The organism is Lactonifactor longoviformis DSM 17459 (assembly GCF_900129135.1).
Lineage (GTDB): Bacteria > Bacillota > Clostridia > Lachnospirales > Lachnospiraceae > Lactonifactor > Lactonifactor longoviformis.
The window spans coordinates 1-57,671 of record NZ_FQVI01000001.1 but is presented as its reverse complement, the minus strand read 5'-3'; the positions used below and the strand labels follow the sequence as shown (position 1 = coordinate 57,671).

40 protein-coding genes (1 of these 40 running past the window's edge) are annotated in these 57,671 nt (G+C 47.8%); 34 read left to right on the top strand and 6 right to left on the bottom strand.

Annotated features, from left to right (window positions below):
• From BUA56_RS00200 to BUA56_RS00175, 6 genes are all read left to right on the top strand, one after another.
• A protein-coding gene (locus BUA56_RS00200; RefSeq protein ID WP_072848111.1) for a nucleoside kinase crosses the window boundary here: on the top strand, window positions 1-814 show its 3' end. 854 nt of this gene lie to the left of the window's left edge; the window shows 814 of its 1,668 coding nt (coding positions 855-1,668); its start codon lies beyond the left edge, outside the window; it ends in the stop codon at window positions 812-814.
• Window positions 815-1,043: 229 nt separating this feature from the next.
• On the top strand, window positions 1,044-3,188 hold the full coding sequence (locus tag BUA56_RS00195) for a hybrid sensor histidine kinase/response regulator (protein WP_072848110.1): 2,145 nt from the start codon (window positions 1,044-1,046) through the stop codon (window positions 3,186-3,188).
• Window positions 3,185-4,516, top strand: coding sequence for an ABC transporter substrate-binding protein (locus BUA56_RS00190; protein WP_072848109.1), 1,332 nt, complete (start codon window positions 3,185-3,187; stop codon window positions 4,514-4,516). The genes BUA56_RS00195 and BUA56_RS00190 overlap by 4 nt, the downstream gene beginning before the upstream one ends.
• A complete protein-coding gene (locus BUA56_RS00185) occupies window positions 4,517-6,067 on the top strand; it encodes a sensor domain-containing diguanylate cyclase (RefSeq protein WP_072848108.1) in 1,551 nt (516 codons plus the stop codon).
• Window positions 6,068-6,080: 13 nt separating this feature from the next.
• A complete protein-coding gene (locus BUA56_RS00180) occupies window positions 6,081-8,792 on the top strand; it encodes a bifunctional diguanylate cyclase/phosphodiesterase (RefSeq protein WP_072848727.1) in 2,712 nt (903 codons plus the stop codon).
• 81 nt (window positions 8,793-8,873) lie between these two features.
• Complete coding sequence (locus tag BUA56_RS00175; RefSeq protein WP_072848107.1) at window positions 8,874-10,352, top strand: GntR family transcriptional regulator; 1,479 nt, start codon at window positions 8,874-8,876, stop codon at window positions 10,350-10,352.
• Window positions 10,353-10,378: 26 nt separating this feature from the next.
• Here the strand turns inward: BUA56_RS00175 and BUA56_RS00170 are convergent, their stop codons facing one another.
• The gene (locus tag BUA56_RS00170; RefSeq protein ID WP_072848106.1) at window positions 10,379-11,041 is read right to left on the bottom strand and encodes a YesL family protein; all 663 of its coding nucleotides are present in this window, start codon (window positions 11,039-11,041) and stop codon (window positions 10,379-10,381) included.
• A 4-nt stretch (window positions 11,042-11,045) separates the two neighbouring features.
• Window positions 11,046-12,329, bottom strand: a complete 1,284-nt coding sequence (locus BUA56_RS00165; protein ID WP_072848105.1) for an HlyC/CorC family transporter — start codon at window positions 12,327-12,329, stop codon at window positions 11,046-11,048.
• Window positions 12,330-12,615: 286 nt separating this feature from the next.
• Here BUA56_RS00165 and BUA56_RS00160 point away from each other — a divergent pair, with 286 nt between their 5' ends.
• The 16 genes from BUA56_RS00160 (at window position 12,616) to BUA56_RS00085 (ending at window position 32,516) form a co-directional block, all read left to right on the top strand.
• Complete coding sequence (locus tag BUA56_RS00160) at window positions 12,616-14,724, top strand: LPXTG cell wall anchor domain-containing protein (protein ID WP_072848104.1); 2,109 nt, start codon at window positions 12,616-12,618, stop codon at window positions 14,722-14,724.
• Between the two features lie 58 nt (window positions 14,725-14,782).
• Window positions 14,783-15,157, top strand: coding sequence for a TIGR04086 family membrane protein (locus BUA56_RS00155; protein ID WP_072848103.1), 375 nt, complete (start codon window positions 14,783-14,785; stop codon window positions 15,155-15,157).
• An 86-nt stretch (window positions 15,158-15,243) separates the two neighbouring features.
• Window positions 15,244-15,387, top strand: coding sequence for a six-cysteine ranthipeptide SCIFF (scfA, locus tag BUA56_RS00150; RefSeq protein ID WP_072848102.1), 144 nt, complete (start codon window positions 15,244-15,246; stop codon window positions 15,385-15,387).
• A gap of 113 nt (window positions 15,388-15,500) precedes the next feature.
• Entirely contained in the window at window positions 15,501-16,856 is a 1,356-nt protein-coding gene (gene scfB, locus BUA56_RS00145) for a thioether cross-link-forming SCIFF peptide maturase (protein WP_072848101.1), read from the top strand.
• Window positions 16,857-16,883: 27 nt separating this feature from the next.
• Complete coding sequence (locus BUA56_RS00140) at window positions 16,884-19,031, top strand: protein translocase subunit SecDF (RefSeq protein ID WP_072848100.1); 2,148 nt, start codon at window positions 16,884-16,886, stop codon at window positions 19,029-19,031.
• 59 nt (window positions 19,032-19,090) lie between these two features.
• The gene (gene recJ, locus BUA56_RS00135) at window positions 19,091-20,806 is read left to right on the top strand and encodes a single-stranded-DNA-specific exonuclease RecJ (RefSeq protein WP_072848099.1); all 1,716 of its coding nucleotides are present in this window, start codon (window positions 19,091-19,093) and stop codon (window positions 20,804-20,806) included.
• Window positions 20,807-20,921: 115 nt separating this feature from the next.
• Window positions 20,922-21,446 carry an adenine phosphoribosyltransferase gene (locus BUA56_RS00130; protein WP_072848098.1) on the top strand — a complete coding sequence of 175 codons (525 nt, stop codon included), beginning with the start codon at window positions 20,922-20,924 and terminating at the stop codon, window positions 21,444-21,446.
• A gap of 20 nt (window positions 21,447-21,466) precedes the next feature.
• Window positions 21,467-23,770 (top strand): RelA/SpoT family protein, encoded by a 2,304-nt coding sequence (locus BUA56_RS00125; RefSeq protein WP_072848097.1) that lies wholly within the window; start codon window positions 21,467-21,469, stop codon window positions 23,768-23,770.
• A gap of 8 nt (window positions 23,771-23,778) precedes the next feature.
• Window positions 23,779-24,411: an MBL fold metallo-hydrolase gene (locus tag BUA56_RS00120; protein ID WP_072848095.1), complete on the top strand. Its 633-nt coding sequence runs from the start codon at window positions 23,779-23,781 to the stop codon at window positions 24,409-24,411.
• Window positions 24,412-24,426: 15 nt separating this feature from the next.
• Window positions 24,427-25,914, top strand: a complete 1,488-nt coding sequence (hemZ, locus tag BUA56_RS00115) for a coproporphyrinogen dehydrogenase HemZ (protein ID WP_072848093.1) — start codon at window positions 24,427-24,429, stop codon at window positions 25,912-25,914.
• Window positions 25,911-26,468 carry an HD-GYP domain-containing protein gene (locus BUA56_RS00110; protein ID WP_072848091.1) on the top strand — a complete coding sequence of 186 codons (558 nt, stop codon included), beginning with the start codon at window positions 25,911-25,913 and terminating at the stop codon, window positions 26,466-26,468. The genes hemZ and BUA56_RS00110 overlap by 4 nt, the downstream gene beginning before the upstream one ends.
• Window positions 26,469-26,491: 23 nt before the next feature.
• Window positions 26,492-27,748 carry a histidine--tRNA ligase gene (gene hisS / locus BUA56_RS00105; protein ID WP_072848089.1) on the top strand — a complete coding sequence of 419 codons (1,257 nt, stop codon included), beginning with the start codon at window positions 26,492-26,494 and terminating at the stop codon, window positions 27,746-27,748.
• 14 nt (window positions 27,749-27,762) lie between these two features.
• Window positions 27,763-29,565: an aspartate--tRNA ligase gene (gene aspS / locus BUA56_RS00100; RefSeq protein ID WP_072848087.1), complete on the top strand. Its 1,803-nt coding sequence runs from the start codon at window positions 27,763-27,765 to the stop codon at window positions 29,563-29,565.
• A 14-nt stretch (window positions 29,566-29,579) separates the two neighbouring features.
• Window positions 29,580-30,440 (top strand): dTDP-4-dehydrorhamnose reductase, encoded by an 861-nt coding sequence (gene rfbD / locus BUA56_RS00095; protein ID WP_072848086.1) that lies wholly within the window; start codon window positions 29,580-29,582, stop codon window positions 30,438-30,440.
• 27 nt (window positions 30,441-30,467) lie between these two features.
• Window positions 30,468-31,742, top strand: a complete 1,275-nt coding sequence (locus BUA56_RS00090; protein ID WP_242946698.1) for a dicarboxylate/amino acid:cation symporter — start codon at window positions 30,468-30,470, stop codon at window positions 31,740-31,742.
• A 15-nt stretch (window positions 31,743-31,757) separates the two neighbouring features.
• Window positions 31,758-32,516 carry a sulfite exporter TauE/SafE family protein gene (locus BUA56_RS00085; protein WP_072848082.1) on the top strand — a complete coding sequence of 253 codons (759 nt, stop codon included), beginning with the start codon at window positions 31,758-31,760 and terminating at the stop codon, window positions 32,514-32,516.
• Window positions 32,517-32,861: 345 nt separating this feature from the next.
• Here BUA56_RS00085 and BUA56_RS00080 read toward each other — a convergent pair whose 3' ends face one another.
• Window positions 32,862-33,965, bottom strand: coding sequence for a hypothetical protein (locus tag BUA56_RS00080; protein ID WP_072848080.1), 1,104 nt, complete (start codon window positions 33,963-33,965; stop codon window positions 32,862-32,864).
• A gap of 289 nt (window positions 33,966-34,254) precedes the next feature.
• Here BUA56_RS00080 and BUA56_RS00075 point away from each other — a divergent pair, with 289 nt between their 5' ends.
• From BUA56_RS00075 to BUA56_RS00060, 4 genes are read left to right on the top strand one after another with little or no spacing between them, the layout of a single operon-like run.
• Window positions 34,255-35,601, top strand: coding sequence for an efflux RND transporter periplasmic adaptor subunit (locus BUA56_RS00075; RefSeq protein ID WP_072848078.1), 1,347 nt, complete (start codon window positions 34,255-34,257; stop codon window positions 35,599-35,601).
• Entirely contained in the window at window positions 35,598-36,278 is a 681-nt protein-coding gene (locus BUA56_RS00070; RefSeq protein WP_072848076.1) for an ABC transporter ATP-binding protein, read from the top strand. The genes BUA56_RS00075 and BUA56_RS00070 overlap by 4 nt, the downstream gene beginning before the upstream one ends.
• Complete coding sequence (locus tag BUA56_RS00065; protein WP_072848074.1) at window positions 36,275-38,041, top strand: efflux RND transporter periplasmic adaptor subunit; 1,767 nt, start codon at window positions 36,275-36,277, stop codon at window positions 38,039-38,041. The genes BUA56_RS00070 and BUA56_RS00065 overlap by 4 nt, the downstream gene beginning before the upstream one ends.
• 13 nt (window positions 38,042-38,054) lie before the next feature.
• On the top strand, window positions 38,055-39,308 hold the full coding sequence (locus tag BUA56_RS00060; RefSeq protein ID WP_072848072.1) for an ABC transporter permease: 1,254 nt from the start codon (window positions 38,055-38,057) through the stop codon (window positions 39,306-39,308).
• A gap of 49 nt (window positions 39,309-39,357) precedes the next feature.
• Here BUA56_RS00060 and BUA56_RS00055 read toward each other — a convergent pair whose 3' ends face one another.
• Window positions 39,358-39,993, bottom strand: a complete 636-nt coding sequence (locus BUA56_RS00055) for a lactate utilization protein (protein WP_072848070.1) — start codon at window positions 39,991-39,993, stop codon at window positions 39,358-39,360.
• Between the two features lie 187 nt (window positions 39,994-40,180).
• On the opposite strand from BUA56_RS00055, the gene BUA56_RS00050 reads away from it, so the two are divergent.
• From BUA56_RS00050 to BUA56_RS00020, 7 genes are all read left to right on the top strand, one after another.
• Window positions 40,181-41,056 (top strand): DegV family protein, encoded by an 876-nt coding sequence (locus tag BUA56_RS00050; protein WP_072848068.1) that lies wholly within the window; start codon window positions 40,181-40,183, stop codon window positions 41,054-41,056.
• A 10-nt stretch (window positions 41,057-41,066) separates the two neighbouring features.
• A complete protein-coding gene (gene argS, locus BUA56_RS00045; protein ID WP_072848066.1) occupies window positions 41,067-42,833 on the top strand; it encodes an arginine--tRNA ligase in 1,767 nt (588 codons plus the stop codon).
• Window positions 42,834-43,100: 267 nt separating this feature from the next.
• The gene (locus BUA56_RS00040; RefSeq protein WP_072848064.1) at window positions 43,101-44,957 is read left to right on the top strand and encodes a protein kinase domain-containing protein; all 1,857 of its coding nucleotides are present in this window, start codon (window positions 43,101-43,103) and stop codon (window positions 44,955-44,957) included.
• Window positions 44,954-46,051 (top strand): hypothetical protein, encoded by a 1,098-nt coding sequence (locus tag BUA56_RS00035; RefSeq protein WP_072848063.1) that lies wholly within the window; start codon window positions 44,954-44,956, stop codon window positions 46,049-46,051. The genes BUA56_RS00040 and BUA56_RS00035 overlap by 4 nt, the downstream gene beginning before the upstream one ends.
• A 150-nt stretch (window positions 46,052-46,201) precedes the next feature.
• Window positions 46,202-47,737 (top strand): CPBP family intramembrane glutamic endopeptidase, encoded by a 1,536-nt coding sequence (locus BUA56_RS23955; RefSeq protein WP_072848061.1) that lies wholly within the window; start codon window positions 46,202-46,204, stop codon window positions 47,735-47,737.
• A 295-nt stretch (window positions 47,738-48,032) separates the two neighbouring features.
• Window positions 48,033-52,583, top strand: a complete 4,551-nt coding sequence (gene gltB / locus BUA56_RS00025; protein WP_072848060.1) for a glutamate synthase large subunit — start codon at window positions 48,033-48,035, stop codon at window positions 52,581-52,583.
• A gap of 13 nt (window positions 52,584-52,596) precedes the next feature.
• On the top strand, window positions 52,597-54,090 hold the full coding sequence (locus tag BUA56_RS00020; RefSeq protein WP_072848058.1) for a glutamate synthase subunit beta: 1,494 nt from the start codon (window positions 52,597-52,599) through the stop codon (window positions 54,088-54,090).
• Window positions 54,091-54,150: 60 nt separating this feature from the next.
• Here the strand turns inward: BUA56_RS00020 and BUA56_RS00015 are convergent, their stop codons facing one another.
• Window positions 54,151-55,002 (bottom strand): helix-turn-helix transcriptional regulator, encoded by an 852-nt coding sequence (locus BUA56_RS00015; RefSeq protein WP_072848057.1) that lies wholly within the window; start codon window positions 55,000-55,002, stop codon window positions 54,151-54,153.
• 176 nt (window positions 55,003-55,178) lie between these two features.
• On the opposite strand from BUA56_RS00015, the gene gnpA reads away from it, so the two are divergent.
• Window positions 55,179-57,344, top strand: a complete 2,166-nt coding sequence (gene gnpA / locus BUA56_RS00010; RefSeq protein WP_072848055.1) for a 1,3-beta-galactosyl-N-acetylhexosamine phosphorylase — start codon at window positions 55,179-55,181, stop codon at window positions 57,342-57,344.
• 131 nt (window positions 57,345-57,475) lie between these two features.
• Here gnpA and BUA56_RS00005 read toward each other — a convergent pair.
• The coding region (locus BUA56_RS00005; RefSeq protein ID WP_072848054.1) for a transposase at window positions 57,476-57,671 on the bottom strand (196 nt) is incomplete at its 5' end.

Genomic DNA, 57,671 nt, shown 5'->3' with positions numbered 1-57,671 from the left:
AGGGATGAAGCGTAAGAAGTTTATTATGATAGCCGGCCCGTCTTCTTCTGGAAAAACTACGTTTTCACACAGACTCTCCATTCAGCTGTCTGCGCATGGACTGAAGCCTCATCAGATCTCGGTAGATAATTATTTTGTCAACAGAGAGGATACGCCTGTGGACAGTGAGGGAAACAAAAATTACGAGTGTCTGGAAGCCCTGGATGTAAAGCAGTTCAATGAAGATATGTGCAATCTTCTGGAGGGCAGGTGCGTGGAGCTGCCTACCTACAATTTTGTTACCGGCCAGAGGGAATACAGAGGGGATACCATGCAGCTGGGTCCGGAGGACGTTCTGGTCATAGAGGGGATTCACTGCCTGAACGATAAACTCAGCAGTTCCCTTCCCTCGGACAGTAAATATAAGATTTACATCAGTGCTCTGACCCAGCTGAATATTGATGAGCATAACCGGATCCCCACCACAGACGGACGGCTGATCAGGCGTATTGTGAGAGATGCCAGAACCAGAGGAACCTCAGCCAAAAATACCATAGCCATGTGGCCCTCAGTGAGAAGAGGGGAGAGCGAGAATATCTTCCCCTACCAGGAATCTGCAGATGTTATGTTTAACTCTGCCCTCATCTATGAGCTGGCGATTCTGAAGCTTTATGCAGAGCCTATTCTGTTTGGCATAGAGCGGGATGCGCCGGAATATGTGGAGGCCAAGAGACTTCTGAAGTTTCTGGACTACTTTGTGGGTGTGCCAAGTGAAGATATCCCTCATAATTCCATTCTCAGAGAATTTGTGGGCGGGGGATGCTTCCGCCTGTGACGCTTTCATATTTAACGGATAACCGGCAGCAATCTTTCTCTCCTTTTCAGGGGCGGAAGACTGCTGCCGGTATTTTTGTATTGTTGAATTGTACAGATAAGAATGGTATAATAATTTGGTATAGGTTCCAAGAATGAAAGCCTGCCTGTTCTGCGGGCAGTTTATTATGAAGAGGATCTCTTGCCGGCCTGCAGAAACAGGAGGCAAAGGGATATGGAGAGGATAGGGAATGAAAAAGGCCAGACAAAAAGGCGGTGTCAAATGGCGGGCGCTTGTCCTTGTTTTTGTAACATGCTTTGCTTTCTTAACCGTGGGGTATTGGTTGTATCAGAAGAGTATCGAGCAGGCAGTCTATGCCACTACCGTATCTTTTATGGAGCAGATTGCAGATCATGACCGCCTGAATATTGTCAATCAGATGAACATCAGATGGGAGTATCTGAACTCAATTACTGAGCGGATCCGGCTTAACAGGGAGAACAGCCTGGAAGATGTGCTGTACGAGCTGAATGTGGAATCACAGGCAACCGCTTTTCATGAGATGTATCTTGTGAGTGAGGACGGACAGGTCTACAGCAGTGCTTACATAGAAACCGATCTGCAGGAAATGCCATGGCGGGAAGAGTATGAGAAGGCTGGCGGCAAATTTGTCACAAGATACAGTGAGAGCAGCCGGGAGCGCTGGGGGGAATACCTGATTTATGGAATGAATCTGGATACTCCCATATCCTGCGGAATGAAAACAGTCTCAGGCATAGTCGGCCTAGTGCCTATTACTGAGATTACCAGTCAAATGCGCCTGGAAAGCTTTGACGGACAGGGAGTTGCGCTTGTGATGCGGCCTACAGGGGAGATCATAACAGCCAGTCAGAATTATGACAGCGGTTCAGGGGAACATAACTTTTTTAAGGAGCTGGAGGGAGCCGTTTTCCAAAGAGGCAATTCTCTAGCTGCATGCAAAAAGGCCCTGGAAATGAGTGAAAAACAGTTTGTGAAATATCATTTGGACGGGGAGGGATTTTATTCTCTTTTTCTGCCGTTAAATTATCAGGACAGCAACGACTGGTATCTGGTGGTGCGGGTTTCTGCCAGAGTGACGGATAAGCAGGTACAGGCATTGTTTCTGCGCTCCCTTCCATTTTTTCTGGTTTTAGGGGTGCTGATTCTTGTCGTGACGTATTATGTTTACCGCAGCGGGGCTGAGGCCCGGGTTGCCCGGGCGTCGGAACATGCAAAATCAGCGTTTCTAGCCAATATGAGCCATGAGATCAGAACTCCTTTGAACGGGATTGTAGGACTTCATTATCTGATGCGGCAGCATATAGATGATAAGGAAAAACTGAACGGATATCTGACAAAGGCAGAGATTTCGGCAGAATTTCTGAAAGGTGTAATCACGGATGTGCTGGATATGTCAAAGATAGAGAGCGGACAGTTGGAAATTTTCCAAAAGGAGCTGAATTTATCCGCACTGGTCCGGGAGATTATGGAATTGCTCAACACCCAGGCAGAAGATAAAGGGGTATTTCTGCAGACGGACTGCAGTGAATTGAGAGAACCCTATGTGCTTGGAGACGCACTGCGGATTAAACAGGTGCTGATGAACCTCCTTGGAAACGCACTGAAATTTACTCCGAAGGGGGGACGGATCTCTTTGACAGTCCGGCAGGCGGCGGCAGATGGTGTGGCGGATACTACCTTTACCGTAAGTGATACCGGATGCGGAATGTCACCCGAATTTCTGGAACGTATCTGGCTTCCCTTTGAACAGGAGAGACGTATGGCCTCCCAGAACGGTACCGGCCTGGGCACTACTCTGAGCAAGACCCTTGTGGAGAAAATGGGGGGATCCATACAGGTGGAGAGCCATCCTGGAGAGGGAAGTACATTCACCGTGTCAATCCCGCTGCCCATTGTGCAGGCGTCAAAGATTCCGGAAAGGCCGGCAGTCTCCGAGACAGAGACTGTGTGGGGCCTCGAGGGAAAAAGAGTTTTAGTGGCAGAGGATAATGAGATAAATCGTATGATCGTGGTCTCTGTTCTGGAGGAGCAGGGCTGTGAAGTGTGGGAAGCTGCGGATGGCAGCGAGGCAGTATCCGCATTTGAGAGCAGTACTCTTTTCTTCTTTGATTTCGTGCTGATGGATGTGCAGATGCCGGTAACTGACGGGTACGAGGCAACCAGACAGATAAGGAGTCTGCCGCGGGGGGACAGTACTTCTGTACCAATTATCGCGGTAACAGCCAATGCCTTTCGGGAAGATGCAGAGAAGGCTCTGAAGGCGGGGATGGATGATGTGGTGACAAAGCCTCTGGACATTTCTCTGCTGTTGGAAAAAATTAAAAATCTGAAGAATCAGGGGGATGAGAAATGAAAAAAATGAAAACCGCTTTTTTTCTGCCTGCAATTGTGCTGTGTCTGAGTCTGACCGGATGTGAAGCAAAACAGGAAGATACCATAAAGCATATTACCCTAACGTTAAAGACGACGCCCATAGGCCTGGGAACTGTTTCCGGACTGGGCGAGATAGAAGTTTATGATCTGTTAGTAGCGGCCGGGGAAAAATTTGCCGGGCAGTATGAAAAATATGACGTTGACTTTGCAGTCAGCAGGTATGATTATCTGGACGAAAAAGAACAGCTGGCTGATAAATACGGAACTGATGAGGCTGCGGATATTTTTTATTCCGGATCCTGGAATACACCGGCTTATGCGGCGGACGGCTGGCTGGTTCCATTGGATGATATGATCGATGAAAAGCTGCGCGGTGATATAGAGGAAGCTATCTGGGAACAGAATTCTATTGATGGGCATGTCTATATAATGCCATTCCAGCAGCTGCAGAATACCCTGCTGGTAAATAAGGAAATGATGGAAGCTGCAGGGCTGGAGGAATACATTCCACAGGACAATACAGTGGCCCACTGGTCTACCTCAGAATTCAATACAATACTCTATACCCTGAGGGATTCCATACAGCAGGATAATACTTTTACCTTCATGATGTACGCAGCCAACAACCAGGGGGATAATCATATTATGACTCTGCTCCAATCTTTTGGAGGAACCCTGTATGATGAGGATGGAAGGTTCTCTGTAAACACCCAGGAGGGAATTGAAGCTCTTACATGGATCAAAGAGCTGGATGAACAGGGGATTACCCCTAAGGGGGCTGAAAATATGGAGCTGCTGGACTGCGTGAATCTGTTTTACAACGGACAGCTGGGGATCTGTGTGGGAAACCTGACGAATCTGTGGGATGCCTGGAATAAGGGGCTGGAGGTATTTATTGCTAATTTTCCCAGCATGGACGGAAAGGGGTACTGCACCAGCAGTACTAACGGCTTCTGTGTATTTGACAATGGAGATGAGGACAAAATACAGGCGGCGAAGGACTTTATCCGGTTTATCTACACAGATGAAGAATTGATGAAGTATACTCTGGGGACATTGCCGGTAAACCGTTCTGTCATGGAAGAATACGCGGAGGAGATTCCTTTGCTGCAGACTTACGGTGATAACATGTCAAACTCCATAGATAATATACGCAATAATCGGGAATGGCAGAGTGTTAGGGATGTGTTTTATCTGAATATTCAGGAATTGCTCCTGGGTACTATGACGCCGGAAGAGACTGCGGCTGCCATTGATGAGAGCTGCAATGCTGCTCAGAGCAAGTATCTGCAGGAAAGGTTAGAATAAATGAAAAAAGAACATTTGAATCATGGGAATAACTGGCATATTTCTTTTGCGCCTGTTTTGCGGTACAGTGCGGCTTTCTGTCTGCTCACACTGCTTATCGTTATGCTGGGAGGAGCTGTTCTGTCTTTCAGCGGAATGAGAGAGGATGCAGAGGCTTCTCTTGCCGGCGTTCATGCGCAGATATCCCAGCGAGTTACCGAATCTATTACACTTCTGGAAGCCCTGGCTGGTTTGCCGGAATTCTACGATCCCAAGATACCGCCTATCGAAAAGGTGAAAAAGCTGGATCAGATGTCCCCCCGCTTTGGCTATCTGATGATCTGTTATGTTGACGCAGATATCACCGTTTACTCTGACGGGGAGGAGCCTGCCAGTTTGGCCAGCAGGGATTATATGCAAAGGCTGTATTCTACCGGAAAGAGACAGGTTACAGACAGCTTTGCCGCAGGCGCAGATGGTGTGACTTTGAATTATACAGTTGCAGTGCCCCTCTGTGATGAAGCGAAAAATATAACCGGCAGCCTCTTCTGTGCCATCTACTTTGATGAAATGGTGGAAATCCTGGAGAAATCCTCCAAAATCAACAGCTCTGATGCCACACTGATTGGCACCCGGGGGCAGGTAATGTCATCTACTGCAGGACTGCCCTATGGAGAGTCCATTATGAATGAGCTGAAGAGCAGGCGCCTGATAGGAACAACTTCAGATCAGCTCCAGGAGAAACTGCTGGATGAGGTTCCCGGCGGATACTGGAGCATTGGGAATGGTTCTATTACCTATACGGCATATCAGCGCGTGGAGAATACCGGGTGGGATATTCTTTGCTCCATCGACTTTCTGACGGTTTTTCTTAAGATTTTGCCCAGTCTGCTGCTGGTGGCTGTTCTTACCATTCTCCTCTGTGCCGGTCTTATGGTGATCCTGCGCCGTTACATAGCAGGCCAGATGCAAATGGTGAACATGCTGGTGCATTCCGTGGAAGAGCTGGAAAAGAAAATTTATCAGGATGAGCGCCCTGAGGGTATGAATTTTGATGAGATCATCCGTCTGACCGGCGACGGATTGTCAGACTCGCTGACCGGTGTAGTTACCCGCTCTGTGTTTTTAAACCAGGCGGAAGCACTTCTGAAAAAAACGGAGCCTGATTCTGTCAGCGCACTTTGCTTTGTGGATATGGATAACTTAAAGTATATCAATGACACCTATGGTCACAACGGCGGAGATGTGGCACTGAAAAGTGTGGGATATATTCTCAGGGAATATGAAAAGAAGTACGGCGGCGTAGTCGGGAGGTACGGGGGTGATGAGTTTGTGATACTCCTGATGAACCTGGACGATGAAACCGAGCTGAAGGATGTGCTGAATGAACTGGTATTAAGGCTCCACTCAGAGATAGGATCCGCCGGACGGCATATTCCGGTACAGTGCAGCGTTGGTGTCTCTGTGTACAGCGGGGAGAAAGAACTGCAGCAGATGATCGCTGATGCTGACGAAGCCTTATATTTTGTAAAGCAGAATGGTAAGGGGTATTATAAAATTTATCACAAATAGAATAGAGGTAATTATGAAAAAGCGTGTCAAAGGCGGTATTCTGACGGGTATTGCTGTCCTGGTGTCTTTTATTCTGGCTTTCGCTCTGGGGAATTCAGTGAAGCAGTATATCATCCATATGCGGGAGCGTGAGGCAGAACATATTCTGCATTTTTACGGGGAGAATATCATGCTTCTGTTGAGTGAAAATCTAAATGAAACGGATGGACTCGTCCAAATGGCATACGTGATGGAAGACAGCGACACGTCATGGTTTGATCAGGCAGGGGCTTCCTTGCTGGAAAGGGAAGAGGTTCGCTATGTGTGTCTGATTCAGGGTGACACCATGGTGCAGGCCCTGCCCCGGGAGAAGTACGGGGGACAGGTCGGACGCAGTCTGGAGGATTTTTCCTATATTTATACTATGACAAAGGTAGTAAAGACCCTGGTGGTGGAAGGACCGGTTGAACTGGAGGAGGCGGCAGGAAAGGAGGAAGTCTTTCTGTTCCTGCAGCCTATTTTGGAGAACAATGTCTACATGGGAGAAGTGGCAGTGGCTCTTGACCGGGAATTTGTGCTGGAGCAGCTGGGATTTGAATATTTGTCGGAACAGGGCTATGATTATGAGCTTTGGAGGGTAGAACCTCAGAACGGGGGAAAAGAGGTGATCACACAATTTGGAGAGAAGGTGGATTTTTCCCATGCGGTAAAGACAACCTTTTATCTGCCTACGGAGTGGAACCTCAGCATTCAGCCTCAGGCGGGCTGGCTCACCTCCGGGCAGAGAGCTGCAGTTTTTTTTGGCAGCCTTGCGGCAGCTTTTCTGCTGCTGGGACTCTTCCGTCTGCTTTACAAATTGTCCATCAGCAGCAGGAAGCTGCAGCAGGCTGCATGTACCGACAGCCAGACAGGGCTGTACAATCACAGTGGATTTACTGCTGCGCTGGACAGGTGGATGGCGAAGGAAGACAGTACAATTATGCTGTTCTACTTTGTATATGAGGAGTATAATTTTGTCTCACAGATGATGGGGGTGGAAGAGGAATCTGCCTTTCTTTGCAGCATTACTCCGCGCCTGCAGGGCTTTATTGAAAAGCCGTTTATCGCCGGACGGCTGGGTGCCGGCAATTTTATGCTGGCTGTCCGTGAGGATATGGATGAGATACAGCAGGAGGATTTTGCAAGGGGACTGTCTATTGAATTGCTTCTGAAGGCTTATCTGGAAGGTAAAAAGACTTTCCTGACACCGCGGTACCAGTATGCACGCCTTCTGCCGGGCAAGAAAAGAGCGGAGAAGGAGATTTCTCTGCTTATTCATGCCTATTATTCTCAGAGAAACCAGGAGTCGCCGGCCCGTAGAATGACTGAGAAATGTCGGCACCTGATAGAAGGAAAAAACAATATAACATTTGACGAGTATACTGATCCGGAGATGACAGAACTTTCTAAAGCTTTTAATCAGTACCGCAAGCAGGTGGAGCAGCTTGCATATTTTGACCCTGTATTCAATGTGGGGAACCGTTCCAAATATCTCAGAGATGCTAATATGCTCATATCCTATGACAGAAAAAGACCCTTCAGCCTTTTCTGCGTGGATATCTGTGCGTTCAGCCAGTACAATGAGCTGTTCAGTGCGGATATAGGAGACGAAATTCTGCGGGAGGTAATTTATCGGCTTTCACGTCCCTTTGGCACTTATCTGTACCGGATCAACGGTGACGTTTTTCTGGGGATTTCCATGTCGGGGGAACCTGAGGAGACCATGGCAGCCAGACTGCAGACGATTCTTGCGGCCCCTGCCTCGGCAGGCAATACTACCTTTGTGCTTCGGGTGAGAATCGCAGTATGCCGCTATCCGGCCAACGGGGAGAGTCCTGAACTGCTTCTTGACCGCATACAGTCCGCACTGCGCTATGCAAAAGGAAGCAATCAGAATCTTGTCCTGTACAGCCAGAAGCTGGATACTATTATCCGAACTGAGGCAGATATACTGCGGCGGCTGAAAGATGCTATCTCCCGGCACACGCTGGAGGTGTGGTATCAGCCTATGATTCATGTGGAGACAGGCCGTTTTATCTCGGCTGAGGCACTTGTACGTCTCCCCGACGGGAAAGGGGGATATTTTTCTGCGGGGCAGGTGATCTCCCTGGCAGAGCGAAGCGGTATTGTGGAACAGCTTGGAGATTATGTGCTTCACCAGGCCTGCGGGTTTATGCATTCTACAGGGGAACAGCTGGGTCTGGCTCATATCTGTGTCAATATTTCTGTTCAGCAGATTCTGGTGGGAAACAGTGCGGAGCACCTGTTAGACATTATCCGGAAATCAGGAGTGTGCAGGAAACAGATCACTTTAGAGATTACAGAGAGCATCCTTATCCAGTCTATTGAACAGGCCTCTGTGACGCTGGACAAGCTGCGGGAAACAGGAGTTCGGATTGCACTCGACGATTTTGGCGTTGGATACAGCAGTCTTAACTATCTATCAAATCTGCCGGTGGATATCATTAAAATAGACCGTTCCCTTACCCAGCAGATCCGAACAAGTACCAAGCAGCATGCACTGCTCCACTCCATTGTAGAAATGGCGCAAATCAACTCTCTGATTGTTGTTTCCGAGGGGGTAGAGACAGAGGAGGAGCAGCAGTTGATTTCTGCTTCCGGAGTACAGTATATACAGGGATATTATTATGCAAGGCCTATGAAAAAGGAGGCTCTCATCCATTTCTTAGAAAAAAATAACTTTTAAGGAGAGAAGATAGAGAATTTCATTTGATTTTATGCTATACTATGGGTGCTGTTCACATAAAAGGTTCAGGCAGGTATAGATATGAAAAATGGAATTGTGATATATGAAAAGTTCTATCAGATACTGAAAAATAAAATAGAATGCGGCCTGATCCCAAAGGGTTCCAGGCTGCCCTCAAGGGCTGCCCTTTGCAGAGAGTTTGCAACATCAGAAAAAACAGTCCGCCGGGTGGTAGAGATGTTGGCCGCGGACGGGTACGTGGAGACATCTCAGAGAAGGCGTCCCACCGTGATATTCGAACGAACCGCAGAGACGTATGGGAGGGGGATACTTCCCCTGCAGAAGGCCGATGCTACAGCCGCCAATGATATTCTGAAAACAGGGATTCTTGTGTGCTATCCGGTGATAAGCAGCGGCATATCCCGCTGCACAGAGGCGGACTGGGAGATACCGGAAGCTATCCTTGAGAAGATGGATCCCTCACAGCCGGCAGGATTTTGGAGGCTTTCCAACCGGTTCTGGAGATTTTTTGCTGCCAGGAATGAAAATGATCTAATTCTTCGTGCAGTGGATGGACTGGGCTTTGCAGACTTGGATCCCCTGCCCGGCACCTATGCAATCAGATGTGCTTATTGTGCGAAAATAAAAGAATTTCTGCAGACCGTTAAGAGGGGCGGTGCCCCTGAAAGCGTTCATTTTGATGATTTGTCTGCTCTTTACGGATTTGTATCTTCACAGGCGGAGGGAAGACTGTCCTTCAGGGTGGCGGCAGATTCCCCTATGCGGAGCGGGACAAAAACACTGTATCAGCGGATCAGCAAGGCAGAGGAGAGATACTCCAGAGTTTATCTGGATATACTGGGATTAATAGCCATAGGCCGGTATCAGCCAGGAGATAGGCTTCCTTCCCATGCTCAACTAAGGGAAAACTATGGGGTCAGCATAGACTCAACAGTAAAAGCAATTCACCTGCTTCAAAAATGGGGGGTAGTGACTGCCATAAGGGGCAAAGGCATCTTTGTGGCAATGGAATCCAGAGAGTTGAGCAGGATCCGTATTGATCCGGCCCTGATTGCCTGCCATATAAGGAGATACCTGGACAGTCTGGAGCTGCTGTCTCTAACCATAGAAGGGGTTGCTGCCCATGCCGCAGTCCATATCACCCCGGAAGAGGCAAAGGCGTTAGGGGAAAAGCTGGAGAAAGTTTGGAATGAGGATTACCTGTATCAGCTCTCGCCTATTATCCTTCTGGAGTTTATAGTAGAGCATATTCAATACGATGCACTGAAGGCAATCTACACAGTTGTGCAGGATCATTATCATATCGGGAGAAGTATTCCTAAGCTTCTGAGCCATGAAAAGAATCAATACAATCTGAAAATACATCAGGAGTGCCGGACAATTGCCGGATGCTGGGAGGAGGGAGAGGTCTATCTGTCTGCGAAAAAAGCAACAGATATGTACCAATATATTCAAAGATTAATAGCTGCCGAATGTAAAAGGCTGGGATACTGGGAAAACGCCATGCAGGTGTATGATGGTACTTTTTTGTGGAAGTAATCCGTCACATGCCTGCATGGCGTTTTTTATTCTGCCCCCTGGTTCTCCGGAGCGCTGTCCTCGGGCTGGGGTTCATATTTTGCGAATATTTTGCGGAACAGCAGAGAATTTACATAGGCGATGGCAGCAAATCCGAAGAAAAGCCATATAAAAAGTCCGTATGCCAGTGTTTTCCCTGTAAGAAAGGTCAGGAATACCGGAGCTATGGTAATTACCGCGATAAGTATGGTGTAAGGAAGATTCAGAATGCTGAACAGAAGGGCATTCTTGAGACTGTTCTTCACATCATTGACAAACCTGGCAATATAGGGGAAAAGATAGAGCAAGGTAATGGTATAAAAGGTACCGATAATAAGAATGGCTGTCTGCATAACCTTTCCCATAACTCCCGTAAAGGCTGCCGTAATCCGGTAATCAAGACCAAGAATGATACCCAGGACCAGCATAATCAGCCATACTATGGTACTGATTTTAAAATTGCTCTTAAAGGCTTTCAAAAAGCCCTTTACCATGTAGGACTCTTCATTCCGCGCCATTTTAAGGGTGACCGTATAAAGGGCTGTGGCTGAGGCCCCGATGGTGATAACCGGGATACAGCAGATTAAAAAAAGTATATTCAGAATAAAGATATCAGCTAATCTGGATAAAAATCTCATAAGAGGACTGTCCAGACCAAAAAAACTACCCATAGTATTATTTCTCCTTTTCCAATGTTTCTTCCCCGGAGGGAAGATAGATGTGCACCAGTTCAATCCGGTTTTTCACCACACTGTCCACAGTGAGACGGATCTGCTGAGGGGTGATAACCTCCTCGCCCTTTACCGGAAAGCGATCCAGCTGTTCAATGATATATCCGCCGATGGAATCGTAGTCTTCTGATTCCAGATCAATGGCGAGTTCTTCGTTGAGATCATCCAGCTTTGTGGATCCCAGGGAAAGGTATTCTTCTCCCGGCACAATCTCTGTAATCTCTTCTTCTTCCTGGTCGTCGTACTCGTCCCGGATATCTCCCACGATTTCTTCCAGAAGGTCTTCCAGTGTCACCAGACCTGCCGTGGCTCCGTATTCATCCAGAACAATGGCAAAATTAATGGAATCCTCACGCATCTCCATCAGAAGCTCAGAAGTGTTTTTATATTCATAGGTGAAGTATGCCTCCCGGAGAATCGAACGAATGCAAAAGTTTTCCTTAGAGTCCAGCAGAAGCAAGTCCTTCATATTAACAATCCCGATGATGTTATCCGTTGTCTCTTCGTAGACAGGAAGTCTTGTATACTTGTCCTCTCTGAAAATTTCAATCAACTCTTCATAGGTAGATTCCACATCCACAAAGGTTACATCAATGCGGGGCACCATGACATCTTTTGCCTGAGAGTCGCCGAAATCAAATACGTTGTAGATCATCTGGCGTTCTTCGCTTTCAATCACGCCCTCTTCATGGCTGACATTGAGAATGGTGCGGAGTTCGCTCTCGGTCATTGTACTGTTTTTGCCGTTGGGATCGATTCTGAAAAGAAGCAGAAGCCCAAGGGACAGTTTATTCACCAGGTAAATCACCGGGGTAAGCAGTACCATCAGACCGTAGATTACTTTCGCATAGGCCAGCGCCAGCTGTTCGGAGTAGATAGTGGCCACTGTTTTTGGCGTAATCTCACCCAGAATCAGTATCAGCAGTGTTAAGATACCTGTTGCCAGCCCTACGGCGGCATTGCCGAAAAGCTTAATCGTTACTGAAGTTGCCAGGGCAGAAGCACTTAGATTTACAATATTATTTCCTATTAAAACTGCGCTCAGCATCTTGCCGGAATCGTTGACCGCCTTTAATAAAGTGGCAGCCCTCTTGTTGCCGTCCTCAGCCATTGTCTGAATACGGATCTTGTTCACTGTGGTCATCGCGGTTTCTGCTGATGAGAAAAAAGCAGAAAGTGCTAATAACAGCAGCAGAACCATTAACTGTATGGCATCACTAGGATCCAATGAATGTCACTCCTTTATCTGTATAAATTATATATAAAGAAAAATATACAGTATTTCAGCCATAATTGCAAGTGAGAACTAAAAGCGGCGCCTGTGCGGGCGCCCGGCTTCACGGGCAGATTTCCATAATATGGATATTCAAAAAATATGATTTTAGGGGTGTCGAAAGAAAGAGAACTATGGTATAATGTTTGGGAAAATGTAGAAATGTATATGCCCTGGTATGGGTTATACTTTAATATAAACAGTCATCAATTTGAGAAGAGCAAACATAAGAGGTGGAAAAATGAAAAAACTAAACAGAGGTCAAAAAAGACGTTTTCATAATCTGGTTTCGAATATTATAGGCTTAAGCATTGTATTGTCCCTCATAGTTTCAGGACTGGCCGGGAATACCCAGACGATACTGGCTGAGGCGGGCACTGCTGTTTATCTGAACGGAGCTTCCGGAGACGATACGGCAGGAGGAGGCACGGCGGAAACTGCGGTGAAGACGTGGAAAAAGGCCAAATCTCTGGCGGGAAGCAGCGGAACAATCTATATCAGCGGTACTGTAACCATCTCTGGTACTGTGGAATGGTCCCTTCCCTCAGGAGTCAGCTTAAAAAGAGCTCCTGGTTTTACCAAACCCCTGGTTAGTGTGGGGAAAGGCAGCAAACTTACTCTGGCGGCCAAATATTTTGGAAAAGAAGATGCGTCCCTGGGGGATGACGGCTGCCTTGCAGTGAAGGGGGAAGAAAAGGCTGACAGCACACCAAAAAAAGAAGAGGATCAAAAGAAGAATGATTCCAAGAAAGAGCCGATAAAAGAGGAGAAAGAACAGGAAAAGCAGGAGACAGAGAAAAAAGAGACGGAAGATAAGAAGACAGAGGACAATAAAAATACAGACGGTGATAAAAACACAGAGAAAGAAGACGGCGGAAAGAAGAACCCGGCAAAAGATATTTCTCTTCCGGATTCCTTTACTATGGAAAAACCGGAGGCCCTGGCAAACCTGTCCCTGAAAAGCTGCAGCGGTGACGGAACTTTTTCCTGGGCAGACAGCAGCTTTGTACCCGATACATATGAAAGCGCCTGTGTAGTTGTTTTCACTCCAAATGATATAGAAAAGTATGATTATTCCCAGATAAAAGGCTGGGATGAGAAGAAAGGTGTGGTAAAGCGGACCGTAACTGTTTACACCACCTCTCTGAAGGATACAGGCAAGGACACAGAGAAAACAGAATCCGGCACCGGTAAGACTGAGAACGATGAGAAGACGGAAAACAGCGGTGCAGTCCAGGGCAGTGAACCTGAAAAAGACAAAACCCCTGACCAGGGAACACAGGACAAAGACAAGACAGAGAATTCCGGAGGCGGATTGGAAAAGGACGATGCCCAAAGTCAGGATAAGCAGCACGATGAAGACAGTTCTGACGGACAGAATACTCCCCAGGGAACAGACAGCGCAGACAAGGATTCCGTTAAGGACAAGGAAAGCAGCGATGAGATAGGGGCCGATGATGAAGAGACACAAAAGGGAGAAGAGACAGATAAGACGGCAATCTCCGATAAGAGCAGTGCTTTCCATCTGGCGGTGGAATCCCTTCCGGTGAGGATCACGGAACAGTCTCAGGTGGGAAGAGTAATTGCCGCATCGAAGCTGTATGAGGAGCTATCCCCGGCGGATAAAGCAATGGCGGCTGCCGATGATCTGAAAAAGCTGAAAGATGCCCAGGAGGCTGCGGGGTATGTAAACCGCACCAGCAACGGGGTAAGTGTTTCAGGGGATTTCCTTCCATGGTATGTACAGTTCCAGGTGAATCTGAATCATGATGCTCCTTCACTTGCGATACCTACCATAGATACTCTGCTCTCTTCTTACGAGATGAAACTCTGGGATCTTATGGCGGACACGGAATATAAGATTCCTCACGGTAAGAAAGTGACTGTGGTGATGAAAGCACCGGAGGTATCGGGGTATGAAAGCTTTACCATTGTCCATTATCTGGAGGACGGTACCGTAGAACTCATCACTCCTGTCATTGCCGACGGACTGATGACATTTGAGACGTCATCCTTCAGCCCCTTTGACGTAGGGGGAAGCAAGCCCCTGGTGGGACTGCCGAGCGGCGGTTCTTCCGACAAGAAAACGGACAGTACAGGCGGCTCCAACAATAACAGCAGCCTGACCGGGAATAAAGGCAGCAGTACGGACAACGGCAGCAACAAGACAGGTGCCAATAAGAAAAAGACCCCGACGGTTAAAGCATCTGCGGCCAAGACCCAGCAGACTAAAGCTTCCAATCCGAGTACAGGCGATACCAGCGTACTTCTTCCTTATATTATAGGAGGGGCAGCTGCATTACTTATCATAATTATTCTTGTTGTTACCAGAAAAAAGAAGAAAAAATAGAAAAAAGTGATAGAACGGGAAACCCTTCCATATATTTACTATATGGGAGGGTTTGTTTATGGAACAGACAGCTGCAAAAAAATCAATACCAATGTTACTAATGAAATCCCTGCTGGCATCCTATGTGCTTACCGCTCTGCTGCTTTTTCTGCTGGCATTTCTCCTGTATAAATTTGATCTGGGAGAAAGCAAAGTGAATCTTGGGATTACAGTGATCTACATATTATCCTGCTTTCTTGGCGGATTTCTCGTGGGAAAGGGAGCGGGAACCCGGAAATTCCTTTGGGGCATGGTGCTGGGAGCAATCTATGCGGCCCTGCTGGTGGGAGTTACCTTTTTGGTGGAACACCGGGTAAGCGAAAACACATCGTCTCTGCTCTCTTCACTGTTTCTCTGTGTGGCGGGAGGGACCCTGGGAGGAATGCTGTCGTAAGGTGCTCAACAAGTAAAAAAATACTTTTAAAAAGGGGTGTCTTGTGATATAATTAGCACAGTTTACGAAATTAAGGAGGAAAAGTAATGAAACATATTAAAACATTAAATACGAAAAGTTTACAAAATACAGTGAAAAAAGGTGGATGTGGAGAATGTCAGACATCCTGTCAGTCAGCCTGCAAGACATCTTGCACCGTTGGCAATCAGAGCTGTGAACATTCCAAATAGTCAGCTGTAATACGGAACAATGAAGCAGCGGTTCAAAAGCCGCTGCTTGTTTGTGTTGTAATCCATGCGGAGAAGGTCCGCCGGATTTTTTAGAGAGAGAAAGGGGATTCGTTGTGGTCCATCGTTATATAAATAATGACTGCCATATCGTTTTGGATGTTAACAGCGGTTCCGTCCATGTCGTGGACGAAATTGTATACGATGCGGTTGGTCTTTTGGAAGACAAGCTGTCTTTTGAGGAGACAGCAAAGATACTGAGTGAAACATATGCCCCGGAGGAAGTGAAAACAGCTCTGGAGGAGTGCCGGGAGCTAAAAGAAGAGGGAATGCTTTTTACCGAGGATATTTATAAGGATGCTATCTCTCATTTTAAAGAGAGAGAGACAGTAGTAAAAGCACTGTGCCTGCATATAGCACATGACTGCAATCTTGCCTGCCGTTACTGCTTTGCCGAGGAGGGGGAATACCATGGCAGAAGAGCCCTGATGAGCTTTGAGGTGGGAAAGAAAGCTCTGGATTTTCTGATTGCCAATTCCGGGAACCGGAAGAATCTGGAGGTGGATTTCTTCGGCGGAGAACCCCTGATGAACTGGGACGTTGTGAAGCAGCTGGTAGCCTACGGCAGGGAACAGGAGAAGATCCATAATAAAAACTTCCGCTTTACACTGACTACCAATGGCGTGCTGCTTAACGACGAGATTATGGAGTTTGCCAACAAGGAAATGAGCAATGTGGTTCTCAGTATTGACGGCAGGAAGGAAATCCACGATTATATGCGCCCCTTCCGCAAGGGAAAGGGAAGCTACGATCTCATTGTTCCCAAGTTTCAAAAGTTTGCGGAGAGCAGAAATCAGGAGAAGTATTATGTGAGAGGGACCTTTACCCATCACAATCTGGATTTTGCCGAGGATGTGCTTCATCTGGCGGATCTGGGCTTTCAGCAGATTTCTGTGGAGCCTGTGGTTGCTCCTCCGGAGGAACCGTATGCCATACGGCCTGAGGATGTGCCGTTTATCTGTGAACAGTATGATATCCTGGCAAAAGAAATGATTAAAAGGGAAAAAGAAGGAAGAGGATTTAATTTCTTCCACTTTATGATTGACCTTACAGGGGGACCCTGTGTATACAAACGGCTTTCCGGATGCGGTTCCGGAACCGAATATCTGGCAGTTACCCCCTGGGGAGATCTCTATCCGTGCCACCAGTTTGTGGGGGAAGAAGAATACCTTATGGGCAACGTGGACGAGGGTGTGACCAGGAAGGAAATTGTAAAAGAATTTAAAGACTGCAATGTGTATTCCAAGCCCAAGTGCCAGGAATGCTTTGCGAGATTTTACTGCAGCGGCGGCTGTGCCGCCAACTCCTATCATTTCCATGACACAATACATGATGTATACGAAGTGGGCTGTGAGCTTCAGAGAAAACGTGTAGAATGTGCCATTATGATAAAAGCAGCGTTGGCTGACTAATCTTAAGAAAGTAAGAAGGGAAGAAAGATGAAAAAAAACAAAGGAATAGTTGTTTTAATTCTGACAGTGCTTATTACCGGTTTCCTGGTATTTACAGCAGCCGTGGGAATTGGGCCTACCGGAACAGGGGCGGCAAAACACATTAAGACAGGTCTCGATCTGGCCGGCGGTGTCAGCATAACTTATGAGACGAAAGCAGAAAATCCAAGCGCCTCCGATATGTCTGACACTATCTACAAGCTTCAGAAACGTGTGGAGCAGTACAGCACAGAGGCTCAGGTATACCAGGAGGGAAATAACCGCATCAGTGTGGAAATCCCAGGCGCTACAGACGCCAATGCCATTCTTACGGAATTGGGCAAGCCGGGTTCCCTGCAGTTTATGGATACAGAGGGAAATGTGGTTCTTGAAGGCAGCGATGTTGCGGACGCCCAGGGTGTGGTAGGCGAGGATAATACCACGAAGAACAAACAGTACGTGGTAAGCCTGACGCTGACAAAAAAGGGAGCGGAAAAGTTTGCCGAGGCCACAAAGGCTAACTTGAATAAACAGATTGCCATTGTCTACGACAATGAGACATTGAGTGCTCCGGTGGTGCAGAGCGTAATCTCTGACGGGAATGCGCAGATTACAGGTATGAGCAGCATTGAAGAAGCCAAGAATCTGGCCGCTGCAATCAGAATCGGTTCTCTGAAACTGGAGCTTCAGGAATTGCGCTCTAATGTAGTGGCGGCACAGCTGGGTACCCAGGCGATTAATACCAGTGTGAAGGCAGCCGGTATCGGTCTGGCGCTGGTGATTTTGTTTATGATTATTGTGTACCTGATTCCTGGACTGGTATCCGGTATTGCGCTTATCATTTATGTATGTCTGGATCTTATCTGTCTGAATGCATTTGATCTTACACTGACACTTCCCGGCATTGCGGGTATTATCCTGTCTATCGGTATGGCTGTGGACGCCAATGTTATTATCTATGCCAGAATCAAAGAGGAGATCGCCTCAGGAAAATCGGTGAGAACCTCCCTGCAGTCAGGATTTAAAAAGGCATTTTCTGCTATCTTTGACGGCAATATAACTACCTTAATCGCCGCCTTTGTGCTGAACTGGCTGGGCTCAGGAAGCGTCAAAGGATTCGCCCAGACGCTGGCGCTTGGTATTGTTTTATCCATGTTTACTGCACTGGTGGTATCCAGACTGATTATCTATGCGTTATATGCAGTTGGTGTCAGAGATGCCAAGTTCTACGGTAAGATTAAACCCAGAGAGCCTATCAATTTCCTGGGAAAGAAAAAGATTTTCTTTGCCATATCTATTGTTTTAGTGCTTCTGGCGCCTGTTATGATGGGGGTAAATCAGGCTTCCTCAGGGAAAGCCCTGAATTACAGTCTTGAATTCGTGGGAGGTACCTCTACGAATGTAACTTTTAACGAAGATTTAAGCATGGAAGAGATAGACAGCAAAGTAGTTCCCCTTGTGGAGGACATCACCGGGGATGCCAATGTACAGCCTACAAAGGTAGTAAATTCCAACCAGGTAATCATCAAGACAAGAACCCTGTCAGTGGATGAGAGAGAAGCTTTGAACAAAGCTATGGTGGATAATTTCCAGGTAGATGAGACCAAGATTACTACAGAGAGTATCTCTTCTACGATCAGCGGAGAAATGAGAAAAGACGCAGTCATCGCAGTGGTGGTAGCTACCCTGCTGATGCTGGTGTATATCTGGTTCCGCTTCAAAGATATCCGTTTCGCCAGCAGTGCCGTACTGGCTCTGATACACGACGTGCTGGTGGTATTGGCGTTCTATGCCATTGCAAAAATCTCTATCAGCAACACCTTTATCGCATGTATGCTGACCATTGTGGGTTATTCCATCAATGCTACCATTGTTATCTTTGACCGTATCCGTGAGAATAAGGGTATGATGAAGAAAAAGGATGAGCTTGCTACCATTGTAAACGCAAGCATCACACAGACGCTGACCAGAAGTATTTATACTTCTCTGACTACCTTTATTATGGTATTTCTGCTGTTCGTCATGGGTGTGTCTTCTATCCGGGAATTTGCACTTCCTCTGATGGTGGGTATTCTCTGCGGTGCATATTCTTCTGTATGTATCACAGGTGCGCTGTGGTATGTGATGAAGACGAAAATTGGAAAAAATAAAGCATAACACAAGCTTCAGGGGATGTCCGACGGGCATCCCCTGTAAAGTTTTACAGGAGGAAAACCATGGAACGGTGGATGATAACAGCGAAAAGTGCAGACTTCAAAAAGATCGGGGAGGAATTCCGGATTGATCCTGTGATCGCCAGACTGATACGCAACCGGGATATTGTCGGGAATGAGGCAATCCGGGAGTACTTGTACGGCACCCTGGAGGATCTTCCTTCGTGGACGCGGATGAAAGGCCTCAGAGAGGCAGTTTCTCTGATTCAGAAGAAAATTGATGAGGGAAAAAACATCCGTATTATCGGAGACTATGATATAGACGGAGTCTGCTCTACCTACATATTGCTTCAGGGGCTTCGGCAGACCGGGGCGTCCGTAGATATTGACATTCCGGATCGGATAAAGGACGGATACGGCCTGAACGAAGAACTTATTGCCAGAGCGTATGAGCAGGGGATTGACACCATTATCACCTGTGACAACGGGATCAGCGCCTCTGAGCAGATTGCCTACGGGAAAGGCCTGGGAATGACGATTGTGGTGACAGACCATCATGAGGTTCCTTTTCAGGAGACGGAAGATGGGGGGGATAAGGAGATACTTCCCCCTGCGGATGTGGTGGTAAATCCCAAACAGAAGGCGTGCGGATATCCCTTTAAAGGCCTGTGCGGAGCCGGCGTGGCATATAAGCTTGTATGCGGGCTCTTTGAGCAATTCGGGATTTCTCAGGACGCACTGGAAGAATTGCTGGAATTTGTGGCAATTGCCACAGTAGGGGATGTGATGGACCTGCAGGGAGAAAACAGAATTCTGGTCAGGGAAGGACTGAAGCGCATACAAAATACCAGGAATACTGGCCTTAGAGAACTGATTCGGGCCAATCAGCTGGAGGACAGGAAGATTACCTCCTACCATATCGGCTTTATTCTGGGGCCATGCATGAATGCAAGCGGACGTCTGAGCACAGCCAAGAGAGCGTTGTCCCTTCTGGAGTGCCGGGATCCGTCAGAGGCGGCAGTGCTGGCCCAGGATCTCAAGAGCCTCAATGACAGCAGAAAGGATATGACAGCAAAGGCCACAGAAGAAGCTGTGCAGATGGTAGAGAATACGGCGCTGGGCCGGGACAAAGTATTGGTGATCTACCTGCCGGAGTGCCATGAGAGTCTGGCGGGAATTGTGGCAGGAAGAATCCGCGAAAGGTATGGAAAGCCTGCGTTTGTACTTACCAGAGCAGAGGAAGGGGTCAAGGGATCCGGCAGATCCATTGAGGCCTTTCCTATGTTTCATGAGCTGGTGAAATGCCGGGAATACCTGACGAAATTCGGAGGCCATCCCATGGCCGCAGGACTGTCCCTGGAAGAAAAGAATATTGAACCCTTCCGGGAAAAGATAAACAGCGGCTGCAGCCTTACGGAGGAGGACTTTGTCTCCAAAGTACTCATTGATGTCCCCATGCCGCTGCATTATATAAACAAAAATCTCATCAGCCAGCTGAGTCTCTTAGAACCTTTTGGAAAGGGAAACACGAAACCCTTGTTTGCCCAGAAAAAATTGAGACTTATGGGAGCGAGAGTTTTTGGGAAGAATAAAAATGTAGTGAAAATGAAGGCGGTAGATGAGACAGGCTATCCCATGGAGGCTGTTTACTTTGGGGACGGAGAAGCATTTGTGCAGGAGATTAGTCAAAAAGAAGAGTGGAGTGTGGCATATTATCCGGAGCTGAACAGTTATATGGGAAGAGAGACTTTACAAATCGTAGTTCAGAATTTACAATAGAATTTGATTCTGCAAAAAAAAGATGCTATAATGTCTGTAAAATGCAGTTTTTGTGTCGTAATATGGAGAGATAGAAAGAAAAACTGCATAAGATGCAGGTAAGGAGATAATAGAAATGAAGAAAGTGGAAGATTACGTAAGAAGTATCCCGGATTTCCCGGAGGAAGGTATTATCTTTAGGGATATCACAAGTGTACTGCAGGATGCGGACGGTCTGCAGCTGGCAGTGGATTCTATGCAGAATCTTGTAAAGGATTTGGATATAGATGTGGTTGTAGGCACAGAATCCAGAGGATTTATATTTGGCGTTCCCATTGCATACAATCTTCATAAGCCCTTTGTGCCGGTGCGCAAAAAAGGAAAGCTGCCCTGTGAGACACTGGCCATGGAGTATGATCTGGAATACGGCAGCGCAGAGATTGAAATTCATACAGATGCCATTAAACCCGGACAGAAGGTGGTGATCGTAGACGATCTTATCGCAACCGGAGGTACCATTGAAGCAGCCGTAAAGCTGGTGGAAGAGCTGGGAGGAGAAGTGGTAAAGATTATCTTTCTCATGGAGCTGGCAGGCTTAAAGGGCAGGGAGAGACTGAAGGGTTACGATGTAGCGTCTGTCATCTGTTATGACGGAAAATAAATTGGTAGGTGAGCAAACGAATGGAACATGAACACACATTAGATCGGGAAGAAAAGTTATATAAAATCAAAAAGGCAGACGAAAGCGTCAAGGCCATGGAAGATTTTACCAGCCCCTCAGTATTATATGAAGAGCTTATTTCCAGTGTCAGAAAATACCATCCGTCCACCGATATTACCATGATAGAGAAAGCCTATCAAATCGCCAGAGATGCTCATGAGGGGCAAGCTCGGAAGTCTGGAGAACCCTATATCATCCACCCTCTATGCGTGGCAATTATACTGGCTGACCTGGAGCTGGATAAGGAAACGATCGTTGCGGGCCTCCTGCACGACGTCGTGGAAGATACCGTAATGACCACGGAGGAAATCGTCCGGGAGTTTGGCGAAGAGGTAGCGCTTCTGGTGGATGGAGTTACAAAACTGGGACAGTTATCCTACTCAGCCGACAAAGTGGAAGTGCAGGCAGAGAACCTTAGAAAGATGTTTCTGGCTATGGCCAAGGATATCCGGGTAATACTCATTAAACTGGCTGACCGTCTCCACAATATGCGGACCTTAAAGTATATGCCGGAGCACAAGCAGAAGGATAAGGCGAGAGAGACGATGGACATCTATGCACCCATTGCCCAGCGTCTTGGTATCTCTAAGATTAAGGTGGAGCTGGATGATCTGGCACTCAAATATCTCAAGCCGGAGGTCTACTATGACCTTGTGGAGAAGATCTCATTAAAAAAGAGCCAGAGAGAAGAGTTCGTGGGCAGTATTGTCGGCGAGGTCAAAAAGCATATTGAGGCAGCTAATATACATGCGCAGATAGACGGAAGGGTGAAACATTTTTTCAGCATCTATAAAAAGATGGTGAATCAGGATAAGACCCTGGACCAGATCTATGATCTGTTTGCGGTGCGTATCATAGTGGATACAGTCAAAGACTGCTATGCTGCTCTGGGAATTATACATGAGATGTATAAGCCGATTCCTGGAAGATTTAAAGATTATATTGCCATGCCAAAGCCTAATATGTACCAGTCATTACATACGACGCTGATTGGACCTACAGGACAGCCCTTTGAGATTCAGATTCGTACTTTTGAAATGCACCGGACGGCAGAGTATGGTATCGCCGCCCACTGGAAGTATAAAGAAGCTTCTGACGGCAAAAAAAGCGTGAGCCAGCAGGAGGAAGAGAAGCTGAGCTGGCTGCGGCAGATCCTGGAATGGCAGCGGGATATGTCGGATAACCGGGAATTTATGAGTCTGCTGAAGAGTGATTTGGACTTATTTGCAGAGAATGTATATTGTTTTACCCCCGCAGGGGATGTGAAAACTTTGCCTAACGGCTCCACGCCTATTGACTTTGCGTACAGCATTCACAGCGCGGTGGGCAATAAGATGGTGGGAGCCAGAGTAAACGGGAAGCTGGTCCCCATAGAATACGTGATTAAAAACGGGGACAGAATTGAAGTAATTACTTCACAGAATTCCAAAGGGCCCAGCCGGGACTGGCTGAAGGTGGTGAAAAGCACCCAGGCAAAAAATAAGATCAATCAATGGTTTAAACAAGAACTAAAAGAAGACAATATCTCCAAGGGCAAGGATATGCTGAGCCAATATGCCAAAGCCAAAGGTGTGGCACTGGGCAGCCTTACGAAGAATAAATACATGGAATCGGTTATGCGTAAATACGGCTTCCGTGATTGGGATTCGGTACTGGCAGCTCTTGGGCACGGGGGTCTGAAAGAGGGCCAGGTGCTGAATAAGCTCATGGAAAGCTATGAGAAAGAGCATAAAAAAGAACTGACGGACGAACAGGTGCTGGAAGCTGCGGCGGAGGCCAAGGAAAAGCTGCCGGTGGGCAAGTCGAAAAATGGAATTGTGGTCAAAGGGATTCACGATGTGGCTGTGCGCTTTTCCAAATGCTGCAGCCCGATACCGGGAGATGAGATCGTCGGCTTTGTCACCCGGGGACGGGGGGTATCAATTCACCGCACGGACTGTGTGAATGTACTGCACATGTCAGAAGCTGACAGGGCGCGTCTCATTGACGCGGAATGGCAGGTGCCGGACGTTGCCCACAGTGAGCTGTACACAGCTGAGATTAATGTGTACGCGACCAACAGGACAGGACTCTTGGTAGATATCTCACGTATCTTTACGGAGCGGAGAATTGACTTAAGTGCAGTGAATACCAGGACTACAAAGCAGGGGACGGCCACAATCAGTATGTCCTTTGATATCAGGAGCAAGGAAGAACTGCACAGTTTAGTTGAAAAAATCAGGCAGGTGGACAGTGTCATCGACATTGAGCGTACCACCGGTTAGGAGTTGCTATGGGAATGTTAGAGCTTAGGTATCTTCCTGTGGGTATGGGAGCGACCAATTGTTATTTAGTTATGAATAAAGACACCAGAGAGCTGGTGATTATAGATCCGGGGGATGACCCGGCAAAGATTAAACAGGCTGTATCAAAAATAGAGGGAAAACCGGTGGCTATTCTTTTGACCCATGGTCACTACGACCACATGATGGCCTCCAATCAGGTGAAAAAAGAATATCATATTCCCATCTATGCCCCTGGGGCAGAACGGGAGGTTCTGGCAGATTCGGCCAAGAATTTGTCCGGAGGCTGGATGATGAAGCCCTACCATGTACAGACAGATTACTGGGCAGAGGATGGGGAGGTGCTGCATCTGGCAGGGTTTGAGATTCGTATGATTCTTACGCCGGGGCACACGGAAGGGTCCTGCTGCTATTATATTGAAGAGGAGCATGTGGTTTTCTGCGGGGATACTATCTTTCTGGAATCCTGCGGTAGAACTGACCTGCCTACAGGCGATATGTCTCAGATAAGAAAAAGTATTCACACAATCCTGGACATGGTTCCGGATGAAACTGAACTGTATCCGGGTCACGGAGAAGCTACCACAGCAGCCCATGAAAAGGCTTTTAATCCCTTTGTGTAGGCCGGGGGACAGAAGATGACAGGAATCGAATTTAATGAGAGAGATTTTGAATATGATGTATATACCCTGGTGAAAGCCTTTTATCCCCGGGAGGAGCTTCGGATTTTCTATGAGGGGGAGGCAGAGAAGGAAGCAGAAAAGAAGCTGTGCCAGACCCTGCTTCAGGTATTATACCAGGAGGGAAAGGCATCATTATTCATCTATCAGGCAGGGCAATGCTCCGTTTCGGATGCCATTGCCCTGGATTGTGTAGACAGGAAAACAGCCAAAAACAGGCTGAAACAGATGGTGTACAGAAACCTGGCAAAGCTCACAGGCAGAGAACTTCCCTGGGGGGATCTTACCGGGATACGCCCGACCAAGATCGCCATGGGTCTGATTGAGTCAGGAATGTCCAATGCAGAGGCTGCTGACTTTATGCGCAAAAATTACTATACCAGCAATGAAAAGACAGCGCTGGCGATCACCATTGCAAACAGAGAAAGGGCGCTGCTTGCGCCTGTGGATTATGAAAACGGCTACAGTCTGTATATCGGCATCCCGTTCTGTCCGTCCATCTGTCTGTATTGTTCCTTCAGTTCTTATCCTCTGGAGCGGTGGAAGGACAGAGTAGACGAATATCTGGATGCCCTTTTCATGGAACTGGATTTTATCAGCGAGACCATGAAGAACCGAAGGCTGGATACGATTTATATAGGGGGAGGAACCCCCACTACACTCACCCCGGAACAGACAGAGCGCCTGCTTACTCATATAGAGCGCAGATTTCCTCTGGAGCAGGTAAAAGAATTCACAATAGAAGCAGGCAGACCTGACAGTATCACCCGGGAGAAGCTGGAGACTGTGCACAGATATCCGGTTACCAGGATCTCAGTGAATCCCCAGACCATGAACCAGAGAACCCTGGATCTCATTGGGAGAAAACATTCTGTGGAGGATATCCGGGAGGCATTTGCCCTGGCCAGGGCAACCGGATTTGACAATATCAACATGGACCTTATCGTCGGCCTGCCGGGGGAGACAAAGGATGATGTATCCTGTACGTTGAAGGAAGTGGAGAAACTTGCCCCGGACAGTTTAACCGTGCACTCCCTGGCAGTGAAAAGAGCTGCCCGTCTGAATATGTTTAAAGAACAGTATCAGGAGATGACATTTGAGAATAACCAGGAGATAATGGATATGGTGCAGGAATGTGCCAGAAACATGGGGATGGGGCCCTATTATCTTTACCGGCAGAAGAATATGACAGGTAATCTGGAAAATGTTGGGTATGCAAGGGTTGACAAAGCGGGAATATACAATATACTGATTATGGAAGAAAGGCAGACGATTATTGCTGCCGGAGCGGGAGCATCCACAAAGCTGGTATTCGACAGGGGCCGGCGCATTGAACGGGTGGAAAATGTGAAAGATGTAACCCATTATATTACCAGAATTGACGAGATGATTGAGAGAAAACGTATGGGAATTGCCACTTATCTGCAGGAAGGAGAATTCAGATGACGGATTTCCGGCGGGAACAGGAACCTCATCATTTGATTAGTTTTGATCTGGAAGAAGAGATCGAACACGGTATCCGGGTGAGCAATCTGGCGTATCAGACAGCCCAGGGGCTTGGACTGGAGGAGGAAAAATCATATGAGCTGGCAGTTGCGGGGGTTCTCCATGACATCGGCAAGCTAAAGCTGGCAGGTTACATCGCAGGAATTGAAAACCCTCTGGTGGTGGAAGAACTGAAATATGTGCGGCTTCATTCTACCCTGAGCTACGAGATACTGAAGGAGAGAAACTATTCTCCTTTTATTTTGAGAAGTGTGTATTATCATCACGAGAATTTTGACGGATCCGGATATCCGGAGCATCTGGCAGGGGAGACCATACCTTTTGGGGCCAGAATTCTGAGAGTGTGCGATGTCTTTGCGGCTCTGACTACAGATCGCCCGTACCGAAAAAAGTTTGATAAATATACGGCGCTGGAAATGATGATTGACGAAGTAAAGAATTATGACATGCTGATTTTTCTGACCTTTCAGAAGATTGTGCATGAAGAATTTTAAACATGAAAGAGAGGAGAACAACTATGGCATTAAAAAAGAAACCGGTCACCGGGATGAAGGATATCCTGCCAAAAGAAATGGAGATCCGCGATTATGTAATCCGCATGATTAAAGATACGTATAAGAGCTTCGGGTTTCTGTCCCTTGAAACCCCCTGTGTAGAACATATAGAGAATCTATCCAGTAAACAGGGAGGAGAAAACGAAAAATTAATCTTTAAAATCCTGAAAAGAGGGGAAAAACTGAAGCTGGAGACTGCAGCCTGTGAGGCGGATCTTGTGGACGGAGGACTTCGCTACGATCTTACCGTACCTCTCTCCAGGTTTTATTCCAACAATGCCAATGAACTGCCGTCTCCCTTTAAAGCTCTGCAGATGGGGAATGTGTGGAGGGCTGACCGCCCCCAGAGAGGGCGCTTCCGCCAATTTATGCAGTGCGATATAGACATACTGGGGGAACCGACGGTTTTAGCGGAGATTGAGCTGATTCTTGCCACCTCTACTCTTATCGGAAAGCTGGATTTTGAGAACTTTACAATCCGTATCAACGATCGGAAGATTCTGAAGGCAATGGCTGCCTACAGCGGATTCCCAGAGGAAAGCTATGACACAGTATTTATTATCCTGGATAAGATGGACAAGATAGGGGCTGAGGGCGTGGCCCGGGAGCTGGAAAACGAAGGATTCCCGGTGGAGGGAATTCATAAATATCTGGATCTTTTTCAGGAGATCACCAGTGATATCCGTGGCGTCCGGTACTGCAAAGAAAAGCTGGAGGGATATCTGGATGCATCAACTGCGGAAGATATGGAAACAATTATTACCAGCGTTGATGCTGCTAAGACAGCGAATTTTCAAATCCAGTTCGATCCTACGCTGGTGCGGGGAATGTCTTATTACACAGGCCCTATTTTTGAGATCTCTATCGACGGGTTCGGCGGCTCTGTGGGCGGGGGCGGACGCTATGATGAGATGATTGGAAAATTTACTGGAAATCAGACATGTGCCTGCGGATTCTCTATTGGTTTTGAGCGTATTGTTATGCTGCTTCTGGAGCGGGAATACCAGGTTCCCCAGGGAGAGGGGAAAAAGGCGTATCTGATTGAAAAAGGAATGCCCGCCGAAGGTATGGTAAAGCTTCTTGCCCAGGCGGCGAAGGAGCGCCAGGCAGGCATACAGGTATCTGTTTCCATGATGAAAAAAAATAAGAAATTCCAGAAAGAACAGCTGATGCAGGAAGGCTATCAGGAGATTGAAGAGTTCTTCAAGGACAGAGTATAGAGGAGAATAGGATTATGGCAGAATCAATGAAGGGATTAAAGAGAACCCACAGATGTACAGAAGTCTCCAAAGCAAATATTGGTGAGACAGTGACCCTAATGGGATGGGTTCAGAAAAACAGGAATAAAGGAGGCATTATCTTTCTGGACCTCAGGGATCGATCCGGGATTGTACAGGTGATTTTTGAGGAGGGCAGCATTGATGCCGCCGGATTTGAGAAGGCAGGGAGACTGAGAAGTGAGTTCGTAGTTGCTGTGGTGGGAAAAGTAGAGGCCCGTTCCGGAGCGGTAAATGAAAAGATGGCCACGGGAGAGATTGAGATTCGTGCAAAACAGCTCCGTGTGCTCTCTGAAGCTGAGACTCCCCCGTTCCCGGTGGAAGAGGAGAGCAAAACAAAGGAAGAACTGCGCCTGAAATACCGCTATCTGGATCTGCGCCGTCCGGATCTTCAGAGGAATCTTATGATGCGCAGCCGTGTGGCTATGCTTACCCGCCGCTTTCTGGAAGAGGAGGGTTTCCTGGAGATAGAAACACCGGTTCTCGGGAAGAGCACTCCGGAAGGTGCCAGAGACTATCTGGTTCCCAGCCGTGTTCACCCAGGCAATTTTTACGGACTTCCCCAGTCACCGCAGCTCTACAAGCAGCTTCTTATGTGCTCTGGCTATGACCGTTATTTCCAGATTGCAAAATGCTTCCGGGACGAGGACCTGCGTGCAGACCGTCAGCCTGAGTTTACCCAGATCGATATGGAGCTGTCTTTTGTTGACGTGGACGATGTAATCGATGTAAATGAAAGAATGCTGGCGTATCTCTTCAGAGAGGTACTGGGCGTGGAAGTTCCTCTTCCCATACAGCGGATGACCTGGCAGGAGGCCATGGACCGATTCGGATCCGACAAACCGGATCTCCGGTTTGGCATGGAGCTTACGGATGTTTCAGAAGCTGTAAAAGGCTGTGAATTTGCCGTGTTTAAGAATGCACTGGAAGCCGGAGGCAGCGTGCGGGGAATCAACGCTAAAGGGCAGGGAGGCATGCCCAGAAAGAAGATAGACAAGCTGGTGGATTATGCAAAAGATTACGGGGCAAAGGGGCTGGCTTATATTGCGCTTCAGGAGGATGGGAGCGTAAAATCATCCTTTGCTAAATTTATGAAGGAAGAGGAAATGGCGGGACTGATCGCCGCTTTAGAGGGTAAGCCCGGAGATCTGCTTCTCTTTGCCGCCGATAAAAACAAGGTGGTTTGGGATGTCCTTGGGGCTCTTCGGCTGGAACTGGCCCGGCAGATGGAGCTTTTGGATAAGGAGGAGTACCGTTTCGTGTGGATTACAGAATTTCCGCTGCTGGAATGGTCAGAGGAACAGAATCGCTTTACTGCCATGCATCATCCCTTTACCATGCCAATGGAAGAGGATCTGCCCATGATAAAGACTAATCCGGGGGCTGTGAGGGCAAAGGCATACGATATTGTGTTAAATGGAACAGAGCTGGGCGGCGGAAGCGTCAGAATCTTCCAGAATGACGTTCAGGAAATGATGTTTGAGGCTCTTGGATTCACAAAGGAAGAAGCTTACGAGCGCTTTGGCTTTCTTCTGGATGCCTTCAAATACGGGGTGCCTCCTCATGCAGGCCTTGCCTACGGCCTCGACCGTATGGTCATGCTGATGGCAAAAGAGGACAGCATCCGGGACGTTATCGCATTTCCTAAAGTAAAAGATGCCTCCTGCCTTATGACCCAGGCACCCGGTGAGGTGGATGAGGTACAGCTGAGAGAGCTGGGACTGAAGATAGACAGGGCAGAAGGACAGACAGAACAATAAACAGGAGGTCAACTATGAGGAATACACAGTTAGGGCGGGTTTGGATTGCAGGGGCTGACGGAAGGGTGGCAAGAGAATTTGTAAAACTCTTAGATACCAGGGAGACAGAGCTTTTTCTTACAGACCGGGAAGACAGGGACGTTTCGGATGCCGATGGCGTAAACATGTTTGCAGAAATGAATCGGCCGGATGTTATCATTAACTGTGCAGGAATCACAGATGTACAGCTCTGCGAAACAGAGCCGGAACTTGCTTACCGCGTGAATGCGCTGGGAGCCAGGAATCTGGCAGTCGCGGCAAGAAGGGTAAATGCCCGCATTGTCCAGCTGTCCACAGACGATGTTTTTGACGGAAAGACGGATACTTATTACAGCGAATTTGATCAGCCGGCTCCTTTTACCGTGTACGGCAAATCTAAGCTGGCCGGAGAGAACTTTGTGAAGGATCTGGCGCCTAAACATTTAATCATCCGCAGTTCCTGGGTATACGGCGAGGGAAAAAATTTTGTTAATGACCTGCTGGAGTCGGCGAGGGGAGAGAAAGAGATCCTGGTTCCTGAGAATCAGGTGGCGGCCCCCACCAGTGCTCTGGAGGTGGCGAAGTGTATCCTGCGGCTTCTGACAGAGGAGGCATACGGAACCTATCACGCTGTCTGCAGCGGATCCTGCAGCAGATATGAATTTGCTGCTAAGATCCTGCAGCTTGCAGGGCTTGAGGCCAGGATCATTCCTGCTTTCTCCGATGACTTACCTGATATATCCATGCGACCTGCCCGCTCGGTGCTCTATAATATGATGCTGCGCATCAGCTGCATGGAGACCCCTGTGAGCTGGCAGGAAGCGCTGGAAACCTATATACGCAGCTTGAAAAACTAATGTATCAGGAAAATGAGGAGATTGTATATGAATGCAAAGAAAGAGAGAAAGAAACCGGGACTGACTACGGTTATATTTATCGCTTTGATTCTGGGGGCTGCTGCCGGTATTCTGATCCATTATTTTTTCCCGGAAGGGAACCTCAGAGATAACATCATTGTGGGCGGTGTTTTTGAAGTGATTGGAACCGGATTTATCCGGGGGATGCAGATGCTGGTGGTACCGCTGGTACTCTGCTCTCTGATCTGCGGGAGCATGGCCATAGGAGATACAAAGAAGCTGGGAAAAGTAGGCATAAAGACCATGGCCTTCTATCTGGCAACCACAGCACTGGCGATCTCTATTGCCCTTGGCATTGCGAATCTGATCAATCCGGGCGTGGGACTGGATATCACATCGGTTCAGGCACAGGAGACCCAGATGGCAGAGGCCTCCAGTCTGACAGATACACTGCTGAATATTATTCCCAAGAATCCCATCCAGTCTCTTGCCGAGGGAAATATGCTGCAGATCATATTTTTTGCGCTGATTGTGGGCGTTCTTCTGGCAAAACGGGGTGAAAAAGCGGAAGGGCTGGCTAACCTGTTCAGCCAGGGAAATGACCTGATGATGGATATGACCATGGCGGTGATGAAAGTGGCACCTATCGGTGTGTTCTGCCTGATTGCCAAAACATTTGCCAATATAGGGTTTGATGCCTTTGTGCCTATGCTGAAATACATGGCCGCGGTGCTGGCGGCGCTGGCTCTGCAGTGTTTTGGAGTCTACCAAATCTTTTTGAAGGTATTTACTGGTCTGAATCCTATTAAGTTTGTCAAAAAATTTCTGCCTGTGATGGGGTTTGCTTTTTCTACCGCGACCTCAAACGCAACAATTCCCTTGTCTATTGATACCCTTGCCAAAAAGATGGGGGTTTCCAGACGTATTTCCTCTTTTACGGTTCCCCTTGGGGCCACCATCAATATGGACGGAACTGCTATTATGCAGGGCGTTGCCGTGGTGTTTGTAGCACAGGCTTTCCATATCAGCCTGACGCCTGTGGACTATCTGACGGTTATTGCCACAGCAACCCTGGCAAGCGTAGGGACTGCCGGAGTGCCGTCTGTGGGATTGGTCACTCTGTCTATGGTATTTACTTCTGTGGGACTTCCGGTTGAGGGAATCGGACTTATTATGGGAATCGACCGTATCCTGGATATGACCAGAACGGCCGTAAATATCACGGGGGATGCTGTCTGCACAACCATCGTTGCCAGTCAGGACAAAGCACTGGACAGAGATGTATTCAATGCAGCGGGTTAATGGAGGAAGACAGATATGGAACTGACAGTTACTGCTTTTCTGATTGTGTGTCCCCTTATATTTTTGGCCAGTTTTGTAGATGCAGTAGCAGGCGGAGGAGGCCTCATCTCCCTGCCTGCTTATTTTCTGGCCGGTGTGCCCATACACAATGCCATAGCTACCAACAAATTATCCTCTGCCGCAGGCACCTGCATCTCCACCTGGAGATTCTGTAAAAATAAATACGCGGATCTCCGCCTGGCAATCCCTTCTGTTTTGGTGGCTTTGGCAGGATCCGCTCTGGGAGCCAACATTGCGCTCATAACCAGCGACAAAATCCTGAAAATCACCCTTCTGGCAGTCCTGCCCGTGGCAGCTTTTTACGTGTTCCGCAGCAAAGATATGGAACGAAAATCCTCCGTGCCAATCAAAGGGAAGGCAAAATACGCAATCGTAATCACAGCGTCCTTTGTGATCGGCGCCTACGACGGCTTCTACGGTCCTGGAACGGGCACCTTCCTGATCCTCATCTATACAGGAATGGCCCGTATGGACATAAAAACAGCCGCCGGCAACACCAAACTGGTAAACCTTGCCTCCAACATGGCCGCCCTTGCCACCTTCCTCCTCCACGGCAAGATCATCTTCCCTCTGGGACTGGCCGCCTCCGTCTTCAGCATAGCCGGCCACTACCTGGGCTCCGGAATGGTCATGAAAAACGGCACCAAAATCGTAAGACCCATCATTCTGGCAGTACTGGCACTCTTATTCATAAAAATAATCACGGGAATGTAGATTAGAAAAATTTACACTTACAGAAACAAACAATCAAACCTTAAAAAATACTACATACTAAATATACTACCAATATACACAGTATGTGAAATGAATATACTGCCAGGGAAACAGATGCCGTTCCTACGCAGGGCCAGGCGATAGTACAGCTCATATGCGCAGACTACGCAGCGCGTCCTAAGATCCACTGCCACCGAACACTTAGAATCGACGGCTCTCCGGAGATTCTTAGTGAGCGGTAGGCAGTTAGCTTAGGAGAAGCGCAGTAGCAAGCATATGAGCTGTACTATCGCCTGGCCCTGCGTAGGAACGGCATCTGTTTCCCGTCCGTCCTGATAAAATACATCATTTCACATCACTGGAAATCTCCTTCACTGCCTCTCCCATCCCCCCAAGAATAGCCTGTGCCACATCTTCATTCATCTGCAGCTTCCAGCTTGTCCCGTCATTGATAAGAGTGAGATCCAGCTTTGTAGAGGAAGCACTTTTGTTGGCCTTTATAGAATTCAGCAGAAGCTGGCTGGATTTCTTCAGCCGTCCGCTCTCACCATCCGCAAAGGCCTGGGAGGAGTTGAGATAGGAGTCCAGTTTTTTCTCGTAGGAGTTCAGAATGCTCTTGGCATCATAGCTGGTAATCTCTGCGGTTACAGTAGCAGTATGACCGTCATCGGATTCTTTTAAGATACGATAATCAAAATGATCGCTGATCTGATTCGTCAGCTCCTGGGTGAGAGAACGGCTGTAGGCGTCATCTGCATCAAACAAGGTGTCTATCCCCAGATAACGGTTCAGCTGTTCCGTGTCAAATTCCTTCAAAGTATCAAAATGAATCTCCACAATTTCTTCCGGGGTAAAAAGGTTAGGATCCTGAAGGTAAGACACGAAACCTCCTACCAGCTGATCGTCCAGACGGCTGCTGTGCTCCAGTTTCCAGGTATTATTTTCCTTAGATAACTTCAGAGTACAGTTATTCTCCACAGTGTCGTATTGGTTCTCATCTAACAGCTCACCCAGGAGAAGGTAGTAGTCTTCCAGGGAATACTCCACGCCTTCCGGGTTGGCAGAGCTGGCGATGCGTTTTTTCATGGAGGCCCGGGAATAGTCCTTTGCCAGTGTTTCGGCGTCTATGGTGTTCAGACGGACCGTCACTCTGGCAGTCTGGTCCTTCACCTGAATGTCCAGGATTTTATAGGAAAAGTTCGCATAAAACCGGGAGAATATATTTTTGATTTTTGAGGAAACTTCCTGATGGATTTCCCCTGAAGGGTAAAGATCCTCATAGGAAATATACTTCTCTATGGTTTTATCATCCAGATCCTTTAACAAATCCAGCTCTCTGGTAGCGGCAGCCTTCACCTGACTTTTTTCTGACTTTTGACATCCCCCAAAAAGGCAGACAAAAGTCAGGAGCAACAGTGTAAAAAGCAATAGTTTTCTGCTGTATTTCATGCATTTTCTCCAATTTGCTGTTTTATTTTTATTCATATAGTTTATCAGATAAGGGAAAAAAGTCAACTAAGCAATTATAAGGTGTGAATCGTATGCGCAAAAGAAAGGACGGCTGCACATAAGCAGCAGTATTCTGGAAACCCTAACAATACGGCATACAGAATTAAAGAATATTTAAGAAAATTACATAGAGAAGTTAATAAGACTTTGCTATACTGTATAAAATATTTTTGTTTATCCTAAATTCACAGTGAAATATATTAAATATAAGGAAGATGGAGGATGATGTATGAAAAAGAAAATCCTAATTGCGGTGTCTGCAGCTGCAGCCGTATGTGTGATAGCCGGGGCCTTCTGGCTGCTTCGGGGAAGGGACAAGGGGAAGAATACAGACGAGCTGGTGTATGTGGAGAAGGTCTCTGATCTGATGGGACTGGGCAGCGGCATGGGGAACCCCGGAAGGTTCTCCGGTGTGGTAGAATCTCAGGAAACCTGGGAGATACAGCAGAAGCAGGACAAAACCATCAAAGAGATATTGGTGGAAGTGGGGGAAGATGTAGATGTGGGAACGCCCCTTCTGACTTATGATACCGCAACCATGGAGACTGACTTAAAGCAGGCGGAGCTGGAACTGGAACGCTTTGACAACGATATTACAAACCTGAACAATCAGATTAAGCAGCTGGAAAAAGAGAAAAAGGAAGCCAGTGATGATGAAAAATTATCTTACACAACCCAGATTCAGACGGCTCAGACAGACATAAAGAAGACGGAATATGAGAAAAAAAGTAAGTCAGTTGAGATTGAGCAGATGAAGGAACAGATTGCTAATGCTACGATAACCAGTGAGATAAAAGGTGTAGTAAAATCCATCAACAATGGAGAAAGCCAGGATATGACAGGAGGGGAAAGCCAGGCGCTTATGACCATTCTTGCCACTGGGGATTTTAGGATCAAGGGCAAGGTAAACGAACAAAATCTCTCAGCCGTGACAGAAGGGGAACCGGCAATCGTCCGCTCCCGTGTAGATGACAAGCGGATATGGAACGGGACTTTTGGGAAGATTGATGTGGACAATCCTGCTTCCAGCAACAATTCCGGAATGTATGGCATGGGGATGTCTTCTGAGGGTGCCTCGGATCAGTCAGCCTCTACTTCCTATTATTTTTATGTGGAATTAGAGTCCTCCGACGGACTTCTTCTGGGCCAGCATGTCTATATAGAACAGAATGCCGGACAGGAAGAACAAAAGGAAGGGGTATGGCTGGATGCTTCCTTTATAGCAGATCTTGACAGCAAACCATACGTATGGGCAGATAACGGCAAAGAAAAGCTGGAAAAGAGAAGCGTGGTGCTGGGCGAGTTCGATGAAGCGATGAATCAGTATGAAATTAAAGACGGACTGTCCAGGGAGGATGCAGTGGCGTTCCCCCAGGAAACTCTGAAGGAGGGAGCGCCTACTACGGACAGCCCTGCCGCTTTGATGAATGAGGGCGATATGTCAGCACCTGCAGAGGGGGACATGCCTGTGGAAGAAGGAATACCTTCCGACGAGGGAATGCCTTCCGAGGAACCCATACCTTCGGATGATATGACCGAAAGTCCGGACGGAGAGGAAGGTGCTGTCGCCCAATGATACTTGAGTTAAAAGAAATCTGTAAAGATTATATGCAGGGCAAGATGACAATCCCTGTGCTTAAAAATGTAAACTTCACCATGAAAGAAGGAGAATATACGGCCATTATGGGGCCTTCCGGCTCTGGGAAAACGACTTTGATGAATATTATCGGATGCCTTGATAAAGCTACCAGCGGAGCTTTCTTCCTGGATGGAGTAGATATTAACAGTTGTTCAGACAACGCCATGTCAGATATCCGTCTGAATAAGATAGGGTTTGTTTTTCAGAGTTTTCAGCTTCTGCCCAGGCAGAGTGCTCTGGAGAATGTGGAGCTTCCTCTGAGTTATGCAAGCGTTGGGCGCAGAGAGAGACGGGAAAAGGCGATCGCCGCGCTGACCCGCGTTGGGCTGGAGGACAGAGTGGACTTTAAGCCTACTCAGCTTTCCGGCGGACAGAAACAGCGGGTTGCCATTGCCCGGGCTATGGTCAATAATCCAAAGATACTGTTGGCAGATGAGCCCACCGGTGCGCTGGACTCCAGATCCGGGGAACAGGTCATGGAACTTTTCGGACGCCTGAACCAAGAGGGGGTTACTATCTTAATGATTACCCACGATGCGGGGATTGCGTCTTATGCCCAGCGGGTCGTAACCATCAAAGACGGTATCCTGGCGGAAGAGGAGGGCAGAGAATGAAAAAGAGACTGGTCTTAGTGATAGGGGGAATCGCAGGAGTCTGCGTGGCAGCTGTGGGTATCTGGCTCGGCTACGGCAAAATGAGTAAATCAACGGTAAAGGTATACAATGTCAGTGATTTGGCCCAGGGCTACTGGGGAGATCCCATGAGCCTTAACGGAATGATCTCCTCCGATGTCTCCCAGGATGTACATCTGACGGACAAGCAGATTGTAGAAGAGGTTTACGTGAGTGAGGGAGACCAGGTAGATGTGGGCGACCCTTTGCTCTCCTATGATATGACCCTTGTGAATATAGAACTGGAAGTTGAAAAACTAAATAAAGAAGGGATGGAGATCCAAAAGAAGGGAACGGAGCAGGAAATTGAAAAGCTGAAGAAGCAAAAGCCTGTGCCGGAATCCTCAAAAATTTCTTCCCCGGGGAAAGACGAGACAGAAGGCGCAGCCCAAACCACATCCTTCTCAGGGGTGAGCGGCGGATTTACCCGTCTCTCCGGAAGCTCTGCAATGGAGCCAAAGACAGGTGCACCGGGAGAAGAAGACAAGGGTGAAAAAGAGCCCGGGACAGGAACACCGGATCCGGGAACACCAGACCCGGGACAGGAACCCGATAAGGAGGAACCGCCCAAAGAAGAGGTCAAGACAGAGGCTTTGGAGCGCATTGATGAGCATTCCAAGCCCTACAAAGGAAGTGGGACAAAAGAGGATCCTTTTGTCTATCTGTGCAAAGAAAATCCCATTCTCATGGGTTCCCTTCTGAACATGCTGGGAGGCTTCGGGGAAGGTGATACCAAGACACTTCCCGAACAGTATGCCCAGTTGGAAATACGGGAAGGTGATACGGTGGACGGACTGCTTTTGACGGCCCTCTACCTGGATGGAAGAAAGATTGTGGAAAAATGTATGCCGGAGGAAGAATATCAGATCCGCCTCAGTGCCGTAAAGGGAGAAGAGCCGGAAGAGAATCCTAAAGGAGATGAATTTTATGATATCGGCGATGAGATTCCCCAGGATGATATCATTGCGGGCTATACCAAGGCAGAACTGGAAAAAGCGATCCAGGAAAAACAAAAGGACCTGAAAAAGCTGGAGCTGGATATCAAAGAAAGTGACCTGAAAATACAGAAGATCAGCGGCAAGCTGGAGAATCAGACCATTAAAAGCACGATTAAAGGTACGGTGAAAGCGGTAGGCGATCCTGAGAAGGGTGAAACAGACGGCAAACCATTTATTCAGGTGGTAAGCAGTGAAGGCCTTTATGTAAGGGGAAGCATCAGTGAGCTTCTTTTGGATAAAGTAAAGCCGGGACAGATGCTGACGGGAAGCTCGATGGAGACAGGGACTCCTTTTGAGGCGGAGATTAAGGAAATTTCCCCGTATCCGGCCAGCAGCAACTATTTTGGGGGCGGCGGCAACAGCAACGTATCTTACTATCCTTTTACTGCCTATATTGCCCAGGCAGAGGGATTAAAAAATCAGGAATATGTCAGTCTACAAGCTGAGATAGACACCGGTGCAGGTGCGGATGCCCTGTATCTTCAAAAGCCCTTTGTGAGAACGGAGGACGGGAAAAGCTATGTATACTGTTCTGTCAAAGGAAGGCTGAAAAAACAGGAGATCATCACAGGCAAGACGCTGTGGGGATCTCTCATAGAGATAAAAAGCGGCCTCACAAGAGAGGATAAGGTAGCCTTTCCCTATGGAAAAGGGGTAAAGGAGAATGCCAGAACAAAGGATGCGTCCATTGATGAACTTTATTATTAGGAGGAGGTAAGTTATGCTGGAAAACATAAGATTGTCCTTTCAGGGCATCTGGTCACATAAAATGCGCTCCTTTCTGACAATGCTGGGCATTATCATAGGAATTGCATCTATTATTTCAATTGTTTCAACTATTAAGGGAACTAACGAGCAGATCAAACAGAACCTGATTGGATCTGGCAACAATACCGTGGATGTAACACTGAATCAGGGAGATTATCCCTATGAAATGGGATATAATGATATTCCTGCAGGAGTTCCTGTGATCACTCCTGAGGTAAAAGAGGAAATCCTGAATCTGGATGAGGTGGAAAAGGCTTCTCTGTATCAGAGCAGGACCTATGCAGATGGGATTTATTATCAGAACAATGGCCTGGAAGGGGGGAAGGTACTGGGGATTGACAAAGATTACCTGGATACCTGCGGATACCAAATCATTCAGGGCAGAGGGTTTACGGAGAAGGACTACCGACAGTTCGGAAAAGTGGTTCTTTTGGATGAGGACTCCAAAAACAGTCTGTTCCAGGATGAACAGCCCTTGGGGAAGACCGTAGAGATACAGGGTGAGCCTTTTACTGTGGTCGGTGTGGTAAAGAAAACCAATGCTTTTGAGCCGGTGATTAATTCTATGGAGGATTACTATAATTATAATCAGGAGAGCAGCGGTGTGGTGATGATGCCCGATGCCGCCTGGCCTGTGGTATACCGATACGATGAGCCCCAGAATGTAATTGTGAAGGCCCCGGACACGGAAACTATGAGCAGTGCAGGCAGAAAAACAGCGGATCTGCTCAATGGGTATCTGTTTGACAGCACCGGAGAGATTAAGTATAAAGCGGCAGATCTATTGGAAAAAGCCAAAAATCTCCAGGAAGTCAGCGCTAATACAAACCGCCAGCTTCTCTGGATAGCCAGTATCTCTCTTTTGGTAGGGGGGATCGGTGTTATGAATATCATGCTGGTATCTGTGACAGAACGCACCAGCGAGATTGGTCTGAAAAAGGCGATAGGTGCTCGGAAAAATAAGATTCTTGCACAGTTTCTGACAGAGGCCGCGGTACTTACCAGTATCGGGGGGCTTCTGGGAATCCTTGCAGGTGTTGTTCTGGCCCAGGCAATCTCCAAGATGTCTCAGACGCCGGTTGCCATCAGCCCTCCGGCCATCGTGGGCTCGGTAATTTTTTCTATGGTGATCGGAATTGTCTTCGGACTTCTCCCTTCTGTGAAAGCTGCAAATCTGAATCCGATAGATGCACTGCGCAGAGAATAGGAAAGACCTCTGCCCCGGGAAAATATCCTGAGGGCAGAGGTTTCTGTGCTTAAAAGCCGTAATCTTCCCCAATGAGAACCACTTTGATTCTGCCGGGTACCATGGAACGTCTGGTAATGACAAGATCGGAACAGATACATCCGTCAGACAGGCAGTCCTGACAGGTTCCTGTTACGGAACAGGGCGTCTTTACGCCAACCCGGAGACTGTTGGGCGGTGCAGCAGCATTTCGGACTCTATGTACACCGTCTTCTATGGTTTTTACCACCTTATTCATACCGGCCGCTATCACTACATGCTCGGGACCGTGGCAAAGGCAGGCAACCCGGTTGCCGGCACCGTCTATGTTGATAAGTTCGCCGTCTATAGTGATGGCGTTGCTGCTCATCAAAAAGTAATCAGCCATTACGATTTTGCCGTAAAGCGCCCGCTTCTCTTCCGGAGTCTTTGCGGACATTCGGTCAATAAGTTCATAGCCGCACCCCTGGAGCCCTTTCAGAATGCCTGCCTCTGCTAAAGTTTCTGATCCGCCCCAGGTTACCGAGGAAGCTTCCGGGATTAATTCCCGGATTTTTTCTACGGCGGACTCTGCAGTCGGACAGTAGAAGCCCTCCATGTTTCGCTTTTTTAGATTTTTTATCAGTGTTTCTGCCGTATTGGCGTAGGACTGAGCTTTGTATGACATATAAAATGACCTCCTTTCTTCAGATAGTATCATTGTACCATATTTTTTTGATAAACAATGGAAGTTTTAGAAAATGATTTGTCATATTTGGCTGGTTATGCTAAAATGAAATGTAACGGCTAAAAACCGGTTCGCTTTCGATCAGTACGTTGAATACGATAATATAAAAGGAGTGGTACAAGGCCATATGAAAAAAACAGCAATCGTAACAGATAGTAATAGCGGCATTACCCAGTCCCAGGCTGGGGATTTGGGAATCTATGTAATTCCAATGCCCTTTTATATCGACGAACAGCTTTATCTGGAGGATATAACACTGACACAGAAGGAGTTCTATCAGAGGCTGGAGGATGATGCTGAGATCTTTACGTCGCAGCCTTCTCCAGCGGACGTAATGGAGCTTTGGGAGAAAATATTAGAGGATTATGAAGCAATTGTCCACATCCCTATGTCAAGTGGGTTAAGTAATTCATGCCAGACTGCACAGGCACTGGCTAAAGAGTATAACGGCAAGGTCCAGGTGGTGAATAACCAGAGAATATCAGTGACGCAGAGGCAGTCGGTTTTGGATGCCATTACGCTGGCAGCTGCAGGCAGGTCTGCGTTAGAGATACGGGAAGTCCTGGAGAAGGAGAAGGCCGAGTCAAGCATCTATATCACGGTAGAATCTTTGAAATATCTGAAAAAGGGAGGCAGAATTACACCTGCCGCAGCCGCCATAGGAACGGTGCTTAACCTGAAGCCTGTCCTGCAGATTCAGGGAGAAAAGCTGGACGCCCTGTCTAAGGCAAGAGGCAAAAAACAGGCGAAAAGAACCATGGTTCAGGCGATGAAAAAGGATCTTGAGGGAAGATTTGCAGCGTATGCCCAGTCCGGTTTGATGTGCCTGGAAGCTGCCTATACAGGAAATCAGGAGGAAGCCCTGGAATGGAAGAAGGAGCTGGAAGCTGCTTTTCCGGGGATGCCGATTCATATGGATCCCCTCTCCTTAAGTGTTGCCTGCCATATTGGTTACGGAGCACTGGCGGTAGCCTGTGCAAAAAAAGTTGAGATAGAATTGTAGTGGAGGAGTTATGAAAAAGATACTGGAACTAATTGAAAAAGAATTGAGACAAGCGTTTAAGGCAGCAGATTATGATGAGACATATGCCAGGGTGACCATCTCTAACCGTCCGGATCTGTGTGAATATCAGTGCAACGGTGCAATGGCTGCCGCAAAACAATATAAAAAGGCTCCCATTAAGATCGCCGGCGATGTGGTAGAGCAGCTAGGGGAAAGCCGGGTGCTTAAGCAGGCAGAAGCGGTGCCTCCCGGTTTTATCAACCTGAAAGTCAGCGGGGAATTTCTGTCAGAGTATCTCAATGAGATGCTAAGAGACGATCATCTCTCTGTAGAACAGACAGAAAATCCCAAGACGGTGATGATCGACTACGGCGGTCCCAATGTTGCAAAGCCGCTGCACGTGGGCCATCTTCGATCCGCAATTATCGGGGAGAGCCTGAAACGCATGGGGCGTTTTTTGGGACACAAAATGATTGGGGATGTACATCTGGGGGACTGGGGCCTTCAGATGGGACTGATTATCACCGAACTGAAAAAGAGAAAACCAGAGCTGGTGTATTTCCAGCCTGATTATACAGGAGAATACCCCGCAGAACCTCCGTTCACCATCAGTGAACTGGAAGAGATTTACCCTGCTGCCAGTGCATATTCCAAAGAGCATCCGGAATACAAAGAAGAAGCTATGGAGGCGACCCATCAGCTGCAGAATGGGAATCTTGGATATAAGGCTCTGTGGAACCATATTCTGAACGTCTCAGTCAGTGATTTGAAGAAAAACTATGAAAAGCTGAATGTAACCTTTGATCTGTGGAAAAAGGAATCCGATGCCCAGCCCTATATACCGGAGATGGTTGCGTATATGAAGGAAAAAGGATATGCACACCTGGATCAGGGAGCGCTTGTGGTAGATGTGAAAGAAGCGTCTGACACCAAAGAGATCCCTCCCTGTATGATCCTGAAGTCAGACGGGGCATCTCTGTACAATACTACAGATCTGGCAACCATTGTAGAGCGGATGAAACTCTTTTGTCCGGATGAGATCATTTACGTTGTGGACAAACGCCAGGAGCTGTATTTTACACAGGTCTTCCGGTGTGCGAGAAAGACAAAGCTGGTAAAGGAAGAAACAGGATTAAGCTTCCTTGGATTCGGGACTATGAATGGAAGAGACGGGAAGCCTTTTAAAACAAGAGAAGGCGGTGTAATGCGGCTGGAGACCCTAATCCGGGAGATCAACGAGGAAATGTATAAAAAAATCGTGGACAACCGCAGCGTAAAAGAAGAGGATGCCAGAGGGACGGCCCAAATTGTGGGCCTGTCAGCCATTAAATATGGAGATTTGTCGAACCAGGCATCCAAAGACTATATCTTCGATGTGGAGCGATTTACTTCCTTTGAGGGGAATACAGGTCCGTATATTTTATATACAATTGTGCGGATTAAGTCCATTCTTGGCCGGTATCAGGAAGAGGGAGGCGACTGGAAGCAGGGATGTATCAAAGCTCCTGCAAATGACTGCGAAAAAGATTTGATGCTTACGATTTCCAGGTTTAACAGTGTGGTGGAGAACGCTTACGAGGAGAAAGCGCCTCATAAGATATGCTCCTTTATCTACGATTTGGCCAATGCGTTTAACCGTTTTTACCATGAGACAAAGATTCTGGGGGAGGAAGATACCGGGAAAAAGGCCTCCTGGATAAGACTTTTAGTACTTACCAGAGATGTGCTGGAGACTGGTATAGAGCTTCTGGGATTTTCGGCTCCCGAGAGAATGTAGCACAGGAAAGAATACAGGGCGGACAGAACTGCCGAAACAGCGGTTCTGTCTGCTCTTTTTGCTAAGAACATACAGTTAAGCTGCAAATGCAAATTCATACTTGATATTTGCAGCAGATTGTACTATACTTGAATCACATTCAAGATCTTAAGTATCTATTTTTTTCAGGCAGATCCGCCATAATTCCATTTTTTATATGTTTAAAAGAGAAGTGAGATTTCTCTGCTAAGGGTAAGCACAGGCAGCGGCAGAGGACAGACCTAAGCGGTGTGCAGACAGAGAGGGGGAGGCACTATTGCATCACTGGGAAAGATATTAGATTGCAGATACCGGATTATACAGCTGATAGGCGAAGGGGGAATGGGAAAGGTCTATCTGGCTTATGATCTCAGACTGGAGAAGAACTGGGCTGTAAAAGAAATAGAAAGCAGCAGGGGATGCGTGCTCCGGGAGAGGGATGTGCTGAAGAAGATGAAGCACCCTGCCCTTCCCGGCATTGTTGATATTATAGAGGAGAGCGGGTATACCTATCTTGTAATGGATTACATTTCAGGAATTAACTTAAAGGAGCTCTGCAGAGCGAAAAAAAAGATTCCCGAGAAGACAATCCTCCGGTGGGGAATAGAGCTCTGCGATGTATTGGACTACCTGCACAGACAGAAACCGCCTGTTATATACCGGGATCTGAAACCGGAGAATCTGATCATTGGAAATAAAGGAAAACTGTTCCTTGTAGATTTTGGCATTGCGCTGGTTGCAGGCAGACATTCGGCAGAGGATCGGTTAGGAACCAAGGGATATGCAGCCCCGGAGCAGTACCAGGGGAGGGCTGCCGTACAGTCAGATATCTATGGACTGGGTATGGTTCTCGGAGAACTGGTTAAGTGCGGAAGATATCAGGGAGAGGATCTCTGCGCCCTGGAACGGATTGTGGGAACGTGTACCAGAAGAAACATCATGGAACGATATCAAAGTGTCCGGACAGTAAAACGCAGGCTCACCAGACTTCTGTACAGAAAGAGGCAGATAGGGCTGCTGTCGGCGGCTGGGGCGGCATTTGTAATGGCAGGGTGTCTGCTTCTTCTCCAACAGGAGGTAAACATGCAGAAGCAGGAGCAAGCATACCAGGAAGCACTCGAAACAGGAGCCCGGCAGGAGAAGGATGCCGTGCAGGCCTATGAGAGGGCTGTCAAAATGAAACCTGAGAGGGAGGAAGTATATCTGGCTCTGCTGAACACCTATATAGCCAGGGGAGAGACAAAGGCGGGAATCCAGAGAATACGGGAACTGGCCGAAAGGTACGAGAAAAGACTGCCCCGGGAACACAAGCTGTGGACAGAGATTGGAAGGCTTTATTTCAGAGGCAGCATCCGGGATCCCTATTTTTCGGCAAATTATAAAAAGGCTGAGGAGTATTTTTCTATGGATCCTAAGGATTCCCGGGAAAAGCGCAGTTATCTGAATCTGTGCCGTATCTTTTCCTGTTACAGCGATGAGATTTGCTGGGAGGAGGCCGGAGAAGCACTGGAATATCTGTGCGGCCTGCTTGGGGAGGAAGAGAATCCACTGGCAAAAGCACAGGGATGTATGACTCTGTGCGGCGTTTATTTTTCTTACGAAGAGGAGCTGGAAGAATATCTTGAGAAACCGTGGGAGCAGGGGATTGCCCTGGCAGAGGAGGGGGCAGAGTCGCTGGAGCATTGCCGGGATCATATTCTTTATCCTGTTTATGCCCGTGAATTCTGCCTGCTTATAGGAAAGGCATATGAGTGCAGAGGGCGCTGGCAAGAGGCAAATTCTCAGTATGACAAAACCCTTGCTTACCCCATGTCAGAAAAGGAACAGGTTAAGATACGGCTGATGACTGCCTTTAACTGCCGTATGGAGGGGGACTGTGTAAAAGCCGGAACAATCTATGAAAAGCTGCTGCAGGACTTTCCGGAGGAGGCGGAGCCTTACTGTGCCTACAGTCTTATGGCTTTGATGGAGGAAAAGGACAGGAAAAAGGCAGAGGAGATTCTGGACAGGGGGAAAGGAGTCAGGGGAATCCGGGAGAACTACAGTTACAAGCTTCTCACAGAGCGTTTAAAAGAATCGGGAGAAGGAAAGGAGCGACAAGAATGAAAAAAGACTGGGGACTGATGATAGCTGCTATAGGGATACTGCTTCTGCTTCCGCAGCCTGTTATGGCAGGGGAATCGGGTGCCGTGGGGCCGGATGGGCCGCCCATTACGCTAAAGCCTGGAGAACGGTGGACGAGCCCGTGGGCAGGCCATGCAGAGATTCTGGATACCGGAAAGCTGAAAAGCCGGGGAGACGGAACCCTGGAAGCGGTAGAGCCGGGAGAGACAGAGATCATAGTAAGATATACGGTCAGGATAGAAAATAAAGATTCGGAAGAACCTGCCATTGAGGCGGAAGAAAGGACCGAAGCGGAAGCACCGGGGAAGGAGGACGCAGAGGAGGAACTGCACAGTATAGGAAGACCTTATGAGGCCCAGGACTCTTCCTGTCCGGTTCTCACTCTGAATAACCTGGAGGATATGTCCTCCAATGCCTGTGCGGTGGAGCCTCAGATTATAGTTGAAGACGACCATCTGGACACCGGGTTTCTAAGGATTGAATTGCAGGGAAAGCGCCAGGGGACACTCACACCGGTATTTGCCCGGACAGAAGAGGCGTGTCGAATGACCTTGTCTTTTGCACCAATTACGGAGGATGACGAGTATACGCTGCGTGTGGAAGCAAAAGATCTCTTTGGCAATTGTACAGAAAAAACCTGGATGTTTACGGTGAATCAGAATGGAACCAGATTTTACTATAACGGGGAGGGAGAGAAAGTTACTTACTCAAAGGAGTTCGTCCCCAGAATCCAGTGGGAGAATCCGGACGAAATTCAGGTTGTATCCTGTACCGTGAACGGCAAAGAAGTCCGGTGTACCATCAAAGAGGGGGAAATCTATGTGGACAGGGAAGCCCTGGAAACCGGCAAAAACAGAATTGTACTTGTTGTAAGAGACGGAGCAGGAAATATTACAAAGATGGAGCCGTGGGAATTTATGATAGAAGAGGAGGAAGAGGAACCGGACGGCGGCATACAGGAAGAGGAGCCGGTGGAACAGGAAAGCCAAAAGGCTTTTCCCTGGGAAGGGGTTTTCCTGATCAGCGGGAGTTCTCTGCTGTTGGCGGAACATAGGAAAAAAATCAGAAGAACCTAGCCTGCTGGGGTTTGTATCCGGGAATTAACTGTGCTATAATGTATTCCATTAGCAACACTTCATTGATACGGAGATCTAAGATGCAGCCGTACTCTGTGAAATAACTGAGCATGAATAGAAACAATATACACACAGAAAGATTGGGATAGCATGTGGAATACAATATTATTTGATTTGGACGGCACACTGACAGACTCGGCCGAGGGAATTACAAAGAGCGTTCAGTATGCTTTGGCACATTTCGGAATTCAGGAAACCGATTTAAAGAAGCTGGAGTGCTTTGTGGGACCTCCTCTGAAGGAGCAGTTTATGAAATACTGCGGGTTTAGCGAGGAACAGGGGCAGGAAGCTGTCCGGGTATACCGGGAGCGGTACAGCACGATTGGCATTTGGGAGAACCGTGCATATAAAGGAATAAAGGAGATGCTGTCAAAGCTCTGCACCAGGGGATACACGCTGGGAGTGGCCTCCTCCAAGCCTACCCACTTTGTCAAACAGATCCTGGAACGGTTTGAACTTCTGCCGTACTTTGAGGTAGTGGTGGGAAGTGAACTGGATGGGAGCAGAACCGATAAGGCAGAGGTGATAGAGGAGGCCCTGAGGCAGCTTAAGATCAGAGAATACCGCCAGAGAGTTCTGATGGTAGGGGACAAAGAACATGATGTGAACGGAGCAAGAAGGGCCGGGATCCCCTGTGTAGGCGTAGCCTACGGCTATGGCAGCAGGGAGGAACTCCTGAAGGCCCAGCCTTTAGCCATTGTCTATTCCGTCTCTGAGCTGGCCGCCTTTTTGATAGACGGCAGGCTGGAAAGACAGGACGCGGTAAAACCACAGGAAACCGGGCAGAAGGACAGGCTGGATCTGCACAGAGGAAGGCCTCTGCTTAAGATATGGAGGGTTTTGTACCCTGTAGGAATACATTTCGCTGCCAGCATTGTGGCTTCTCTTATAGTGATTGTGCCAATGACTGTGTATGCCCTTATGGGGGGAAGCGGCGGTGCAGACGCGGTGAGCACCATTGGGCTTACGGGGCTGATGGAGATTCTTGCAATCCCCTTTTTGCTGTATTTTATGAAAAAAGACCGCATTCTCCGCGGAAGCCTGGGCGCGGAAGGAATAAAAATAAAAGCTTCTCCTGTCCTTGTACTCGTCCTGCTGTTTGCGGCAGCTGCACTCTCTGATCTGCTCAGCCAGGGAATGGCAGTGCTTCGGATACCGGATCTTTTTCCGTACTACGGGGAGATGACGGATGAGATGTACGCACAGAGCAGTTTTTGGGCGGTTCTGGCAGTCGTGGGAGTGCTGGCTCCGATCGCTGAGGAGATGGTATTTCGGGGACTGGTGTATGCCAGAGTGAAAGACTACCTGGGGGGCAGATGGGGCATCCTTCTGTCGGGGTTCATCTTCGGGATTTATCACGGCAATATGGTTCAGTTTATTTTTGCTTTCTGTCTTGGGTGCTGGTTTGCCTGGCTGTATCAAAAATCCGGCAACCTGCTGATTCCAATTCTGGCTCACGTTGCAGTGAACGTATGGTCCTGTATTCTAACCTATATTCCGTCAGATTCAGGCTTTTGGACCTGGTATCCGCTTTTGATGGTTGCTGAGATACTAATTGCAGTGTGGGGCTGCTATTTTCTCAGTCAAAGCTATAGGAAAACTGGAAATTCCAGTCAGACAATTTAGACACAATTTTAAAAATGAGACAATTCACAGAGCCGTGGATTGTCTTTTTTTATGTTCACAGCGAATTAAAATGGGTGAATTTGTCTTGATTCACATATAAATACACGGTTTAAAACATTAAAAATCAGATAATTTTATTTTAAATGATTTTATATCTAATTATCTGACGATATATGGGAAAAACCCTATTTACAGGTTTTAAAAAATGTAGTATATTTAGTGCAGTGAATTGCTAAAGATAAAAAGCGGCAGGCAGGTATGCTGCAGGAGACAAAAAAGAAAGGATGGATGTAAGATGCAGAAAACAACGAATAACCCGGAAGTCCAGGGCTTATATGAACCCCGGTTTGAGCATGACAATTGCGGTATTGGTGCAGTTGTGAATATCAATGGTGTAAAAACCCATGGCACAGTCGCCAATGCGCTGAAAATTGTAGAAAACCTGGAGCACAGAGCAGGCAAAGATGCGGAGGGAAAGACTGGTGACGGAGTCGGAATCCTTCTGCAGATATCCCATAAGTTCTTCCGCAGGGCGTGCAGCGACCTTGGTATCCGGCTGGGAGAAGAAAGAGACTACGGCGTTGGTATGTTTTTCTTCCCTCAGGACGAGATGAAAAGAAATCAGGCGAAAAAGATGCTGGAAATCATAGTAGAAAAAGAGGGACTGGAGTTTTTGGGCTGGAGAACAGTTCCAACGGTTCCGTCAGTTCTTGGGCATCGGGCCGTGGAGTGCATGCCATTTATTATGCAGGGCTTTGTGAAGCGTCCTCAAAATGTGGACCAGGGTCTGGAGTTTGACAGAAAGCTGTATGTGGTGCGGAGAGTATTTGAGCAGAGCAATGAAGATACTTATGTGGTTTCTTTTTCCAGCCGTACCATTGCCTACAAGGGGATGTTTTTGGTTGGGCAGCTGAGAACCTTCTTTACAGATCTGCAGAGTGAAGAGTATGAATCCGCCATTGCCCTGGTGCATTCCCGATTTAGTACCAATACCACTCCCAGCTGGGAGAGAGCGCATCCCTACCGGCTGGTGGTACATAACGGAGAAATCAATACGATCCGGGGAAACGCAGATAAGATGCTGGCCCGGGAAGAGACCATGGACCACGGTGCCATGAGCAGAGAACTTCACAAAGTCCTGCCGGTAATAAGCGCAGAGGGTTCGGATTCTGCCATGCTGGACAACACACTGGAGTTTTTGGTGATGAGCGGTATGCCTCTTCCTCTGGCGGTCATGATTACCATTCCGGAGCCGTGGGCCAACAACAAAACGATGTCTCAGTCCAAAAAAGATTTTTACCAGTATTATGCGACGATGATGGAGCCGTGGGACGGACCGGCGTCTATTCTGTTTACAGACGGTGATATTATGGGAGCGGTGCTGGACCGCAACGGCCTGCGTCCTTCCCGCTACTACATTACGGAAGACGGATATATGATACTTTCCTCAGAGGTAGGTGTTCTGGACATTGCCCCCGGAAAAATCGTACAGAAGGAGAGACTGCATCCGGGCAAGATGCTCCTCGTAGACACCAGGGCAGGCAAGGTGTTCTCGGATGATGAGTTAAAAGAATATTATGCCTCCAAGCAGCCCTACGGTGAATGGCTGGACAGCAACCTGGTGGAACTGAGGGAACTGAAGATTCCCAACCAGAGAGTCCCGGAATACACGGATGAAGAGAGAATGCGTCTGCAGAAAGCCTTTGGATATACCTTTGAGGAATACCGCACATCCATTCTGAATATGGCACGAAACGGCAGTGAAGGAATTGGGGCTATGGGAATTGACACTCCTCTGGCCGTGCTTTCTAACGCACATCAGCCTCTGTTCAGCTATTTTAAGCAGCTGTTTGCCCAGGTTACCAATCCGCCTATTGATGCAATCCGTGAGGAGATTGTGACATGTACTTCTGTATATGTGGGAGAGGACGGCAATCTTCTGGAGGAAAAGCCGGAGAACTGTAAAGTGCTGAAGGTGAATAACCCTATTTTGACTAATACAGATTTGATGAAAATCAAAAGTATGAAGATAGAGGGCTTTGCCGTTGAAGTACTCCCCATTACGTACTATAAAAACACCAATCTGGAAAAAGCCATTGACCGTTTATTTGTGGAAGTTGACAGAGCACACAGAGACGGCGCCAACATTATAATTCTCTCAGACAGGGGAGTCGATGAGAATCATGTTGCGATTCCTTCCCTTCTGGCTGTGTCTGCAGTCCACCAGCATCTTGTAAAAACAAAGAAAAGGACTTCTCTGGCAATGATTCTGGAATCCGGAGAGCCCAGGGAGGTGCACCATTTTGCAACGCTTCTGGGCTACGGTGCCTGTGCCATTAATCCATATCTGGCCCAGGAGACAATCCGGGAGCTGATTGACAATCATATGCTTGACAAAGATTATTATGCGGCAGTCAATGATTATAATGACGCAGTACTCCACGGGATTGTAAAGATTGCCTCCAAGATGGGCATCTCTACCATACAGTCCTATCAGGGAGCGCAGATATTTGAGGCAGTCGGCATCGACCAGACTGTGATTGACAAATATTTTACCAACACTGTGAGCAGAATCGGGGGCATTACCCTGGAGGACATTTCCAGGGAAGTGAATGAGCTTCACAGCCAGGCCTTTGATCCTCTGGGACTTAAGGTAGACACAACCCTGGACAGCATGGGAAGACATAAAATGCGCCGCGGGGGGGAAGAACATCTGTACAATCCCCAGACCATCCATCTGCTCCAGGAAGCCACGAAAAACGGAGATTACAGCCAGTTTAAAGAGTATACACATCTCATAGACAATGAGGAACGGATGGGTACGCTCAGAGACCTGATAGACTTTAAGTATCCCAAAAAAGGGATCCCCGTGGACCAGGTGGAGAGTGTGGAATCCATTGTAAAAAGATTTAAGACCGGAGCCATGTCTTACGGTTCCATCTCTAAGGAAGCACACGAAACGCTGGCAATTGCCATGAATACCCTTCACGGCAAATCAAACAGCGGAGAAGGGGGTGAGGACTACGAGCGACTGGTAACAGGAAAAGACGGCAAAAACCGCTGTTCTGCTATTAAGCAGGTGGCATCAGGCCGTTTCGGAGTGACCTCCAGATATCTGGTCAGCGCCCAGGAAATTCAGATTAAGATGGCGCAGGGGGCAAAGCCGGGGGAAGGCGGACACCTGCCCGGAGGAAAGGTATATCCCTGGATTGCCAAGACCAGGCATTCAACCCCTGGGGTGAGTCTGATCTCTCCCCCGCCCCACCATGATATCTATTCCATTGAGGATTTGGCACAGCTTATCTATGATCTGAAAAACGCCAACAAAAATGCCAGAATTTCTGTAAAGCTGGTATCCGAAGCCGGCGTGGGCACAGTCGCAGCGGGTGTTGCCAAGGCCGGAGCCCAGGTTATCCTGATTTCCGGCTATGACGGAGGCACCGGAGCGGCCCCCAGAAGTTCCATCCACAATGCGGGTCTTCCCTGGGAACTGGGGCTTTCTGAGACCCACCAGACTCTGATACGAAACGGACTGCGCAATAAAGTTGTGATTGAGACAGACGGCAAGCTGATGAGCGGCCGTCATGTAGCCATTGCCGCTATGCTGGGGGCGGAAGAGTTCGGCTTTGCCACGGCACCTCTTGTCACCATGGGATGTGTGATGATGCGTGTCTGCAATCTGGATACCTGCCCGGTAGGCGTGGCGACACAGAATCCGGAGCTTAGAAAGCGGTTCCGGGGCAAACCAGAGTATGTCATTAACTTTATGCGGTTTATTGCCCAGGAGCTGAGGGAGTATATGGCAGAGCTTGGCGTCCGCACAGTGGATGAATTGGTGGGGAGAACCGATCTGCTGAAAGTAAAGGATACAATACAAAACGGTAAGGCATCAAAAGTTGATCTTGCCAGAATTCTGGATAACCCCTACGCTTCTCCGAAGGCAAAAGTAACCTTTGACCCCAGGCAGGTATACGATTTCCATCTGGAAAAGACAGCGGATGAAAGGATTCTTATGAAACGCCTGGGAGCTGCGCTGGAAGACAGGCAGAAAAAGAGTATAGAAGTGGATGTGTCCAACACCGACAGGGCCTTCGGAACTATCTTCGGGGCTGAGATAACCAGGAGATACCAGGACAGCCTGGACGAAGATACTTATACAGTGCTCTGCCACGGAGCAGGAGGACAGAGCTTCGGCGCTTTTATCCCCAAAGGGCTGACCCTGGAGCTTGAGGGGGACAGCAACGATTATTTCGGAAAAGGACTTTCCGGGGGCAAGCTGATTGTGTATCCCCCCAAGAGCGTTCAGTTTAAGCAGGATGAAAATATAATTATCGGCAACGTAGCTCTCTACGGTGCCACCAGCGGCAAGGCTTATGTAAATGGCGTGGCCGGAGAACGCTTCTGTGTCAGAAATTCAGGGGCAATTGCAGTTGTGGAAGGCGTAGGTGACCACGGGTGTGAATATATGACAGGAGGCCGTGCTGTGATTCTTGGAAAAATCGGCAAGAACTTTGCCGCAGGTATGAGCGGCGGCGTGGCGTATGTGCTGGACGAGGACAGCGATATCTATACAAAATTAAATAAACAGATGATCTCTGTGTCAAGGATCACATCCAAATACGATGTGCAGGAATTAAAAGAAATGATTCAGGATCATGTTACCTGTACCAATTCGGAAAAGGGAAAAGAGATTTTGAATAACTTTGGAGAATATCTCCCCAAATTCAAGAAAATTATACCTCATGATTACAGCCGTATGCTTCAGACGATTGTGCAGATGGAGGAAAAAGGGCTGAGCAGCAAACAGGCACAGATTGAAGCATTTTATGCCAATACCAGAAGATAGGAGGGAAAAGAAGATGGGAAAACCAACTGGATTTTTAGACTATAAAAGAAAAACATCAGATGCAGAAGCACCGGAAGAAAGAATAAAACATTTTAATGAGTTCCATGTTCACCTTCCTCTGGAAGAACAGCAGCTCCAGGGGGCCAGGTGTATGGCCTGCGGGGTGCCTTTCTGTCAGTCGGGAATGATGCTGGCGGGGATGGCCTCCGGCTGTCCGCTCCACAATCTGGTGCCGGAGTGGAACGACCTGGTGTATCTGGGCAACTGGAAGCAGGCATACCGGCGCCTGAAAAAGACAAATAATTTTCCGGAGTTTACTTCCCGGGTATGTCCGGCTCTCTGTGAGGCGGCCTGTACCTGTAATCTGGACAGTCAGCCCGTATCCACAAAAGAAAATGAATATGCAATTATTGAAAAGGCGTATGAAGAGGGATATGCAAAGGCCAATCCCCCAAAGGTCAGAACCGGTAAAAAGGTGGCTGTTGTGGGGAGCGGTCCCTCGGGTCTGGCAGCTGCGGATCAGCTGAACAGCAGGGGGCATTTTGTGACGGTATTTGAACGATTTGACAGAATCGGAGGTCTTCTCAGGTACGGCATACCTAACATGAAGCTGGACAAATCCGTGATTGATCGGAAAATCGCAGTCATGGAGGAGGAAGGGATAGAGTTTGTCACAAATGCAGATATCGGCAAAAACTACAAGGCAGAGGACCTTCTGAAAAACTATGACAGGGTAATACTGGCCTGCGGCGCTTCCAATCCCAGAGACATCAGCGCACCGGGGAGAGATGCCAAGGGAATTCACTTTGCGGTAGATTTCCTGAGGGCTGCCACGAAGAGTCTGCTGGATTCGGAATTTGCAGACAAAAAGTATATTGACGTGAAGGGAAAGAACGTGGTTGTCATCGGGGGAGGTGACACCGGCAATGACTGCGTGGGAACTTCTATCCGCCTGGGAGCTGCCAATGTGACACAGCTGGAGATGATGCCGAAGGCCCCGGATGTGCGGGCAGCGAATAACCCGTGGCCGGAATGGCCAAAGATCTGCAAGACAGATTACGGGCAGGAGGAAGCCATTGCCATGTTCGGTCATGATCCCAGAATCTATCAGACAACAGTAAAAGAATTTGTGAAGAATAAAAAAGGAGAGCTGGAAAAGCTGATTACGGTAAAACTGGAGAGCAAAAAAGACGAGAAAACAGGGCGCATGATTATGGCCCCCGTAGAGGGCAGCGAACAGGAGATGAAGGCTGAGATAGTACTGATCGCAGCAGGTTTTCTGGGCGCTCAGAAGTATATTGCCGATGCTTTTAAGGTTGAACTTTCCCCGCGGACGAATGTGGCCACCAGGGAAGGGGAATATGCCACTAATGTGCCTAATGTATTCACAACGGGGGATATGCACAGAGGACAGTCCCTGGTCGTATGGGCCATCCGGGAAGGCCGTGAGGCAGCCAGAGAAGTGGATATCAGCCTGATGGGATACTCTAATTTATCGGTGCAGTGACGAAATAATAAAAAGGAGAAGAAATCTGTTCCCTGGATTTCTTCTCCTTTTTTTGCTGAATCAGGATTCCTGCAGCATTGTTTTTCCATTTCGGTGCTTCTTTCGATACAGATTCGGGGTAACGCCCGCATATTTTTTGAAAGACTGAGAAAAGTAATTAGAGGAAGAAAACCCGGTCATATGGGCAATCTGAGTAATACTGTAATCGGAATTCTTCAGAAGCTCCTTGCTGTTCAGGATTCTCCGCTCCAGGAGATAGTTAATGGGTGAGGTCTCATAGGCCTTTGAAAACATATGGGACAGATAAAACTTGTTCAGGTGGGACAGCTCCGCCAGGGAATCCAGGGTAAGGGAATCCTGGTAGTGGGTATCAATATACTCTTTCACAAACTCGCACTCAGCCGGAATATCTTTGGGGGCGGCCAGTGAAAAACTGTCGCCGGTTATTCGCTGGGTCCGCAGAAGAAAAATCATAAAATAATGCTGGCAGATCTGCTCATAGGAACTCTTTTTGTGCTTTACCTCATCCAGCATAGTCTGAAGCAGGGGAAGAATACTGCTTCTGTGGTTCTGGAAATCATAGATGTGACAGTCCAGGGTGTCGGAGAAAAACTGAAATCGGAGATTCTCTATCCCCAGGGCTATGTAGACCAAAGGCTTGTCAGTAGATGACTTTTCTGTGTGCTTTACATTGGGATTGATGATAATTAAAGTGTCTTTGCAGATGGGAAACTGGTGTGATTCCGTGCAGAAATATCCGCTCCCTTCCACCACATAGAATAATTCTGCAAAGCTGTGGGTATGGAGCAGGCTGATCCAGTCCTTTCCATAAGAGGAAGAGGAAATATATAATAAACGTTCAAGAGGCTGACGGTTGTAGACCTCAGCCATGGAATACTGTACATGTGCCATAGGGAACTCCTTTAAAAAATAATAGTATAATTATAGCATTTTCAGTGGTGAAAGACAAGATATATAACTTATTGAGCAACAATGGAGTTGAAGGCAGAAAACTATTTTTTTATACTGAAATTAATCATGTAGATCTAGTAACAGAATGCAGAAACGGGAAGGTAAGGAGAGAAACTATGGAAGAGTATGGTTTTGGAAGAGTGACAATACCAACGGATATGGATATTGTACAGGAGACAAAAGAAGTGGTAAACCGCTGGGGGGCGGATGCGATTCGGGACTGCGACGGGACAGATTATCCGGATGAATTAAAGAATATCGGAGTTAAGGTATACTCAACCTATTATACGACCCGGAAGGATAATGAGTGGGCAAAAGCGAACCCTGAAGAGATCCAGCAGATGTATATTATGACTTCCTTTCACAATGCAGAGAAAGAGAAGCTCAGCATTCATTTAATGGATCATCTCTACCCGGATATGCTGAAGGTGAACACCCGGGATGACATAAAAAGATGGTGGGAAGTCATAGATCGCACCACAGGAGAAGTGGTATCTTCGGACCAGTGGAGCTATGACGAAGAATCCGGCTGTGTTGTCATAGAGCCTGCCAGCCTTTTTCACGAGTATACCGTGAGCTTTCTGGCCTATATTATGTGGGATCCGGTTCATATGTACAACTCGGTCACAAACGGATGGAAGGATGTAGAGCATCAGGTGACCTTTGATGTGCGGCAGCCCAAGACCAGAGCCTATTCTATGGAGCGGCTGCGTCGTTTTCTGGAGAAGAATCCTCATGTGAATGTCGTGCGCTTCACAACGTTCTTCCATCAGTTCACCCTGATATTTGATGAACTTGCCAGAGAAAAATATGTGGACTGGTACGGGTATTCTGCATCGGTCAGCCCTTATATACTGGAACAGTTTGAACAAGAGGCAGGCTACAGGTTCCGCCCGGAATTTATTATTGATCAGGGATATATGAATAACACCTACCGGATTCCTTCCAGGGAATTCAGGGATTTTCAGGACTTTCAGCGCAGAGAGGTAGCCAAACTGGCAAAAGAAATGGTTGACATCACCCATGAATACGGCAGAGAAGCTATGATGTTCCTGGGGGATCACTGGATTGGCATGGAACCTTTTATGGAAGAATTCCAGAGCATTGGCCTGGACGCTGTGGTGGGAAGTGTGGGAAACGGCTCCACGCTCCGTCTGATCAGTGATATACCAGGGGTAAGATATACAGAGGGAAGGTTCCTTCCGTATTTCTTCCCGGATGTCTTCCACGAGGGAGGAGATCCGGTGAAAGAGGCAAAAGTGAACTGGGTAACTGCCAGGCGGGCGATCCTCAGGAAACCCATCGACCGGATCGGCTATGGGGGATACCTGAAGCTGGCCCTGGAGTTCCCAGAATTTATGGATTATGTGCAGAGCGTGTGTGAGGAATTCCGGCTTTTGTATTCCAATATAAAGGGAACCACTCCATACTGCATCAAAAAAGTGGCTGTCCTGAACTGCTGGGGAAGAATGCGTGCCTGGGGCAATCACATGGTTCATCATGCGCTGTACTATAAGCAGAACTATTCTTATGCAGGCATCATAGAGGCTCTGAGCGGTGCGCCTTTTGCGGTTGAATTTATCAGCTTTGACGATATCCGCAGGGATGAGCATCTGCTGGATGACATTGATGTTATCATCAATGTGGGAGATGCCGGCACAGCATACAGCGGGGGTGAAAACTGGATCGATGAGAAGATCATCACAGCTGTCAAAAAGTTTATCTACCAGGGAGGCGGTTTTATCGGAGTGGGGGAACCTGCCGCTTATCAGTGGGAAGGCCGGTTTTTCCAGCTGGCCACGGTAATGGGGGTTGAAGAAGAAAATGGATTCAACCTGAATAAGGATAAGTATAACTGGGAAGAACATGCACACTTTATCACAGAAGACTGCCGGGGTGACATTGACTTTGGGGAGGGGAAGAAGAATATATTTGCCCTGGAGGGAACTACAGTGCTAAAACAGATTGACAAAGAAGTGCAGCTGGCAGTGAATTCTTTTGGCAGGGGAAGGAGCGTCTACATCAGCGGGCTTCCTTACAGCTTTGAGAACAGCAGGCTTTTGTACCGGGCTGTACTGTGGGCGGCGTCAGACGAAGCAAACATCAGACACTGGTTCAGCACCAATTATAATGTAGAGGTGCATGCCTATATTAAAAATCACAAATACTGTGTGGTAAACAATACCTATGAGCCCCAGAGTACGGTGGTGTACCGGGGAGACGGCAGCAGCTTTTGTGCAGAACTGGATGCCAATGAGATTATCTGGTATGAGATAGAGTAAGGGGCTGTGAAAAAATGGAGTTGCTCTAACTCCATTTTTTCAGCCCCTCTTTATTTTGTGGAAAGCGTAAGAAAAAAGCAGTAAAAAGCGCATAATCCCCCTTACCCCAACAAACGTGCGCTCTTTCTTCTTTAAGCCACTTCCCGGAGTCTCATCTGCTTATTATAGATTTTATAGAGATTATGGCCGATAGAAACAAGAAATATCTCTACTCTTACCGAATCCAGTCCTCTTCTTACAATTCGCTTATACCTTCGGTCGTATTTGATGATTCCAAATGTCCCTTCTGCCTGGATGGAGCGGTTCATGCGGAGCAACGCCCCATGG

Excerpts from the sequence above, each read along its gene's own strand:
- BUA56_RS00195 (WP_072848110.1), top strand. The coding sequence starts at position 1,044 with ATGAAAAAGGCCAGACAAAAAGGCGGTGTCAAATGGCGGGCGCTTGTC.
- BUA56_RS00190 (WP_072848109.1), top strand. The coding sequence starts at position 3,185 with ATGAAAAAAATGAAAACCGCTTTTTTTCTGCCTGCAATTGTGCTGTGT.
- BUA56_RS00185 (WP_072848108.1), top strand. The coding sequence starts at position 4,517 with ATGAAAAAAGAACATTTGAATCATGGGAATAACTGGCATATTTCTTTT.
- BUA56_RS00180 (WP_072848727.1), top strand. The coding sequence starts at position 6,081 with ATGAAAAAGCGTGTCAAAGGCGGTATTCTGACGGGTATTGCTGTCCTG.
- BUA56_RS00175 (WP_072848107.1), top strand. The coding sequence starts at position 8,874 with ATGAAAAATGGAATTGTGATATATGAAAAGTTCTATCAGATACTGAAA.
- BUA56_RS00170 (WP_072848106.1), bottom strand. The coding sequence starts at position 11,041 with ATGGGTAGTTTTTTTGGTCTGGACAGTCCTCTTATGAGATTTTTATCC.
- BUA56_RS00160 (WP_072848104.1), top strand. The coding sequence starts at position 12,616 with ATGAAAAAACTAAACAGAGGTCAAAAAAGACGTTTTCATAATCTGGTT.
- BUA56_RS00155 (WP_072848103.1), top strand. The coding sequence starts at position 14,783 with ATGGAACAGACAGCTGCAAAAAAATCAATACCAATGTTACTAATGAAA.
- scfA (WP_072848102.1), top strand. The coding sequence starts at position 15,244 with ATGAAACATATTAAAACATTAAATACGAAAAGTTTACAAAATACAGTG.
- BUA56_RS00140 (WP_072848100.1), top strand. The coding sequence starts at position 16,884 with ATGAAAAAAAACAAAGGAATAGTTGTTTTAATTCTGACAGTGCTTATT.
- recJ (WP_072848099.1), top strand. The coding sequence starts at position 19,091 with ATGGAACGGTGGATGATAACAGCGAAAAGTGCAGACTTCAAAAAGATC.
- BUA56_RS00130 (WP_072848098.1), top strand. The coding sequence starts at position 20,922 with ATGAAGAAAGTGGAAGATTACGTAAGAAGTATCCCGGATTTCCCGGAG.
- BUA56_RS00125 (WP_072848097.1), top strand. The coding sequence starts at position 21,467 with ATGGAACATGAACACACATTAGATCGGGAAGAAAAGTTATATAAAATC.
- BUA56_RS00120 (WP_072848095.1), top strand. The coding sequence starts at position 23,779 with ATGGGAATGTTAGAGCTTAGGTATCTTCCTGTGGGTATGGGAGCGACC.
- hemZ (WP_072848093.1), top strand. The coding sequence starts at position 24,427 with ATGACAGGAATCGAATTTAATGAGAGAGATTTTGAATATGATGTATAT.
- BUA56_RS00110 (WP_072848091.1), top strand. The coding sequence starts at position 25,911 with ATGACGGATTTCCGGCGGGAACAGGAACCTCATCATTTGATTAGTTTT.
- hisS (WP_072848089.1), top strand. The coding sequence starts at position 26,492 with ATGGCATTAAAAAAGAAACCGGTCACCGGGATGAAGGATATCCTGCCA.
- aspS (WP_072848087.1), top strand. The coding sequence starts at position 27,763 with ATGGCAGAATCAATGAAGGGATTAAAGAGAACCCACAGATGTACAGAA.
- rfbD (WP_072848086.1), top strand. The coding sequence starts at position 29,580 with ATGAGGAATACACAGTTAGGGCGGGTTTGGATTGCAGGGGCTGACGGA.
- BUA56_RS00090 (WP_242946698.1), top strand. The coding sequence starts at position 30,468 with ATGAATGCAAAGAAAGAGAGAAAGAAACCGGGACTGACTACGGTTATA.
- BUA56_RS00085 (WP_072848082.1), top strand. The coding sequence starts at position 31,758 with ATGGAACTGACAGTTACTGCTTTTCTGATTGTGTGTCCCCTTATATTT.
- BUA56_RS00080 (WP_072848080.1), bottom strand. The coding sequence starts at position 33,965 with ATGAAATACAGCAGAAAACTATTGCTTTTTACACTGTTGCTCCTGACT.
- BUA56_RS00075 (WP_072848078.1), top strand. The coding sequence starts at position 34,255 with ATGAAAAAGAAAATCCTAATTGCGGTGTCTGCAGCTGCAGCCGTATGT.
- BUA56_RS00070 (WP_072848076.1), top strand. The coding sequence starts at position 35,598 with ATGATACTTGAGTTAAAAGAAATCTGTAAAGATTATATGCAGGGCAAG.
- BUA56_RS00065 (WP_072848074.1), top strand. The coding sequence starts at position 36,275 with ATGAAAAAGAGACTGGTCTTAGTGATAGGGGGAATCGCAGGAGTCTGC.
- BUA56_RS00060 (WP_072848072.1), top strand. The coding sequence starts at position 38,055 with ATGCTGGAAAACATAAGATTGTCCTTTCAGGGCATCTGGTCACATAAA.
- BUA56_RS00055 (WP_072848070.1), bottom strand. The coding sequence starts at position 39,993 with ATGTCATACAAAGCTCAGTCCTACGCCAATACGGCAGAAACACTGATA.
- BUA56_RS00050 (WP_072848068.1), top strand. The coding sequence starts at position 40,181 with ATGAAAAAAACAGCAATCGTAACAGATAGTAATAGCGGCATTACCCAG.
- argS (WP_072848066.1), top strand. The coding sequence starts at position 41,067 with ATGAAAAAGATACTGGAACTAATTGAAAAAGAATTGAGACAAGCGTTT.
- BUA56_RS00035 (WP_072848063.1), top strand. The coding sequence starts at position 44,954 with ATGAAAAAAGACTGGGGACTGATGATAGCTGCTATAGGGATACTGCTT.
- BUA56_RS23955 (WP_072848061.1), top strand. The coding sequence starts at position 46,202 with ATGTGGAATACAATATTATTTGATTTGGACGGCACACTGACAGACTCG.
- gltB (WP_072848060.1), top strand. The coding sequence starts at position 48,033 with ATGCAGAAAACAACGAATAACCCGGAAGTCCAGGGCTTATATGAACCC.
- BUA56_RS00020 (WP_072848058.1), top strand. The coding sequence starts at position 52,597 with ATGGGAAAACCAACTGGATTTTTAGACTATAAAAGAAAAACATCAGAT.
- BUA56_RS00015 (WP_072848057.1), bottom strand. The coding sequence starts at position 55,002 with ATGGCACATGTACAGTATTCCATGGCTGAGGTCTACAACCGTCAGCCT.
- gnpA (WP_072848055.1), top strand. The coding sequence starts at position 55,179 with ATGGAAGAGTATGGTTTTGGAAGAGTGACAATACCAACGGATATGGAT.